The following is a 47,344-nucleotide window of genomic DNA, read 5'->3' as shown; positions in this document are numbered from 1 at the left end:
TTTTCCGGCCATGGAGGCTGCGAAGGGCTTGTGACCTGCGCCTTGGCTAACGAGCATGTTCGCCATGTGAAGTGGGTGCCGCAGAGGATCGCTCAATCAGGTGGTCTCCGCGGGCACCGTCGGGCCGACGGAGTCGTGGAGTGACTCGCAGGCTGTCACCAGGACAGGTTGGGGATGACTGCGCCAAGGTCCTCTTCGGTCAGGGCCTCGGCCTGCATGACTGCATCCTCGATGCCTTTGGCAATCTCGCCCAGGCCGAGATCCTTGTGCTGAATGTCCAGGTAGGAGGCAATTTTCCGCGTGTATCGATCACCGAGTCGTGCTCCGAAGCTGAACTCGAGGTCAGCTCTGTCGGAGCTGGGCTGAGGGATCACGCCGACGGATGCGAGGCGATCCAGCGGATCGGTGGAAGTTCCTTGTGAATAGAACATCCACTCCATGGCTCCGTGGCGATCCCCGCCCTTCGTGATCGGCTTGTAGTCGCGGACCACCTCGGGGCGCTCGTCCAGCAGCTCCTTCATAAGCGCATGCACGGTCGTTGCCCACTGGCTGTATACCTCGTTGGCGGTCACCACAGTGCAATCTCCCACTTCGATGCAATGGCCTCCGCTTCGAAGCCGTCTAGCAGGATGTACTCAAAAGCGTTTCCCCAGGCCACGTGCCTTGGGCCCGCGATCTTCTTCAGCTTTTGCGGATCGAGAACCAGTGCATGCTTCCGAGCGTAGGCCGCTCCGGGCAGCGCCAATGAGCGAATTGTCTCTTCCTCCGGGTAAGGAGTCGGAGTTGTATAAATTTCCCGAGTGGTTCCATGCCGGAAGGTGCCCACGTTGTGGAACATCAGGAAATGAAGCAGCTTTCGCCCTCCGAGTTCCGCAGCCACTGCGGGTCCGTCCCGGACGGGGAGGGCCTCATCGGGAGTGTTGCACGGGCAGACGTTCGACGGGCCGACCATGTGAAGGTCGAGATGCGTCGCGAGGTGGGTCACAGGCATGAGAAACACCTCCCATGCCAGCGTGACACTGGGGTTTCGGTGTCGCCTGTCGAGACCGGGAGTCCTTCCGGTCTCGCCGGTCTCGACAGGTTGTAGCTCCTTCCGACGGAGTTCCTCAGGCCAGGATCAGGTGGACAGTTCCGTCGAGTTCCGCTCTGCGATGCGAACTTCGAGGTCGGCGATGCGTTTGTCGGCGAAGCGGACGTTGTCGCGGGCGGCGGACAGTTTGCTGGTCAGCGACTTGTTCTCCGTGGTGAGCTGGCGGACCTGCTTTTTCAGTGCGGCGCTTTCGGTGGTGAGGCGGACGATGTCCTCCTCGGTCCAGGCGGTCTGCAGGTCACGGACCTGGCCGAGGAGCTCGGCGATCCGTTCGCGCTGGGCCAGGATCTCGGTGTGAGCGCTTTTGAGGGCGTCCTCCGCGTTCAGGGCCCGTTCCCGCCACGAGGCTTCGATCGCGTCCTGCTCGGCCTGTCGGTCCTGGACGCGGCGGCCGGCGGCCCGGCTGGCGGCTTCGCTGATGAGGGTCCGCGCGTCGGCGTGTTCGTAGAGGAACGTGCGGGAGACGTCTGCCTGCCGGGCGACCGAGGCGACGGTGATGGGTGTCCGTGTTCTGATCATCTGCTCCAGGGCGTCGTTGATCCGGCCGAGGCTCGCGTCGGTTCGCTGTCGTCGGACTTCGAGAGCTCGGGCGGTGCGAGCCGCAGGGATCTTCGGATCACTCACTGGGCCTCCTCCGTTTCGTCGGCGTCTTCATCGGGTTCGTCGTCGGACAGTTCCGCGAGGTCCACGGACCGAAATGCCAGAGTCCACATCCGGTGGAAGTAGTCCTGAGGCCGCCGTAGATCCATGGTGAGCGCTTCCTCGAGCAGGCCCATGGCGGCGAGAGCTTTCTCCAGGCCCTCGATCGCGCGGGCGGTGGGCTCGAAGAGCTGGTGCAGGTAGTCGGCGGTCTCGTCGCTGGGGGCGCGTTCGGCCTGGGTTCGCCACTGCTCGGCCTTGCGGCGCCAGTAGAGGAGGTCGGCGCCGGACATGACGAACTTGTCGCAGTTGTGGCAGTCGAGCTCCCAGGGGCAGGCGTCGCCGCGGACGACGGGTTGGAAGGTGCAGAAGCCGCCCTCGGCCGGGGTGCTGCCGCGGGCCAGGTCCAGGGCCATCGCCTCGGCTTCGGCCTTGGTCATCTTCTCGTCGGGGGAGATGAGGAGCTTGCCGGGCTCGGCGGCGCCGGGGCCGGCGACCCAGACGCGTTCCAGGACGTCGTCGATCTCGGAGGAGGCGACTTTCGCGTAGTGCTCGGCCATCCGCTGGGAGACCTGGCCGAGGTACTTCTTGATGTGGTGCAGGCCGGCGCCGTGTTTGAGGAGGTTGGTGGCCAGGGTGTGACGGGCCTGGTGGGGGACCCAGGCGCCAAGGTCGAGGTCTTCGAGCCAGCTGCTGAAGCCGGTATGGAAGAAGGTGTACGAAATCGAGACCGTGCCCTTCGGGTTGCGGCTGCGGGAAGGGAACAGGGCCAGCTGGGCCCGCTCCTTCGGCGTGGGTGGCCGGCCGTGGCGGTCCTCGAACCGGTCGAGGGTGATCTGCTGGCGTTTTTGCAGCCGCAGGTAGAGCGTCTCGGGGATGCGGATCGCCTCGTCGAGGTTGCCGACCTTGGTCTGGTCGTGCCAGAGGAACGGAACACGGCGGTGGACCGTGATGCAGTCCAGCCTCAGCCGCAGCACTTCGTTGCAGCGGCGGCCGGTGAACACCAGGGCCTCCCAGGCGTCCCGAACCCCGTGGTTGTTCGGGTCGTAGCGGTCCGCGAGCATGTCCAGGTTCGCCGGGGCGGCCAGGGCCCGGGCGACCGGGTCGGGGAACGGGCGCCGGGCCTTGAGGGTGGACGGGCCGCCGGTCGGCAGCTCCACGATGAACTTCCTCGACAGCCCGATCTCCTCGGCCAGCCCGGTGTCCAGGGCGAAACGCAAGATCGCCCGAGCGTGGTTGAAGATGAAGCGGCCGGTGCTCGCGGTGACCTTGCTCGGTTTCCCGTGGTGACCGCGGACGCCCAGAGAGGGCAGGTTCTCGCGGATCCGCCGGTTGTGGTCGGTGACGAACCGCTGCATGTGCTCCGCGTCCAGCAGCCGCGGATCATGTCCCCCCTTGGGCGCCGTGATCGCCAGGAAGGCGCCCAGCTCGATGCAGGCCCGCCGGTCGTTGTCGAGCGGACCGGTGCTGCGAGGGCCCTTCGGGGATCGCAGCCGGCTGGCGAGATGGTCCCAGAGCAGGTCCCGCAGCCATCGCTGGGGCACGTCCGTGAGGTCCCAGTTGCTGTGCCTCTGCGGGAACTTGACGCCGAAGTGCTCGGTCTCGATGTAGCCGGCCTCCTTCGTCTCCTCCGTCGTGAAGTAGATGATCCGCAGCTCGGTCAGGGCCTCGTGCAGGATGAAGCGCTTGCGGGAGTCCAGGGTGCTGCGTTCCTCGGCGAGCTCGGTCAGCGAGCCGACGCGGCGGTCGCGGACCAGATTCACCAGCTGCTGGATCCACCAGGTCGGCCAGTAGGTGTGGGCGCCCCGCTGCGTGTGAGCGAACAACGTCCACTGAAGCTCCGCGGTCACCAGCGGCGGCAGCCCCTGGAGATTGATCGTGCCGGCCCGCGAGACGGGGTGCGTGGTCTTGCACCAGCGCAGGAACGTGGCCTTGTCCCCGTAGAGGATCGGGACGGGCTTGCCAACCATCTCGTAGCGGTTGAACCACTTCGGCGGCCGCATGGCATGGCCGGGACGGCCCTCCGCGTCGTAGCGGAGTTCGTGGACCCGGCAGAGCCTGAGCGGGCTGCAGGACAGGGACTGGCAGGAGGCGACGATGCAGTCCCCGTAGCCGTGGAACGGCTCGGTCTGCGTCGCGAGCCAGTCCTCGAAGACCAGTACGGGCTCCGAAGAGAGGGCTTTCTTCCAGCGGCCGTGGTGGGCCAGACACAGCTCGAGCCCGTGGTGACGGGCCGGACGGACCTGGCAGATCCGGCAGACCGGGGGCTCGCCCATGCGGTCGTAGAACTTCGCGGGCTTCGCCTCGCGCAGGAACTCGCGGCGCGTCAGCTGCGGGTCTTCCCGGCGACCGCGTTCCCACTCCATCTTGTGGGGGTGACACAGGTCCCGGGCGTTGGTGCGGGAGTGGTGGCAGTCCTCCACGCGGCAGAGCCAGCCGAAGACCGGGTGGTCAGCGGGAACCTCGAGGAGTGTCTCGCGAAAGAGCGGCTCGACGTGCGGGCCGCCGAGCAGGGCGGTCAGCAGCTCCAGGCGGTCGCGGGTCTCCCTCCGCCGGGCCGGGTCGGTGATGGTGTGCAGCGGCAGCAGCATGTCACTCACTGCATCTCACCCCACGCCGTCAGCAGGGCCGTGTTGAAGGCGGGGTCGTTGACATCGACGTGTGCGTAGATTTCCTCGACCGTCTGGGTCGAGGCCCAGCCGCCGGCGTCCCGGACGATGACCAGGTTGCCGTCCGCGGCGTCCAGCACGGCGTTCGCCCAGGTGTGGCGGAACATGTGCGGGCGGATCAGCCCCAGGCCCGCGCGGAAGCCGGCCCGCCTGAGCATCTTGCGTGCGCCCTCGGGCGCCCAGGGCAGCCCCTTGCCGGGCCCGTGCTGCTGGACCAGCAGCATCCCGTGGGCGGCGCCGCGCGGATACTCGTTCATCATGTAGTCGAAGTAGGCGTGGATCATCGCCGGGCTGACCCGCTTGATCAGACCGCCCCGGATCACCCCGCCGTCGAACTCCCACGGCCACTTCGTCTTCGCGCGGGCGTCGGTGACCAGACCACCGCGGTGGCAGACGTGCAGGTGCGGGGCCCGGCACTCGCCGCAGGTGGCGTTCTCCCGCAAGTGCAGGTCGCACAGGTGGAGACCGCAGAACTCGCCGATGCGCAGACCGCCGTCGCTCAGCCACTCCACGGTCATCCGGTCGCGAGCCGAGTTGGCCTCTTCCAGCAGGACCTCGCGAGCCCCCTCCGGCAACATCTTCTTGTGCCGGCGCCGCACCGGCTCCGGGGCCAGCGGGTTCGCGTCCATGCTCCGTGCAAGGTGCCCCAGCAGAGCCCGGTCCCGGTCCGCCTGCGTCGGCAGCCGCTTCAGGTCCAGGGCATCACGGAGATCCGTGTTGATGCTCAGCTCGGCCTGCTTGAGGTAGAAGCCCTTCAGGCAGGCCGCAGCACCCCGCAGCGCGTCGTTCTGATAGGGGCGCTTGCCCACCCGCCACGGCTGTCCGTACGGCATCGAGACCTTGGCCCCGACCGCCTTCATGTACCGCTGGAGATCGCGGTAGACCACCGTCTCGGGCGTCAGGCCCTCGTACTCCAGCCACCGCAGGTGGTCGACCAGCAGATACGCATACGTCCGGTCCGACCCCTTGCCCGCGTACGGAGCGAGATACCGCTCCGCCGCCGGATGCAGCCCGCTCATCGAGTCGAAGATCGTGTACGAACGGCTGCCGTCCCGGTGCCGCACCTTCTGCACCCTGAGCTGGCCCGTCGCCAGTCTCTGTGCCATGTGACCTCCATGCCGACCGTGCTGACATCGCGAACATCACGACGCCGGTCGGCAAACGAGGTCGGGATGTCCCCGGTCACAGCCCTCAACAGACATGGCGTACAGCAGTAGCTAGGCGGGAAAACTGGACGAGGCCCCGGAGTTCAGCGGACGGGCGCTGGACGCCTTGCGGCAGCCGCTCGAGGCCGGGCACGTCGTGGTGGCCCGCTCGGCGGGGATGATGCAGATGCCCGCGCGGTTCCTGCTGGCCCTGGCCGCGAATCCCTGTCCTTGCGGGCGGCATTCGCAGCCGGGGGAGGAGTGCGAGTGCTCGCCGAACGCGATCCGCCGCTATCAGGCCAGGCTGTCGGGCCCACTGCTGGACCGGGTCGACCTGCGGGTCAGGGTGGAGGCGGTGACCCGGGCCGAACTCACCGGGCGGGACGGCGCGGAGAGCACCGAGACGGTGGCCGCACGGGTGCGCGAAGCACGGGAGCGGGCCGCCGCCCGCTATCGGGCCACCCCGTGGAGCACCAACGGCGAGATGCCGGGCCACGAGCTGCGCACCCGATGGCACCCCCTGCCCGGAGCCCTCGCCGAAGCCGAACGCGACATGGAGTGCGGCCTGCTGACGGCCCGGGGCCTCGACCGGGTCCTCCGGGTCGCCTGGACCGTAGCCGACCTCGCCGGACACGACCGCCCGGACGCCGAGGACGTGGCCCAGGCCCTTCACCTGCGCACCGGTGTCGTCAGGAGGGTTCCGGCCGAGGCGGGAGCGGGATGATGGGCGGCCGCCGGAGAGCGGGGGAGGGGCCGGGCGAGGGAGGCGGAGGTGCCGGGGCCGGGCCGGGGCCGGGGAGCCCGGAGCCGCGATGCCCGGCGCCTGAATCGCTGGTGCCGGAATCGGTGGAGCCGGAGGAGCCCGCGCCCGGTCTTGGGGAGCGGCTCGCGCGCGTGGCGCTGACACGGCTCACCGAGCCAGGGGACGAGAAGGTGGGGCGGTGGCTGCGGGAGCTCGGCGCCGAGGAGCTGGTGCGGGGACTGACCGGAGCGGGACCGCCGCCCCCGGGTGCCGGGAAGGAGCGGCTCGCGGGATGCCGGGCGCGGGCGGCGACGCTCGACCCACGCCGTGACCTCGGCAGGGTGGCCGGACTGGGCGGCCGCTTCCTCTGCCCCGGTGACCGGGAGTGGCCGGCCCAGTTGAACGACCTCGGTGACGCCCGGCCCATCGGGCTCTGGGCCAGAGGCGAGGCCGATCTCCGGCTGTGGGCCCTGCGGTCCGTCGCCGTAGTCGGTGCCCGGGCCTGCACCGACTACGGCTCCTATGTGTCGGCCACCCTCGGCACCGGACTCGCCGAGCTCGGCTGGGCGGTCGTCTCCGGCGCGGCCTACGGCGTGGACGGCGCCGCGCACAGAGGGGCGCTCGCCGCCGGCGGGGCCACCCTGGCCGTGCTGGCCTGCGGGGTGGACGTGCCCTATCCCCGCGGGCACACCGAGTTGATCGGCAGGATCGCGGAACAGGGTCTGGTGCTGGCCGAGTTGCCGCCCGGCGGCCATCCGACACGCAGCCGCTTCGTCCTGCGCAACCGTGTCATCGCCGCGTTGACCCGGGGAACGGTGGTCGTGGAGGCGCAGTACCGCAGCGGCTCCCTGGTCACGGCGCGGCGCGCCCGGGATCTCGGGCGGCACACGATGGGCATTCCCGGCCCGGTCACCTCGGGGCTCTCGGCGGGCGTCCATGAACTCCTGCGCGAGGGCGCCTGCGTGGTGACCGACGCGGCCGAGATCGCCGAACTGGTCGGCGGGATGGGGGAGCTCGCCCCCGAGCGGCGCGGCCCTGTCGTGCCCCGGGACCTGCTCACCCCCGCGCTGGCCGCGGTGCTCGAAGCGGTGCCGGGAGGAGCGGGCGGCGACCGCGAGCTCATCGCCCGCGACGCCGGTCGTGACCGGGACCGGACCCTCCACCATCTCCACGAACTCCAGGCCCTCGGCTTCGTCGAACGCTGCGGTGATCACTGGAAGTTGACCGGCCCGACGTCAACATCCGGCACCACCAAGCCCCCCGGACGGCGCCCCTCCGTGCGGCGAGGCGGTTCTTGACCTGGGGCGATCGGGTGAAAGGGTTAAGGGGGTGACCGCGGGAGCCGATACGGCCGACCCGCCGCGGCCGCCGGGCACCCCCGGCAGCCGCACTTCGGGAGCGCGGCCAGTGAACGTATCCGCATATCGACCGAAGGGGCCTTCCTCGCGCACCGCAGCGCATCAGTCACGCTACGCTCACGGGAATCCAGCCATTCGTACCACTCCATTCACGTCCCCATTCACGTCACGTCTCCATTCACGTCACAGCAGAACGGCTCAAGACGACGAATGCCCCAGCACACCTCCGGGTCCGATCGCGCGGCGGCACCGCCCGCAGCACGCGGGCCCGTGCGCCCTCCCGCACCCTCCACGCTCGATGAGCTGTGGCGGTCGTACAAGGCCTCGGGCGACGACCGGCTGCGGGAGCAATTGATCCTCCACTACTCGCCGCTGGTGAAGTATGTGGCGGGGCGGGTCAGCGTCGGACTGCCGCCCAATGTCGAGCAGGCGGACTTCGTTTCCTCCGGGGTCTTCGGACTCATCGACGCCATCGAGAAGTTCGACCCCACGCGCGAGATCAAGTTCGAGACCTATGCCATCACCCGTATCCGCGGCGCGATGATCGATGAATTGCGGGCCCTGGACTGGATCCCGCGCTCGGTCCGCCAGAAAGCGCGTGCCGTCGAGCGCGCGTACGCCACCTTGGAGGCGGCCCTGCGCCGCACGCCCTCCGAGGCCGAGGTGGCGGCGGAGATGGGCATCGCCGTCGAGGAACTGCACAGCGTCTTCAGCCAGTTGTCCCTGGCCAACGTCGTGGCGCTGGAGGACCTGCTGCACGTCGGCGCCGAGGGCGGTGAGCGGCTCAGTCTGATGGACACGCTCGAGGACACCGCCGCGGACGACCCCGTCGAGGTGGCCGAGGACCGCGAGCTGCGCCGGCTGCTCGCCCGCGCGATCAACACCCTTCCCGAGCGGGAGAAGACGGTGGTCACGCTCTATTACTACGAGGGCCTCACCCTCGCCGAGATCGGCCACGTGCTCGGCGTCACGGAGAGCAGGGTCAGCCAGATCCACACCAAGTCGGTCCTCCAGCTGAGGGCGAAGCTGGCGGACATAGGCCGCTGACCGGCCCGCCGGTCCGCCACAGAGCTTTCGTGGAGCTGCCCCGCGCCGCGCGGTGCGCCCGCCCGGCTTTCACGGGCCCGCTCCGGCCGCCTCCTGCGGGAAACGTGCCGTCGCCGTCGTCCCGGTCGGCGGATATCCGTAAAGTGGAGGCGTGCCCAGGATTCGAGCGGCCTCGGTGGCCGAGCACCGGACGATGCAGCGCGACGCCTTGCTGGACGCCGCACGCTCCCTGCTGTCCGAAGGCGGTACGGAGGCGCTGACCTTCCCCGCGCTGGCCGAGCGCACCGGGCTGGCACGGTCCTCCGTCTATGAGTACTTCCGGTCGCGCGCCGCGGTGGTCGAGGAGCTGTGTGCCGTCGACTTCCCCGTCTGGGCCGCCGAGGTCGAGGCCGCGATGGAGCGCGCCGAGACCCCCGAGGCGAAGATCGAGGCGTATGTGCGCCGGCAGCTGGCGCTCGTCGGCGACCGGCGGCACCGCGCCGTTGTCGCGATCTCCGCGGGCGAGCTGGACTCCGGCGCGCGGGAGAAGATCCGTGCCGCGCACGGTGGGCTGGTGGCCATGGTCGTCGAGGCCCTCGTCGCCCTCGGCCATGAGCAGCCCCGCCTCGCCGCGATGCTCCTCCAGGGAGTGGTCGACGCCGCGGTCCGCCGCATCGAGCTCGGTGCGGCCGAGGAGCCGCACCACATCACCGAGGCGGCCGTCTCCATGGCCCTGCGCGGGGTCCGGGGCTGAGACCCGCGCGAGGAGCGCCCCGAGCGGTCCGGTGAGCGGCAGCAGCCGGGACGGCGGGCGGCGGAGCATCCACGGCGGCAGCAGCGTCAGGGGATCGAGGTAGGTGTCCCCGCGGAGCAGCCCCCAGTGCAGGCAGCCGGCCGGGCAGTGGAAGGGGCCCGCCGACACGGTGCCCACCGGCTGCCCCGCGGCCACCTGATCGCCCTCGCGGACGCCCGGCCGCACCGGTTCATAGGTGATCCGCAGCGGTGGGTCGCCCGTCCCGGACAGGGTGACGGCCACGACTCCCCGGCCCGCGACCGTGCCGGCGAAGGACACCGTCCCGGGGGCGGCCGCGCGCACCGGCTGCCCCGCCCTGGTGTCGAGATCCACCCCGCGGTGGCCCGCCGCCCAGCGCACCGGAGGCGGGTCCCACGCCCGTACGACCAAGGGGCGGGGGCCGTGTGCCCCGGCGACCGGCCACGCCCGGTCACCAGCGGCGGCCCCGCCCGGCCCCGGAGGGCCCTTGGCGGCGGCCACGGCGGTGACCGTGAACGGCGCGGAGGCCGTGAGGTGCGGGTCCCAGGTGAAACGTGTGACGACGCAGGCGAGGAGCGCGGTCACGGTCAGCAAGACGCTCAGGGCCGCCGAGGCCGCGGCCCCGGGGCATCGCGTGGAAGATCGCATGCGAGAACGGTGACGCACGGCGCCGATTCGTGGGGATCTTGACCAGGATCTGTGGACTACTCGCGGGTTGTGCACAACGTCGTCACCCGGGCCTTCCCGGGTCCCGTACACTTCTCATGGCGATCCGGGTCACCGGATCGACTTCGCACGCCCCGCTACCGGCGCGTCAGTCCCTTTCGGGCAGCCCGGTGGCCGTGTCTCTCGGTCCGCGGAACGGTTCCTCGCAAGGGTGCCTTTCACGGCGGGCACGTCGGGGCGTCAGGAGCGGCGGCCGCCCGGCCGCCGTGGAACCGAGTATTTCAAGGAGCGCGGCCATGGCCGTCGTCACGATGCGGGAGCTGCTGGAGAGCGGCGTCCACTTCGGTCACCAGACCCGTCGTTGGAACCCGAAGATGAAGCGTTTCATCTTCACGGAGCGCAACGGCATCTACATCATCGACCTGCTCCAGTCGCTGTCGTACATCGACCGCGCCTACGAGTTCGTCAAGGAGACCGTCGCGCACGGTGGCTCCATCATGTTCGTCGGCACGAAGAAGCAGGCCCAGGAGGCCATCGCCGAGCAGGCGACCCGCGTCGGGATGCCGTACGTCAACCAGCGCTGGCTGGGCGGCATGCTCACCAACTTCTCGACCGTCTACAAGCGCCTCCAGCGCCTGAAGGAGCTCGAGCTCATCGACTTCGAGGATGTGGCCGCCTCCGGCCTCACCAAGAAGGAGCTGCTCGTCCTCTCCCGCGAGAAGACCAAGCTCGAGAAGACCCTCGGCGGTATCCGCGAGATGCAGAAGGTGCCCAGCGCCGTCTGGATCGTGGACACCAAGAAGGAGCACATCGCCGTCGGTGAGGCGCGCAAGCTGCGCATCCCGGTCGTCGCGATCCTCGACACCAACTGCGACCCCGACGAGGTCGACTACAAGATCCCGGGCAACGACGACGCGATCCGCTCCGTCACGCTGCTCACCCGCGTGATCGCCGACGCCGTCGCCGAGGGCCTCATCGCCCGCTCCGGTGCCGCCACCGGTGACGCCAAGGCCGACAAGGCCGCCGGCGAGCCGCTCGCCGAGTGGGAGCGCGACCTGCTCGAGGGCGAGAAGAAGGCTGACGAGACCGAGGCTCCGGCCGCCGAGGCCGAGAAGGCCGTCGAGGCCGAGAAGCCGGCCACGGACGAGCAGGCCTGACAACTCAGTCGCGGTAGATGACGGCGGGGGCCGGCGCGAGCGCGCCGCCCCCGTCGCGCACCCGTAGTCACAACGACTTCCGAGAGAGATTCACCATGGCGAACTTCACCGCCGCTGACGTCAAGAAGCTCCGCGAGCTCACCGGCGCCGGCATGATGGACTGCAAGAAGGCGCTGGACGAGGCGGCCGGCGACCTGGACAAGGCCGTCGAGATCGTCCGCGTCAAGGGCCTGAAGGGCGTGGCCAAGCGCGAGAGCCGCACCACCTCGAACGGTGCCGTCGTCTCGGTCATCGCCGACGACAACACCTCCGGTGTGCTCGTCGAGCTGAAGTGCGAGACCGACTTCGTCGCCAAGGGCGAGAAGTTCATCGCCGTCGCCGAGACCCTGGCCGCCCACGTCGCCAAGACCGCTCCGGCGGACCTCGAGGCGCTCATGGCGTCCGAGATCGAGGCCGGCAAGACCGTCCAGGCGTTCGTGGACGAGGCCAACGCCACCCTCGGTGAGAAGATCGTCGTCGACCGCTTCGCGCTGTTCGCCGACGGCTTCGTCTCCGCGTACATGCACCGCACCGCCGCGGACCTCCCGCCGCAGGTCGGCGTCCTGGTCGAGCTCGACAAGGACAACGCCGAGGTCGCCAAGGACATCGCGCAGCACATCGCCGCGTTCGCGCCGAAGTTCCTCTCCCGCGAGGACATCCCGGCCGACGTGCTCGAGAACGAGCGCCGCGTCGCCGAGGCCACCGCCCGCGAGGAGGGCAAGCCCGAGGCCGCCCTGCCGAAGATCATCGAGGGTCGCGTCACCGGCTTCGTCAAGGAGAACTCCGTTCTCGAGCAGGCGTTCGCCAAGGACAACAAGAAGACCGTCCAGAAGGTTCTGGACGAGGCCGGTGTCACGCTGAAGCGCTTCGCGCGCATCCGCGTCGGCGCCTGAGCCGTCAGCAGGGCAGCGAATGACCTGCGACCCGCTAGGGTCGTACGCAGCCGACCCTTCACCGGTCGGCCGCTGATGTGACGAGGAGGCCATTGCCGTACAGGGATCTGATAAAGACCCATCCGGCAATGGCCTTCTTCGTATGTGCACGAGGAGATCTCCAATGAATCAGGGTGCGGACGCCCGGCCGGTAGCCGACGACAAAAGCGACGACCACGGCAAACGCCGACGGTTTATGCTCAAACTGTCCGGCGAGGCATTCGCCGGCGGCGGGGGCCTCGGTGTCGACCCCGATGTCGTGCACGCCATCGCTCGCGAGATCGCGGCAGTCGTCCGCGAGGGCTACGAGATCGCCGTCGTCATCGGCGGCGGCAACTTCTTCCGCGGCGCCGAGCTCCAGCAGCGCGGCATGGACCGGGCCCGCTCGGACTACATGGGCATGCTCGGCACCGTGATGAACTCGCTCGCCCTCCAGGACTTCCTGGTCAAGGAAGGCGTCGAGACGCGGGTGCAGACCGGCATCACCATGGGCCAGGTCGCCGAGCCGTTCATCCCGCTGCGCGCGGTGCGCCACCTGGAGAAGGGCCGCGTCGTCATCTTCGGCGCCGGCATGGGCATGCCCTACTTCTCCACCGACACCACCGCCGCCCAGCGCGCCCTGGAGATCCACGCCGAGGCGATCCTGATGGGCAAGAACGGCGTCGACGGCGTCTACGACTCCGACCCGAAGAAGAACCCCGACGCGGTGAAGTTCGACGCGCTGGAGTACAGCGAGGTGCTCTCGCGCGGCCTCAAGGTCGCCGACGCCACCGCCATCTCCCTGTGCATGGACAACCAGGTGCCGATCCTCGTCTTCGAGCTGCTCGCCGAGGGCAACATCGCCCGTGCGGTCAAGGGTGAGAAGATCGGCACGCTCGTGAGCGACCAGAGCACGCGGGCCTGACGGCCCGGACGACCGCCGTCCTGGGCTGTCACGCCGCACAGGGACGGCAACACCGTGCCGTGGGAAGACCCCGGCACGGGGATGGACAACTGCCTGCCGGTCGGACACCGTGCAGGAGAAGACGCGCGCAGGGGCGAGGCTCTGCTTACTGATAACACCAGGAGCAAGTGGTGATCGAAGAGATCCTCCTCGAGGCCGAGGAGAAGATGGAGAAGGCCGTTGTGGTCGCCAAGGAGGACTTCGCGGCGATTCGCACCGGGCGTGCGCACCCCGCGATGTTCAACAAGATCGTGGCGGATTACTACGGCGCGCTGACGCCCATCAACCAGCTGGCGTCCTTCTCGGTGCCGGAACCGCGCATGGCCGTGGTGACGCCCTTCGACAAGAGCGCACTGCGCAATATCGAGCAGGCCATTCGCGACTCGGACCTCGGTGTCAACCCGAGCAACGACGGCAACATCATCCGGGTGACGTTCCCGGAGCTGACCGAGCAGCGCCGCCGGGAGTACGTCAAGGTCGCCAAGACCAAGGCCGAGGACGCCAAGGTCTCGATCCGTTCCATCCGCCGCAAGGCCAAGGACGCCCTGGACAAGCTCGTCAAGGACAAGGAGTCCGGCGAGGACGAGGTGCGCCGCGCGGAGAAGGAGCTCGACGACACCACCGCGAAGTACGTCGCGCAGGTGGACGAGCTGCTCAAGCACAAGGAAGCCGAGCTCCTCGAGGTCTGATGAACGACACATCCTGGGGGGCCCCGTCGAGCACCGGGTACTGGGGGTCCACCGACCGCGGACCCTCCCCCTCGCTCGGAGGGGACGTGCGCCCGGGCTCGGCGGGTCCTGTGCATGAGGCGGGCGCCGCGGCGCAGACTCGGCCCATGCCCATCGTGCCCTCCTCAGGCGGAGATCAGGAAGACCGTGACGAGGGGGCCGCCCACCTGCGCGGCCCTCTGTTCCGTGATGAACAGGAGCCCGACATCCGGCCCCAGGATTCTGCCCCGGAGCCTGCAGCCCCCCAGGCGCCCAAGGCCGGGAAGAAGAGCGCCGGCCGCGACCTCCGGGCCGCGATAGGGGTGGGACTGGGCCTCGGCGCGGTCATTCTCGCCTCCCTGTTCATCTACAAGCCCGTCTTCCTCGGCGTGATCGTCGTCGCGGTCGTCGTCGGGCTGTGGGAGCTGACCTCCCGACTGGCCGAGCGGAAGGCCGTCAAGGCCCCCCTGGTGCCGCTCGCGCTCGGCGGCGCCGCCATGGTCATCGCCGGCTACGCGAGCGGTGCCGAGGGCGCGTGGGTGGCCATGGCCTTCACCGCGCTCGCCGTGCTCGTGTGGCGGATGCCGGAGCAGCCGGACGGTTACCTCAGGGATGTCACGGCGGGCATCTTCGCCGCGTTCTACGTGCCGTTCCTGGCCACGTTCGTGGCCCTGATGCTGGCCGCGGGCGACGGCGCGTGGCGGGTGCTCACCTTCCTGATCCTGACGGTCGTCAGCGACACCGGTGCGTACGCGGTGGGCTGGAAGTTCGGCAAGCGCAAGCTGGCGCCGCGCATCAGCCCCGGCAAGACGCGTGAGGGCCTGCTCGGGGCCGTCCTGTTCGCCATGGTGGCGGGCGCGCTGTGCATGCGCTTCCTGATCGACGACGGCAAGTGGTGGCAGGGCCTGCTGCTCGGCCTCGCCGTCGCGGTCAGCGCCACGCTGGGCGACCTCGGCGAGTCCATGATCAAGCGCGACCTGGGGATCAAGGACATGGGTGCCCTGCTGCCCGGCCACGGCGGGATCATGGACCGGCTGGACTCCCTGCTGCCGACCGCCCCGGTGGTGTGGCTGCTGATGGTGGTCTTCGTCGGCAGCGCATAGGGCTCCGGCCTGCGCTTTCCTCGGTGAGGGGCTCGTTGTCCACAGGACGGCGGGCCCCTCTCCGCACGTCTGCGACACTGGTAGGACCATGCCTGCACCTGGAGAACTCACTTTCGTCGCGCCGCGCGGGGCCAAGCAGCCCCCGCGGCACCTTGCCGATCTCTCGCCCGCCGAGCGCCGCGAGGCGGTTGCCGCGATCGGCGAGAAGCCGTTCCGTGCGAAGCAGCTGTCGCAGCACTATTTCGCCCGGTACGCACACGACCCCGCGGCATGGACCGACATCCCCGCCGCCTCCCGCGAGAAGCTCGCGGCCGAGCTGCTGCCCGAGCTGATGAGTGTCGTCCGGCACATCTCGTGCGACGACGACACCACCCGCAAGACCCTCTGGCGGCTGCACGACGGCAAGCTGGTGGAGTCGGTGCTGATGCGCTACCCCGACCGGGTCACCATGTGCATCAGCTCCCAGGCCGGCTGCGGGATGAACTGCCCGTTCTGCGCCACCGGCCAGGCCGGCCTCGACCGCAATCTGTCGGCCGCCGAGATCGTGCACCAGATCGTGGACGGCATGCGCGCGCTGCGCGACGGCGAGGTGCCCGGCGGGCCCGCGCGCCTGTCCAACATCGTCTTCATGGGCATGGGCGAGCCGCTCGCCAACTACAAGCGGGTCGTCGGCGCCATCCGCCGGCTCACCGACCCCGAGCCCGACGGCCTCGGCCTCTCCCAGCGCGGCATCACCGTCTCCACCGTCGGTCTGGTCCCCGCGATGCACCGCTTCGCCGACGAGGGCTTCAAGTGCCGCCTCGCGGTCTCGCTGCACGCGCCCGACGACGAGCTGCGCGACACCCTGGTGCCGGTCAACACCCGCTGGAAGGTCCGCGAGGTCCTCGACGCCGCCTGGGAGTACGCGGAGAAGTCAGGCCGCCGCATCTCCATCGAGTACGCCCTGATCCGTGACATCAACGACCAGGCGTGGCGCGGTGACCTGCTCGGCCGGCTCCTCAAGGGCAAGCGTGTGCACGTCAACCTCATCCCGCTCAACCCCACCCCGGGGTCGAAGTGGACGGCCTCCCGGCCGGAGGACGAGCGGGCGTTCGTCCAGGCGATCGCCGCGCACGGCGTGCCGGTGACCGTCCGCGACACCCGTGGCCAGGAGATCGACGGCGCCTGCGGACAGCTGGCGGCGGCCGAGCGCTGAGCGCGGCCCCGAAGCGGCACTGATACGGTGCCATCGCGCCTCCGCGCGCACGAACGAACGCACAAATGAACACTCCGACAGGGGAGCGCGAGAGCGCTGAGAGTGCGGCACGGGCCGCAGACCCTCGGACCTGATCCGGGTCATACCGGCGTAGGGAGTCAATCGCACCATGAACACCAACCTCCGGCGTGCCCTCGGCGCGGCGGCCGCCGTCGCGCTCGGCCTGCCCGCGCTGGCCGCCTGTGGCTCGGGCGGCTCCGACAAGGCCGACGGCGGCAAGACCGTCACCCTCGTCTCGCACGACTCGTTCCAGATCTCGGACAGTGTGCTCAAGGACTTCGAGAAGCAGAGCGGCTACACCGTCAAGACGGTCAAGAGCGGTGACGCCGGAGCGGCGGTCAACCAGGCGATCCTGTCCGCCAGGCACCCGCAGGGCGACGTCTTCTTCGGCGTCGACAACACCCTCCTGTCGCGTGCCCTGGACAAGAACCTCTTCACGCCGTACGAGGCCAAGGGCCTGGACCGCGTCCCCAAGGACCTCCAGCTCGACGCCGCGCAGCACCGGGTCACGCCGATCGACACCGGTGACATCTGCGTCAACTACGACCGCGCGTATTTCGACGGCCACAAGCTGGCCCCGCCGCAGTCCTTCGACGACCTGATCAAGCCGGAGTACAAGGACCTCCTCGTCACGGAGAACTCCGCGACGTCCTCGCCCGGCCTCGCCTTCCAGCTCGGCAGCATCGCCAGGTACGGCGACGCCGGCTGGCAGGACTACTGGAAGAAGCTCAAGGCCAACGGCGTCGAGGTGGTCGACGGCTGGGAGCAGGCGTACAACCAGCGCTTCTCCGGCTCCGCCGCGGGGCGGAAGGCCAAGGGCGACAAGCCGCTGGTCGTCTCCTATGCCTCCAGCCCGCCCGCCGAGGTGATGGACGTGAAGCCGGAGCCGAAGGAGGCCCCGACCGGCGTCGCGACCGGCACGTGCTTCCGGCAGATCGAATTCGCCGGGCTGCTGTCCGGCGCGAAGAACACCGAGGGCGGCAAGGCGCTGATCGACTTCCTGCTGGGCAAGAAGTTCCAGGAGGACATGCCGCTGACCATGTTCGTCAAGCCCGCCGCCCAGGACGCCGCGCTACCGGAGCTGTTCACCAAATACGGCGCGAAGGTCACCGACCCCGCGACGCTCGCCCCCGAGAAGATCGCCAAGAACCGCGAGCAGTGGGTCAAGGCATGGTCCTCGATCGTCCTGAAGTAGACGTCACGGCAAGGCCGCCCAAGGCCCCCCGGACCGCCTCCGGGCGGCCCGGGAGGTCCCTCCGGCCGACGGTGGTGCGGCTCGGCCTGATGGCCGTGCCGCTCGCCTTCTTCGGGGTCTTCTTCGCCTATCCCGTCACCGCGATCGTCTCCCGCGGGCTCAAGGACGGCGGGCACTGGCAGTTCGGCCGCATCGGCGAGGTCGTCACCGATCCCGCGACCGGCCACGTCCTGTGGTTCACCACCTGGCAGGCCCTCGCCTCCACCGCGCTGACCCTCGCACTCGCGCTCCCCGGCGCGTACGTCTTCGCGCGTTTCGACTTCCCCGGCAAGCAGCTGCTGCGGGCCGTGGTCACCGTCCCCTTCGTCCTGCCGACCGTCGTCGTCGGCTCGGCGTTCCTGGCGCTGCTGGGGCGCGGCGGGCTGCTGGACGAGCTGTGGGGCGTGCGCCTGGACACCACCGTGTGGGCGATCCTCCTCGCCCACGTCTTCTTCAACTACGCCGTGGTCGTACGGACCGTGGGCGGCCTCTGGGCGCAGCTCGACCCGCGCCAGGAAGAGGCCGCGCGGGTCCTGGGAGCCGGGCGCTTCGCCGCCTGGCGGCGGGTGACACTGCCCGCGCTGGCGCCCGCCGTGGCCGCCGCCGCGCTGATGGTCTTCCTCTTCACCTTCACCTCCTTCGGCGTCGTGCAGATCCTGGGCGGCCCGCGCTACTCCACGCTGGAAGTGGAGATCTATCAGCAGACCGCGCAGCTGCTGGACCTGCCGACCGCGGCCGTGCTCACCCTCGTGCAGTTCGTCGCGGTGGCCGTGCTGCTCGTGGTGCACGGCCGGACCGTACGCCGCAGGGAGTCCGCCCTGAGGCTCGTCGACGCCGCGCGGACCGCCCGCAGGCCGCGAGGTGCGGCGCAGTGGGCGCTGCTCGGCTCAGTGCTCGCGGTGATCGCGCTGCTGGTGCTGGTGCCGCTCGTCCTCACCCTGCGCTCCTTCGACGGGCCCGACGGCTACGGACTCGCCTTCTACCGCGCCCTCGCCTCGGCGGGCGACAACGGCGGCACGTTCGTCGTCGCCCCGCTGGAGGCCATCGGCAATTCGCTGTCGTACGCGCTGGCGGCCACCGGCATCGCGGTGGTCGTGGGCGGCCTGGCGGCCGCCGCGCTCACCCGACGGGCGGGGAAGCTCGTCCGCGGCTTCGACGCGCTGCTGATGCTGCCGCTCGGCACCTCCGCCGTGACCGTCGGCTTCGGCTTCCTGATCACCCTGGACGAGCCGCCGCTGGACCTGCGCACGTCGTGGATCCTGGTGCCGCTCGCACAGGCCCTGGTGGGCGTGCCGTTCGTCGTGCGGACCATGCTGCCCGTGCTGCGCGCGGTGGACGCCCGGCTGCGCGAGGCCGCCGCCGTGCTCGGCGCCTCACCGCTGCGCGCCTGGCGCGAGGTCGACCTGCCGCTGGTGGGCCGCGCCCTGGCGGTCGCGGCCGGCTTCGCGTTCGCCGTGTCACTGGGCGAGTTCGGCGCGACCGTCTTCATCGCCCGGCCCGACAACCCGACGCTGCCCGTGGCCGTGGCCCGTCTGCTGGGCCGGCCCGGGGAGCTCAACTACGGCCAGGCGATGGCCCTCAGCACGATCCTGATGCTGGTGTGCGCGGCGGCGCTGCTGGTTCTGGAGCGCGTACGCACCGACCGTTCGGGAGAGTTCTAGATGTCCCTGCTGCGACTGGACGGCGTGACCGTCCGCTTCGGTGAGCGCGCGGCGCTGGACGCGGTGGACCTCCAGGTCGCCGAGCACGAGACGGTGTGTGTGCTCGGGCCGAGCGGCAGCGGCAAGTCCACCCTGCTGCGGGTGGTGGCCGGTCTCCAGCGGGCGGACGCCGGGCGGGTGTTCCTCTCGGGGAACGACCAGAGCGGTGTGCCGACACACCGGCGCGAGGTGGGCCTGATGTTCCAGGACCACCAGCTCTTCCCGCAGCGGGACGTGGGCGGCAACGTCGGCTTCGGCCTGCGCATGCGCGGGACCGGGCGCGCCGAGGCGGCGCACCGGGTGGCCGAACTGCTCGACATGGTGGGGCTGCCGGGCGCCCAGCGGCGGTCCGTCGCGGCGCTGTCGGGCGGCGAGCAGCAGCGCGTCGCGCTCGCCCGCGCGCTCGCCCCGCGGCCGCGCCTGCTGATGCTCGACGAGCCGCTGGGCCAGCTCGACCGGAGCCTGCGCGAGCGCCTCGTGGTGGAGCTCCGGGAGCTCTTCGGGCGGCTGGGCACCACCGTGCTGGCCGTCACCCACGACCAGGGCGAGGCGTTCGCGCTCGCCGACCGGGTCGTGGTGATGCGGGACGGCCGGATCGCGCAGGCCGGGACTCCGCTGGAGGTCTGGCAGCGGCCGGCGTCGGAGTTCGTGGCCCGTTTTCTCGGCTTCGACAACGTGGTCGAGGCGACGGTCCGCGGGGAGCGCGCCGACACGGTGTGGGGCAAGGTCCCGGTGCCTGCCGGGACCCCTGACGGGCGCTGCCGGCTGCTCGTACGGCCCGCCGGTGTGCGCCTGGCACCGGAGGCGGAAGGGCTGCCCTGCACGGTCACCGGGCGGACGTTCCGGGGCGATCACGTGGTGCTGCTGCTCCGGCCGTCAAAGGGCCCGGAGCTGGAGGCCGCGTGCGGGCTGCGGGAGGCACCGGAGGCGGGCGACCGGGTGGGCGTGGTGTTCCGCGCCGACGACGTGGTCGTGCTGGGCGGTTCCTGACCGTACGGGAACGGGCCGGGCGCCTGGTCCGTGAGGACAGGCGGCCGGCCCGTTTTCGTGGGTTTACCGGTGCGTCAGCCGCTTACTGTCGGCTGGAGTTCCCTGGGCTCCGGTTCCGCCTCCGGCGCGCCCTCCGGTTCGCCGAACCACGCGACCGCCACCGCGCCGGTCACCGCCAGCAGGAAGCCGAGCACCGCGACCCAGGCGAAGCCGGGACGGGAGCTGTCGCCGAGCAGGAGGACGCCGATGATGCCCGGCAGGACGGTCTCACCGACGACCAGGGCCGCGGTGGCGCCGTTGACGGAGCCGATCTGGAGCGCGACGGTGTGCAGGTACATGCCGACGGCGCCGGATATGAGGATGGCGTAGAGGGCCGGGTCCGCGAGCAGGGTGGGCAGATCGAACGGGTCGATGCCGTCCAGGACGCGCACGCCCACGCCGATCGCGCCGAAGCCGAGGCCGGACAGCAGACCGGCGAGGATCGCGGCCCGCGAGCCCATCAGGCGCACGGCCAGCGTGCCGCCGCCCATCAGCACGACCGAGATGACCAGCAGCCACCAGTGGGTGGACCGCGCGGCGTCACCGCCGCCCTCGTGGCCCGCGGCGGTCGCCAGCAGCACCAGCGCGGAGCAGACCACGCCGATGGACGCCCACTCCGGCTTGGTCAGCCGGATGCCCAGGAGCTTGATGCTCAGCAGGGCGGTGACGACGAGGTTGGCGCTGATGACGGTCTGGGACAGGAACAACGGCAGCATCCGCGCGGCCAGCGCGCCGAGCCCGAAGCCTATGAAGTCCAAGACCGTGCCGACCATGAACTCCCAGGTCACAGCGGCCTTCGCGGTGGAGGAGAGGCTCGGCCCGCCGTGCTGGGTGGTGCCTGTGGACGAGGCGGTGGCGGCCTCGCGGCGGGCCGATTTCCGCGATCCCACGGCTTGCAGGACCGAACCCGTTCCATAACAGGCCGAGGCCGCGACAGCCGTCACTAGGCCGATGATCACCAATTGCTCCGTTCGCCTGATAAACCGTCGTGCTTCTGAGCCAGACGTGCTTTTCGGCGCGGAAGTTGCCTTGGGTCAAGAAAAGGTCAAGAACGGGTCCGTGGAGGGACCGCGATACCGGCCGCCCATGGGGCCGGCCGCCCGCGCCGGTGCTCCTTCACGAAAGTCCACCGGCGCGGTCCGGCCCGTCATGAGCCGCCCGCGGCCGACGCCTCCGGCAGGGGCCACGCGGGAAGCGTACGCGTGCGGTGCGCACGGCCGGTCGGCGCCATCGGCCCACCGGCCTGTCAGCGGTGAGCTCTCAGGTGGCGCCGTCCGTCATCTGGTCATGGGCAGAGCCGCCAGTTCGGCGATCGCCCAGGTCAGCGGGGTGAGCACGGCCAGCAGCACACAGGTGCGCAGCACGGCCGCGCCCCGGAGCATCGAGACGGGGAGCCCCAGGCGCTGGAGCGCCGCCGTGGTGCCCGCGCGGTTCTGCCGGCTGTCCAGGGCGGCGGTGATCGCGGTGGCGGTGACACAGGCCATCACCAGGGCAGCGCCGAGACCGGTCAGCGGGCCGAAGGGGCGGGGCCCGCTCTCCCAGGCCGCGCCGTAGAGCTCCGCCGCCGCGAGGGCGCCCGAGGCCACGGCGCACAGCACTCCGAGCGGCCGGCCGATCCGGGTGGCCGCGTCCTGCAGTATGCGCCCGGCCAGCAGCCGCACGGCGCCGGGCCGCCCGGCCGACAGCAGGACCCCGCACCAGTGCGTCAGGCCCGGCCCGGCGAGGACGAGCCCGAGGGAGGCGAGGAGCCAGCCGCCGATGACGCCGGGGGAGGTGCCGTCGGCGCGGCCGGGCAGCGACAGCAGGGTGTCGGGGTCGGGGGCCGGGCCGCGGCCCACGTATGCCTCCATCGCGAGGCCGACCGAGATGATCGCGATGCCCCAGGGCAGCCCGGCGTAGGCGGGCTTGGGAGCGGGCGGGACGGTGGGCGGTGCCACGGGTGCCTCCGCCTCGGGGTCCACCGGCTGCGGGCCGGCCGCGGCCTCCTTGCGCGGGCGCAGCACGACGGCGCACGTGGCCGCCGCGAGGACCGGCAGCAGGCCGAGGAGGGTCAGCGTCGCGCCCCACGGCAGGTGCGCGTGCCCGTCCAGCAGCCCTTCGGCTGAGCCGCTGAGCGGGGTGCCGCCGAGGTCGCCGCGGAGCTCCAGGTAGACCAGCAGGGCGAGGCCGCTGCCGAGCGTGCAGGAGATCGCCGTCGAGGCCGCCGCGAGGAGGGACATCCGCACCGGCCCGAGCCCGGCCGCGTCCAGCCCCGCGCGCGGGCGGGTGGAGGGGTCCGTACGGGCCACGGCGAGGGCGAACTGCACGACGGCGGCGAGCGGTACGGCGCACCACACCAGCCGTACGACGGACTGCCCGGTCGCCTTCGGATGGGCCACCGCGTACCCGAGGGTGCACAGCAGCAGGAAGCCGACGCCCGCCGCGGCCGCCACGACCAGCAGTCTTCGCAGCAGGACGAGGGGGTGGGCGCCGAGCGCTAGGCGGAGACTGAGCACGCCGCCCTGCCCTCTCCGCCGGGCGCGTCGGGCGCCGGGATGCCGCTGGCCCGGCGGCCGTCGGCCAGGGCGACCGTGCGGTCGGCGAGCGTGGCGATCTCGTCGTCCAGGGTGGCGATGACGACCGTGATCTGGTGCGAGCGCGCGGCCGTCGTCAGGGTGCGCAGCACCTGTGCCCGGTCGGCGTTGTGCAGCGGCGCGGTGGGCTCGTCGGCGAAGATGACGGTCGGTTCGGTGGCCAGCGCGCGGGCGATGGCGATCCGCTGACGCTGTGCCATCAGCATGGCGGCCGGGCGCTTGCGGGCGCAGTCGCCGACGTCGAGGCGCTCCAGCCACTCACCGGCGGTCCGCTTGGCGGCCCGGTGTCCGATGCCGCGCAGCAGCAGCGGCAGGGCGGCGTTCTCCCAGCCGCTGAGCTCCGGGACGAGATGGGGCTCGCTGTCGATCCAGCCGAACCGCTCCCGGCGCAGCCGCTCCCGGGCGGGGCGCGAAAGGGTGTGCACGGGCGCGCTGTTGAACCACACCTCACCGGGCGTGGGCAGCAGCTGGCCCGACAGGCATTTCAGGAGTGTGCTCTTCCCGGAACCACGTGTCCCGGTGACGGCGAGGATCTCGCCCTCACGTACGCCCACGGAGACCCCGGCGAGAGCGGGGGAGCCGTCGTACGCGTAATGCAGGCCACGTGCCCAGAGCACGTCATTGTCCGGCGGGGCCACCATATCGAGCACCTCGGGTCGCTTGAGAGGGTCCGTTCCCCTGTCCGGGTGAACGAACCGGAGGCCATTGGGTCACTGGCACCGTACGGAACCGGGATCCTAGCCCTCGCCCAGGCTCGGCGCTGGAGGGCCCTATTTCCTCCGGTCGGCCTCATCCTCGGCACTCGCCCGTCCGTCGGAGCGCACGCGGGCGCCGGGTGCGAGCCGAGGTGCGGCCGGAGCGCGGTCGCTCCGGCCGGAAGCCGTGGCCCACGCGCGCGTGGGGCGAAGGGGGTCGCGCGAGGCCACGGCGGGAGGGACGGGCCGGCGGTGGGGACCGGCCTGTCCGGGTCGGTCAGATCCTGGTCCACGCCTCCGTGAGGACACCGCGGACTATCTGCTCGATCTCGTCGAAGGTCGACTGGTCGGCGACCAGCGGCGGCGAGAGCTGGATGACCGGGTCGCCGCGGTCGTCGGCCCGGCAGTAGAGGCCGTTCTCGAAGAGCTGCTTGGAGACGAAGCCGTAGAGCAGGCGCTCGCACTCCTCCGGTGTGAAGGACTGCTTGGTGGCCTTGTCCTTCACCAGCTCGATGCCGTAGAAGAAGCCGTTGCCCCGCACGTCGCCGACGATCGGCAGGTCGTTCAGCTTCGACAAAGTGGCGCGAAAGGCCGCCTCGTTGTCCAGAACGTGCTGGTTGAGGCCCTCGCGCTCGAAGATGTCGAGGTTGGCCAGCGCGACGGCGGCGGAGACCGGGTGACCGCCGAAGGTGTAGCCGTGCAGGAAGGTCGCGTCGCCCTTGAAGAAGGGCTCGGCGATCCGGTCGGAGATGACGGCCGCGCCGATCGGGGAGTAGCCCGACGTCATGCCCTTGGCGCAGGTGATGATGTCCGGGACGTAGCCGAACTTGTCGCACGCGAACATCGTGCCGAGGCGGCCGAAGGCGCAGATGACCTCGTCGGAGACCAGCAGGACGTTGTGGCGGTCGCAGATCTCGCGCACCCGCTGGAAGTAGCCGGGGGGCGGCGGGAAGCAGCCGCCGGCGTTCTGCACGGGCTCCAGGAAGACGGCGGCGACGGTGTCCGGGCCCTCGAAGAGGATCTCCTGCTCGATCTGGTCGGCGGCCCAGCGGCCGAACGCCTCGGGGTCGTCACCGTGGATCGGGGCGCGGTAGATGTTGGTGTTGGGCACCTTGTGCGCGCCGGGGACCAGCGGCTCGAAGGGAGCCTTGAGGGCCGGCAGGCCGGTGATGGACAGCGCGCCCTGCGGGGTGCCGTGGTAGGCGACGGCCCGTGAGATGACCTTGTACTTGGTGTGGTTGCCGGTCAGCTTGTGGAACTGCTTGGCCAGCTTCCACGCGGTCTCGACCGCCTCGCCGCCGCCGGTGGTGAAGAAGACCTTGTTGAGGTCGCCGGGGGCGTAGTGGGCCAGCCGCTCGGCCAGCTCGACGGCCTTGGGGTGGGCATAGCTCCACACCGGGAAGAAGGCCAGCTCCTGCGCCTGCTTGGCGGCGGCCTCCGCCAGCTCGCTCCGGCCGTGGCCGGCCTGGACCACGAACAGCCCGGCGAGGCCGTCGAGGTAGCGCTTTCCCTTGTCGTCGTAGATGTAGGTGCCCTCGCCGCGCACGATGGTGGGCACGGGGGCGTTCTCGTACGACGACATGCGGGTGAAGTGCATCCACAGGTGGTCGTACGCCGTCTGGGAGAGATCCTTGCTCACGGCTATCGGGTTCCCCATGTGTAGGTCTGCTTGCGGAGCTTGAGGTAGACGAAGCTCTCGGTGGAGCGCACACCGGGGAGGGTCCGGATGCGCTTGTTGATCATTTCGAGGAGGTGGTCGTCGTCCTCGCAGACGATCTCGACGAGGAGATCGAAGGAGCCGGCGGTCATCACCACGTACTCCACCTCGTCCATCGCGGTCAGGGCGTCGGCCACCGGGTCGAGGTCGCCCTCGACGTTGATGCCGACCATCGCCTGCCGCCGGAATCCGACGGTGAGCGGGTCGGTGACGGCGACGATCTGCATCACGCCCTGGTCGAGCAGCTTCTGCACCCGCTGCCGGACGGCCGCCTCGGACAGCCCGACCGCCTTGCCGATCGCCGCGTAGGGGCGGCGGCCGTCCTCCTGGAGTTGCTCGATGATCGCCAGGGAGACGGCGTCGATCGGGGGCGTGCCCTGCACGCTCTTCGGGTCTGCGCTACGAGTGGCCACGGACTCACTGTGCATGGGACTCGTCTGTGTGGCAAGCCCTGAGCGATGAAATTCGTTGTCGATCGCCTCGTGAATCACTGATTCCGTTGTTTCTGGGTGGTAGGTATGTCGAAAGCGTCGCCTCACTGACTAGGCTGGTGTCTCGCCCATCGGACAGCTGACAGAAAGGGTGGCGCACGTGACCACCGAGCTGCGTCGTCTTCGCAACTACATCGCCGGAGAATTCCGGGACGCCGCCGACGGGCGGACCACCGAGGTGGTCAGTCCCGTCACGGGCGAGGCGTACGCCACCGCGCCCCTGTCCGGTGCCGCCGACGTCGACGCCGCCATGGCCGCGGCCGAGGCGGCCTTCCCGGCCTGGCGCGACCTGGTGCCCGGCGACCGGCAGAAGGTCCTGCTCAAGATCGCCGACGCCTTCGAGGCGCGGGCCGAGGAGCTGATCGCCACCGAGTCGGAGAACACCGGCAAGCCGCTCGCGCTCACCCGCAGCGAAGAGATCCCGCCGATGGTGGACCAGATCCGCTTCTTCGCCGGTGCCGCCCGGATGCTGGAGGGCCGCTCCGCCGGCGAGTACATGGAGGGGATGACCTCCATCATCCGCCGGGAGCCGATCGGCGTCTGCGCGCAGGTCGCGCCGTGGAACTACCCGATGATGATGGCCGTGTGGAAGTTCGCCCCGGCGCTCGCCGCGGGCAACACCGTCGTCCTCAAGCCCTCCGACACCACGCCCGCCTCCACGCTCCTGATGGCCGAGATCATCGGCGGGGTGCTGGAGGAACTGGGCCACCCCAAGGGCGTCTTCAACGTGATCTGCGGCGACCGGGAGACCGGCCGCCTCATGGTGGAGCACCCGGTGCCCGCCATGGCCTCGATCACCGGCTCCGTGCGGGCCGGCATCCAGGTCGCGGCGTCCGCCTCCAAGGACGTCAAGCGCGTCCACCTGGAGCTCGGCGGCAAGGCGCCCGTCGTCGTCTTCGAGGACGCCGACATCGCCAAGGCCGTCGAGGACATCGCGGTGGCGGGCTACTTCAACGCGGGCCAGGACTGTACGGCCGCGACCCGCGTGCTGGTGCACGAGTCCGTGCACGACGAGTTCGTGACCGCGCTCGCCAAGGCGGCCGCCGACACCAGGACGGGCCTGCCGGACGACGAGGACGTGCTCTACGGCCCGCTCAACAACGCCAACCAGCTGAAGCAGGTGTCCGGCTTCATCGAGCGGCTGCCCGCCCACGCCAAGGTGGAGGCCGGCGGCCACCGCGTCGGCGAGCAGGGCTACTTCTTCGCGCCGACCGTCGTCTCCGGCCTCAAGCAGGACGACGAGATCATCCAGCACGAGGTCTTCGGCCCCGTCATCACCGTCCAGTCCTTCACGGACGAGGAGCAGGCCGTCACCTACGCCAACGGCGTCGAGTACGCCCTGGCCTCCTCGGTGTGGACCAAGGACCACGCGCGGGCCATGCGGATGTCCCGGCGGCTGGACTTCGGCTGCGTGTGGATCAACACCCACATCCCGCTCGTCGCCGAGATGCCGCACGGCGGCTTCAAGCAGTCCGGTTACGGCAAGGACCTCTCGGGCTACAGCTTCGACGACTACACGCGCATCAAGCACGTGATGACCTCGCTGGACTGATCCTCCAGGCCACCGGCCGCGGCCCCCACCGGAACCCTCCGGCGGGGGCCGCGGCCGTTTCCCCGAGGCTTTTCCGAGGCGCCGGGAGCCCCCGGCGTGGCCCCGCTCACGCCGCTCGCCACGGGCGTCGGCGGCGGTCCCGGTCGCCGGTACCATCGAACGCTCGGGCGAGGTGCCCAGTGGAACCCGCCGGCCCGGCACGCGATCGGAATCCGCTCGTCCAGGCGCTCCGCCCCGTCAAGGTGTCGGGGGAGGGGAGCCGCTCCCGGACAGGCCGTACATTGTCCGCGAAGATCTGAACCGCCATGCTGCCGAAATGCGAGTGAGCCCCGTGAACACGCTGTCCCGCCGGTCCCTGCTGCGCGCGCTCGGTGCCGGCGCGGGGGCCGCCGCACTCGCCGGATGCGGGGTGCCCGCCGCGTACGTCCAGCCGGGCGACCGGGCCGCCGCGCGGGACCGGTCCGGGAGCGACAAGCGGCTCGTCTTCGCCAACTGGCCGCTCTACATCGACACCGACGAGAAGGACCCCCAGCGCCGGCCCACGCTGGAGGGCTTCGAGAAGAGCAGCGGGATCTCGGTGAAGTACACCGAGGAGATCAACGACAACGACGAGTTCTTCGGCAAGATCAGCCCCGCCCTGATGAACCACCAGGAGACCGGCCGGGACCTCGTCGTCGTCAGCGACTGGATGTGCGCGCGCTACGTCCGCCTGGGCTGGGTCCAGGAGATGGACCGCTCCCGTCAGCCGAACGTGGAGCGGCGGCTCGACCCCCTGCTGCGCAAGCCGCACTTCGACCCCGGCCGGCTGCACAGCGTCCCCTGGCAGTCCGGCATCACCGGTATCGCCTACAACCGCAAGAAGCTCGGCCGCGAGATCCGGCACACCTCCGACCTGTGGAAGAGCGACCTCCGCGGGCGGGTCACCCTGCTCGCCGGGATGGACGAGGCGTTCTCGCTGCTCATGCAGGGCAACGGCGCGGACGTCACCCGCTGGACCGCCGACGACTTCCACACCATGGCCGACCAGCTCCGCGACCTGGTCCGCAAGCGCCATATCCGCCGCTTCACCGGCAACGACTACATCAAGGACCTCTCCTCCGGGGACGTCCTGGCGTGCCAGGCATACTCCGGCGACGTCATCCAGCTCCAGGCCGACAACCCCGACATCGAGTTCGTCGTCCCGGAGGAGGGCGCGGAGCTGTGGGCCGAGAGCCTGATGATCCCCAACCTCGCCCGTCACAAGCGCAACGCGGAAGACCTCATCGACTACTACTACCGGCCCGACGTCGCGGCCCGGCTGGCGGCCGCGGTCAATTACGTCTGCCCGGTGCCCGACGCCCGTGAGGTGCTCGCCTCGTCCAAGGACAAGGACCTCGCCGCGCTCGCCGAGAATCCGCTGATCTTCCCCAGTCAGGAGATGCGCAATCGGCTCGCCACCGCCCGCGACATGACGGCCCGGGAGCGCCCCGGGTTCACCAAGGAGTGGAACGAGATCGTCGGTCTCTGAGCGCGGCCTCCGGGTTGCTCGGGGAGCCTCAAGAGGGCCTCGGCGTAAGGGGATTGAGGGTGGCCGATTTCGTTTCCCCGCGGAAATTCCGCCACCGAATCCGTCGCCGAATCCGGTCTTGACCAGTGATCTCGCGGATGGCCAGACTATCGCAATCGCCGAGAGGTCATCGGCGTGCAGACCACCGGGGGAGTGATCGCACTGAACGGCAACAGTTTCGGCATGCCCGCACGACCCTCCATCGCCGAGGCCCTGGAAGCCTTGCCCCAGACCGGCCGCCGGACCGGAAGCGGACCGGACATCGACGCGGCGCACGAGGAGATCTTCGCGCCGGACGCCCGGCAGGAGGACCGGGAAGCGGCCCTGCTGTCCTGGCTGGACCAGGCGCGGCCGTGCTCGTACGGCCGGTTCGTGGCGAGGATCGGCCATCCGCCGGGCGGCCGGCGGCGCAAGGGCCTCGACCTCTGCTGGATCCTGGAGGAAGACCTCGCTCAAGGCCATGACCACGTCGCCGCCAAGGTGTGGACGGCCCGTGCCGCCTGGAAGCGGCGGGCGGTCAACGGCGAGTCCAGCGCCTTCCTGATCGTCTTCAGCGACAGGCGGCTCGCGTTCGCCCGACCGAGCCGCCAACTGGGCGAGCTCTGCCGTGCTTTGGCCGGCACCTATCTCTCCGAGTGCGCGCCGGTCGAGTACGACACCGTCTACGCCGAGGCGCTGCCCCTGCGGCGGCCCGACGGGCGGGTGTCCCTCTTCAAGGCGGGCACCCGGCTGCTCTACACGGGAGCGCACGGGAGCGCACGGCACGAGCGCCGGATCCCCGGCGGCGTGGCGATCTCGGTCAACTCACCCGGCCACTACGCCCATTCGCTCGGCCATCGCGGGTTCGTGCCGGGGCCGGAGGCGGCGTCCGCGCCGTACCGCGTGGATGTGCTCGTGCCCCGCGGCATCGCCGGGGACGACGCCGGCGGATGGCGGGAGGCGGGCGCGGAGGCGCTGCGGCTGGACTGCCTCACGCCCAGGGAGTTCTCCGTGAGCGATCCCGAGCACGGGTGGTCGAGCGGACTGCCCATCGGGGACGACGCGGTGCTGACCAACCCCTGGGAGCCCGTGGGAGTGGGCTGAGCCCGGCAGCGCGCGTCGCGAGGGTCCCGTCCGGCCGTCAAGCGCCGGACGGGCCCGGCACCAGCGAGCGCAGCGTCCTGATGCGGTTGGTGGTGATGGAGTCCACGCCCGCCGCCAGCAGGCGGCGCATCGTGCGGCGCGTGTCGGCCGTCCACGCCGAGACCAGGAAGCCCCGGGCGTGGTGGGCCGCGACGAGTTCCGGGCTCAGCAGCCCGAAGCGGTAGTTGATCCACGCCGGGCGCACCCGGTCGAGCAGGGCCGCGCGCGGCGGGGCGAGCGTCGTCCAGGTGAGCGCGATCTCGGCCTCCGGGTCCGCCCGGCGGACGGCGAGCATCGACTCGGGGCCACCGCAGTAGTACACCCGCCCGGCCGCCCCGCTCGCGTGGACCTCGGCCACTGCCGCCTCCGCGGCCGAGACGTCGGGCAGGTCGACGAAGAGGCGCCGGCCCGGGGCGGGTGCCTCCGCCCCGGCGAGCGCGAGCGCCTCGCGCAGCGTCGGTACCCCGCCGCCCGTCAGCCCCCGCAGCTCCTCTGCCGAGAGCGAGCCCAGGAACCGCGAGTGCTCCCACAGCCGTTCCAGCGTCGCGTCGTGCAGCAGCACGGGCACGCCGTCCCGCGTCAGCCGCACATCCACCTCGACCGCCTCCGCCCCCGCCAGCAGTGCCGAGCGGATCGAGGCGAGCGTGTTCTCGCGGTGCACGTACGGGTCGCCGCGGTGGGCGACGGCGGTGAAGGCGGGAGCGGAAGCCGTAGGGCGCGGGTTGAGCATGCCGTCATTGTGACCGGAGATCCGGCGCCGCGGCGTCAGTTCGGGCGGCCCGCGGTGTAGGCGTCGATCTCCGCGCGCAGCGCCGCCTTGCCTGCGGGGTCCATGAAGGACGCCTCGACCGCGTTCTTGGCCAGCTCGGCGACGCCCCGGGCGTCGAGGCCGAGCAGCCGGGCCGCGACCGCGTACTCCTGGTTGAGGTCCGTGCCGAACATCGGCGGGTCGTCGCTGTTGACGGTGACCAGGACGCCCGCCGCGAACATCTCCTTGACGGGATGCCGCTCCAGATCGGTGACCGCCCGGGTGGCCAGGTTGGAGGTGGGGCAGACCTCCAACGGGATGCGGTGCTCGGCGAGATGGGCCAGCAGCTTCGGGTCCTGCGGCGCGCTCGTGCCGTGGCCGATGCGCTCGGCGCGCAGGTCCACCAGGGCGTCCCAGATCGTCTGCGGGCCCGTGGTCTCCCCGGCGTGCGGGACGCTGTGCAGCCCGGCCGCGATGGCCCGGTCGAAGTACGGCTTGAACTGCGGCCGCGGCACCCCGATCTCCGGACCGCCGAGCCCGAAGGAGACGAGCCCCTCGGGCTTGAGGTCACAGGCGATCCGGGTCGTCTCCTCGGCGGCCTCCAGACCGGCCTCACCCGGGATGTCGAAGCACCAGCGCAGTATCACGCCCAGTTCGGCCTCGGCCGCCTTGCGGGCGTCCTCGATCGCCTCCACGAACGCCGCGTCCGGGATGCCGCGCCGCGTCGAGCTGTACGGAGTGACCGTCAGCTCGGCGTAGCGGATGTTCTGCCGGGCCATGTCGCGGGCGACCTCGTACGTCAGCAGCCGGACGTCCTCCGCGTCCCTGATGAGGTCGACCACCGACAGATACACCTCGATGAAGTGCGCGAAGTCGCGGAAGGTGAAGAAGTCCGCCAGCGCCTCGGGATCGGTGGGCACCGGCGAGTCGGGGTGGCGGGCGGCCAGCTCGGCGACGATGCGCGGGGACGCGGAACCGACGTGGTGCACGTGCAGCTCCGCCTTGGGGAGGCCGGCGATGAACGAGTCGAGTGCGGACATGCGGGCCTCCACGGCTGAGCGGTCGTCGGGTGGCGATCATCGTATGCGGGACGGGCGCCGGGCCCGTGCTCAGGCCTTAGCATGACGGGGAAACGACTGGGGAGGACTATGTCCGACAAGGGGTCCGAGACCGGGTCCGACAAGGGCGCCATGGCCGACGGGCGGCCGGAGTCGCGGGACCGCGATCCCTGGGCTCCGCCGGAGCCGCGCGCGCAGCTCGACGGGCCCGGCGAGCAGCAGCTGCCCCAGCAGCGCGTGCCCCTCGACAAGCCCGGCGCGCGGACGGCGCCGCCGCACGGTGCCGTGCCGCCGGGCGCCCCCCAGGGCCCGCCCCCGCACGTCTTCCCCCCGGCCGCGCCGACCGCCTCCGCGGTGCCGCCGGTGCCGCAGGCGCCCACCGGCCCGGGCACCCCGAGCGCGTATCCCGCGGGCCCGTACGGGCAGCAGCCCTACGGTCAGATGCCGTACGGACAGCCCCCGTACGGCCACGCCGCCCCCTACGGGCAGCCTCCCTACGGCTACGCGCCGCCCGGCTCCTACGGCTACCCCACGGCGCCCTACGGGCCCGGCTGGCAGCAGCCCGTGCCCTCGGCGGGCAACGGCCTCGGCGTGGCCGCCCTCGTGCTCGGCATCATCGGCACCGTGCTGTCGCCGACGGTCTTCCTCGGCGTCATCCTCGGCATACTCGCGATCATCTTCGGCGGCATAGGCCGGTCGAAGGTGAGCAACGGCGAGGCCGACAACGGCGGGCAGTCCCTCGCCGGGCTGATCCTCGGCGGTGTGGGGCTCCTCGCCAGCGTGCTGATGCTGATCTTCTACATCAACGTCGGCCACAGCAGCCACAAGGACCCCGCACCGGAGGACGACCCGGGCGCGACCTACGGCGCGTATCTGTCGGCCGCCGTGCGGATCGTGGACCGCGCCCCCGCCCCGTACTAGGCCGCCAGCCGCTCCCGCGCCTCCATCAGGGCGAAGCCCAGCAGATTCTCCCCGCGCCAGCGCGCGGGGTCCTGGGCCCGCTCGTCGTCCGCGGCCAGGCCGATGCCCCAGACGCGGTCGAGCGGGCTGGCCTCGACCAGCACCCGGTCACCCGTGCCCAGCAGGAAGGCGCGGAGCTCGGGGTCCTGCGCGAACTTGTGGACGCTGCCCTCCACCACCAGCTCGAAGCGGTGCCGCCGCCAGGCCTCCTCGTCGAAACCGCGCACCGTGCGCCCCGCGTCCTTGGCCTTCTTGGGGTGCCCGGCCGCGAGGACCTCGGCCAGCGCCTCCCCGTCGCCGAAGAGCCGGGCCTTGCCCGCCATCATCCAGTGCTCGGCCGTGGCGTAGACCGTGCCGTCCACCGCGAACGGCGACGGCCACCACTGGCTGAAGCATCCCTTCCCCACGCTGCCGTCCCGGCGCGGCCGGTGGCCCCAGAAGCAGACGTACTCCACCGGCTCGCCCCGGGCGACGGCCTCCTTCAGCTGTTCCACCGACCGCGGCCCGCGGCCGTTCCCGTCCCCGTTGATCTTCATGCTCGCCATTCTGGCACCGGCCACTGACAGAAGGCCGGGAATTTCCGGGCGGCGGGCGGCCCCGCGAGCGCTCTGCCCTCCGCACTGAATTCGTCGCGCTTTCAAAACATTGCGACGGAATCCCTTGTTGCTCATCAACTCCTCTGTCAGGATCGGCATCCGAATCCAGTTGGAGCTACGCCTTCCACAGGTCTCTGCGGTCGGCGGAGGAGTGCGCGATGGATCGACGGTTCGACGGGGCGGAACGGTTCGCCGAGGGCGCGCAGTACATCGACGGACGACTGAGGTCCGGCAGTTCGGGCCGTGCGCACGCGGTCGTGGACCCGGCCACCGGAGCGGAGATCCTGAGCTACGAGCTCGCCGGGCCCGCCGATGTCGACGCGGCCGTCGACGCCGCCGCGAAAGCCCTCCCCGGCTGGGCGAGTGCCACCCCCGGCGAGCGCTCGGCCGCCCTCCACCGGTTCGCCGGCGTCCTCGCCGAGCGGGCGGAGGACCTGGCGCTCGCCGAATCGGCCCAGTGCGGCAAGCCCGTCCGCCTCACCACCGGCTTCGACGTCCCCGGCACGGTCGACAACGCCGCGTTCTTCGCCGGCGCCGCCCGCCACCTGGAGGGCAGGTCGGCCGGGGAGTACAGCGCCGACCACACCTCGTACATCCGCCGCGAGCCGATCGGCGTCGTCGGCTCGATCGCACCGTGGAACTACCCCCTCCAGATGGCCGCCTGGAAGGTGCTCCCGGCGATCGCCGCGGGGAACACCGTCGTCCTCAAGCCCGCCGAACTCACGCCGCTGACCTCCCTGATGTTCGCTCAGGCGGCGACCGACGCCGGGATCCCCGACGGCGTGGTCAACGTGGTCAGCGGCGCGGGCCGGGACGCGGGCGAGCGCCTCGTCGGCCACCCGTCGGTCGCCATGACCTCCTTCACCGGCTCCACCACGGTCGGCCGGCGGGTCGCCGAGATCGCCACCGCCACCGTCAAACGGCTGCACCTCGAACTCGGCGGCAAGGCCCCCTTCGTCGTCTTCGACGACGCCGACCTGGAGGCCGCCGTCCACGGCGCGGTCGCGGGCGCGCTCATCAACACCGGCCAGGACTGCACGGCCGCCACCCGCGCCTACGTCCAGCGGCCGCTCTACGAGGCGTTCGTGTCCGGCGTCGCCGACCTCATGGCCGGTGTCCGCCTCGGCGACCCCTTCGACCCGGCCACCGACCTCGGGCCGCTGATCTCGCACGCGCACCGCGACCGGGTCGCCGGCTTCGTCGACCGGGCCCGCTCCCACGCCACCGTCGTCACCGGAGGCGAGGCCCCGGCCGGCGAACTGGCGAAGGGCGCCTACTACCTCCCCACACTCGTCACCGGCGCCGCCCAGGACAGCGAGATCGTCCAGGACGAGGTCTTCGGACCCGTCCTCGTCGTGCTCCCCTTCGACAGCGACGACGAGGGCATCGCGCTCGCCAACGACACGCCCTACGGACTCGCCGCCTCCGCGTGGAGCCGCGACGTCTACCGCACCGGCCGCGCCACCCGGGAGCTCAAGGCCGGCTGCGTCTGGGTCAACGACCACATCCCGATCCTCAGTGAGATGCCGCACGGCGGCTACAAGGCCTCCGGCTACGGCAAGGACATGTCCGCCTACTCCTTCGACGAATACACCCAGGTCAAGCACGTCATGTCCGACAACACGGCCGTCGCACGGAAGGCATGGCACCGCACCGTCTTCACGGTCGGCTGACCCGGCGGCGGCGCGGCCGCCCGTGACACGCCACGGCGACGGCACCGCCCCGATTTCCGGCGACAATCTTCTGGTCCCTCCGCAACGCCCGTCACCAGCAGAACGCAGAATTCTCCGAGCTCCCCGGCGCCAGACCGCCATACGGGCCACCGGCGCGGCACACGCCCCCGGACATATGAGAACGTACGCGGCTGTACGTGCCGTACGCGCTCACGCCCCCGACACCCCTGGACCAGACCCATGACAGCAACCGCCGCCCCCACCGTCAGCAGCAGCGGCACGGACGTCCGCCTCACCGCCATCAGCAAGCGCTACGGCTCGTTCACCGCGGTCCACCCGCTCGACCTGGCCATCCCCGCGGGCTCCTTCTTCGCGCTCCTCGGTGCCTCCGGCTGCGGCAAGACCACCACCCTGCGGATGATCGCCGGCCTGGAGGACCCCACCACCGGCAGCGTCGAACTCGCCGGCAAGGACGTCACCGCCCTGCCCCCGCACAAGCGGCCCGTCAACACCGTCTTCCAGAGCTACGCGCTCTTCCCCCACCTCGACATCTACGAGAACGTCGCCTTCGGCCTCCGCCGCCGCGGCGTCAAGTCGGTGAAGAAGCAGGTCGGCGACATGCTCGACCTCGTGCAGCTCGGCGACTACGCCCGGCGCAAGCCGCACCAGCTCTCCGGCGGCCAGCAGCAGCGCGTCGCGGTCGCCCGCGCCCTCATCAACCACCCGCAGGTGCTGCTCCTCGACGAGCCTCTCGGAGCCCTCGACCTCAAGCTCCGCCGCCAGATGCAGCTGGAGCTCAAGCGCATCCAGACCGAGGTCGGCATCACCTTCGTGCACGTCACCCACGACCAGGAGGAGGCCATGACCATGGCCGACACCGTCGCGGTCATGAACGGCGGCCGGGTCGAGCAGCTCGGCGCCCCCGCCGACCTCTACGAGACGCCGCGCACCACCTTCGTCGCCAACTTCCTCGGCACGTCCAACCTCATCACCGCCGACATCCTCGGCACCTCCGGCGACGACATCCTTCTGCGCGCGTGTGATACCAAACTCACCCTTCCGGCGACCCGATGTACGACCACCGCCCGCACGGGCGAGAAGCTTCTGCTCGGCATACGGCCCGAGAAGATCACTCTCGCCCACGCCGACGACGCCGCCTCCATCCCCGAGGGCCGCAACCGCGTCACCGGCCGCATCGCCGACTCCAGCTTCATCGGCGTCTCCACGCAGTACGTCGTCGACAGCCCCGTCGGCCCCGGCCTGTCCGTCTACGAGCAGAACATCGAGCGCGACAGCCGTCTCGCGCCCGGCGCCGAGGTCGTCCTCCACTGGAACCCGGGTCACAGCTTCGGCCTGGACGCGGCGCAGAGCGTCGAGGCCGGCACGGACGCGGGGGAGGGGACGTGAGCGACGCACGCGAGGCCGCCGAGCCGCAGATGACATCGGAAGCCGCACCTCTGCGCCTCGCGGGCGGAGAAGCGAACGGAAACAATACGGCGAGCATCACGACCACAACCACCGCCGACACCGACACCGAGGCGCCCGCCACCGCCGGCGCGTCCGCCCGCCGCAAGAAGCTCGTCCCCTACTGGCTGCTGCTCCCCGGCATCCTGTGGCTCCTCGTCTTCTTCGCCGCGCCCCTGGTCTACCAGGCGTCCACCTCCGTGCAGACCGGATCCCTCGAAGAGGGCTTCAAGGTCACCTGGCACTTCGCCACCTACGCGGACGCCCTCAGCGAGTACTACCCGCAGTTCCTGCGCTCGGTGGCCTACTCCGCCACCGCCACCGTGCTCTGCCTCGCCCTCGGTTACCCGCTCGCCTACCTCATCGCCTTCAAGGCGGGCCGCTGGCGCAACCTGCTGATGATCCTCGTCATAGCGCCGTTCTTCACCAGCTTCCTGATCCGCACCCTCGCCTGGAAGACGATCCTCTCCGACGGTGGCCCCGTCGTCTCCACGCTGAACAGCCTGCACGTCCTCGACATCACCAACGCCCTGGGCGTCACCGAGGGACACCGCGTGCTCGCCACCCCGCTCGCCGTCGTCTGCGGTCTCACCTACAACTTCCTGCCCTTCATGATCCTGCCGCTCTACACCTCACTCGAACGCATCGACCCACGGCTCCACGAAGCGGCCGGAGACCTCTACGCCAGTCCCCTCACCACCTTCCGCAAGGTGACCTTCCCGCTGTCCATGCCGGGCGTCGTCGCGGGCACCCTGCTCACCTTCATCCCCGCCACCGGCGACTACATCAACGCCGAACTGCTGGGCTCCACCGACCAGAAGATGATCGGGAACGTCATCCAGTCCCAGTTCCTGCGCGTCCTGGACTACCCGACCGCCGCCGCGCTGTCCTTCATCCTCATGGCCGCCATCCTCGCCATGGTCACGCTCTACATCCGCAAGTCCGGGACGGAGGACCTCGTCTGATGAGCGCTGTGACGCGCTGGCTGCGCCGCAACCTCGTGGTGATCGCGGGCCTTGGCACCCTCGGCTATCTGATCCTGCCCAACGTCATCGTGACGGTCTTCTCCTTCAACAAGCCCAACGGCCGCTTCAACTACGAGTGGCAGCACTTCTCCACCGACGCCTGGACCGACCCCTGCGGCGTCGCCGACCTGTGCGGCTCGCTCTCGCTGAGCCTGCGCATCGCCGTCTGGGCGACCGTCGGCGCGACCGTGCTCGGCACGATGATCGCCTTCGCGCTCGCCCGCTACCGCTTCCGCGCCCGGTCCTCGGTGAGCACCCTGCTCTTCCTGCCGATGGCCATGCCCGAGGTCGTCATGGCCGCCTCGCTGGCCACGCTCTTCCTCAACATGGGCGTCACCTTCGGCTTCTGGACGATCCTCATCGCCCACATCATGTTCTGCCTGAGCTTCGTGGTGACGGCGGTGAAGGCACGGGTGATGTCCATGGACCCGCGCCTGGAGCAGGCCGCCCAGGACCTCTACGCCACCCCGTTCCAGACCTTCCTGCGGGTCACCCTCCCCATCGCCGCCCCCGGGATCGCGGCCGGTGCCCTGCTGTCCTTCGCCCTGTCCTTCGACGACTTCATCATCACGAACTTCAACGCCGGCTCGACCGTGACCTTCCCCATGTTCGTCTGGGGATCCGCGCAACGAGGCACTCCCGTTCAGATCAATGTCATCGGGACGGCGATGTTCGCCGTCGCCGTGCTGTGCGTCCTCGCCGGTCAGCTGGTCGGCAGGCGCCGTAGAAGGAGCTGAGACCATGGCCTCTCGTGCCATGAACCCTGCGCAATCACTCATCCACGCCGCCCCCCGGCCCTACTGGCTCGACGACCCCTCCCGGCCGGAGGCACTCCCGTCCCTCGTCGGCGACGAGCACACCGACCTGCTCGTCGTCGGCGGCGGTTACTCCGGACTGTGGACCGCGCTCCGCGCCAAGGAGCGCGACCCGGCCCGGGACGTCGTCGTCATCGAGGCCCAGGAGGTCGGCTGGGCCGCCTCCGGCCGCAACGGCGGCTTCTGTTCCGCCTCCCTCACCCACGGCTGGGCCAACGGCCAGGCCCGCTGGCCCGGTGAACTGGCCGCCCTGGAGCGGCTGGGCCGGAGCAACCTCGACGAGATCGAGGCCACCGTCGCCCGCCACGGCATCGACTGCGACTTCGAGCGCACCGGCGAGATAGACATCGCCACCGCTCCCCACCAGTTCCAGGAGCTCCGCCAGGCCGCCGACGAGGTCGCCGAACTGGGCCTGCCCGGCTACGAGTTCCTCGACCGGGACGCCCTGCGCGCCGAGGTCGACTCCCCGACCTTCCTCGCCGGGCTCTGGGACCGCACCGGCGTGGCCATGCTCCACCCCGCCCGCCTCGCCTGGGGCCTCAAGCGCGTCTGCCTGGAGCTGGGCGTGCGGATCTACGAACACACCCCCGGCACCCAGCTCTCCGCGCGCTCCGCCGGCCTCGCCGTCCGCACCCCGTACGGCCGCGTCTTCGCCCGGCACGCCGCCCTCGGCACCAACGCCTTCCCCTCGCTCGTCAAGCGCGTACGGCCGTTCATCACGCCCGTCTACGACTACGCGCTGATGACCGAGCCGCTGAACGAGGAGCAGCGCGCCGCGATCGGCTGGAAGAACCGGCAGGGGCTCGGCGACGCCGCCAACCACTTCCACTACTTCCGCATCACCCCCGACCACCGCATCCTGTGGGGCGGTTACGACATCGTCCACCACTACGGGGGCGGCGTCCGGCCGGACTACGACCACCACCCGGCCACGTACCGGAAGCTCGCCGAGCACTTCTTCCGCTGCTTCCCCCAGCTCGAAGGGATCCGCTTCACCCACAACTGGGGCGGCGCCATCGACACCTGCTCCCGCTTCTCGGCGTTCTTCGGCACCGCGCACGGCGGCCGGGTCGCCTACGCGCTCGGCTACACCGGCCTCGGCGTCGGCGCGAGCCGCTTCGGGGCGGACGTCATGCTCGACCTGCTGAGCGGGGAGCGCACCGAGCGCACGGAGCTGGAGATGGTCCGCAGCAAGCCGCTGCCGTTCCCGCCCGAGCCCGTGCGGACCATGGGCATCGGCATCACGCAGTGGGCGATGAGCCGGGCCGACCGCAACGGCGGCCGCCGCAACCTCTGGCTCAAGGCCATGGACAAGGTCGGCATGGGCTTCGACAGCTGAGCCGCGAGCCCCCTGCCGTGCGCCGGAGTGTCCGGCGGAGCCCGGCGGTGCGCCGTTCGCCTCGGCTCGTGCCGTGAACCCGTGTAATGATCCGCCCTCCCGGCCCTCTCATCCGTGAATGCAGAAACAGGCACCCACGGAAACGGAGGACCCCATGAGCGACGGAGCGGGGACGAGGAGCGCGGTGGAGTGGCTGGCGACGGCCGCCCCCGACCCCGCGACCTGCCGGTGGGAGTGGGAGCGCAACCCGCTGGGGATCGCGCTCCTGCCCGCCGGGCGGGTCTGGGACGTGCTCATCCTCTCCAGCGCGCTCGGCCACCCCACCCTGGACGTCCTGTCGCGGTGCACCGACCGGCTCGGTCCCGTCCTCGCCGACTACGGGGACAGCCGGATGGGCTTCTTCGTCCCGCCGGGCACGGCCGCCGGGTGGGTCGCGACCGGGGTGCGGGCCGTGGGCAGGGGCAGCTGGGTGGTCGTCCCGCACCCCGGCCGGACCGCCTCCGGCGTCCGCTGGATCGTCCCGCCGGACGGCACGGGAACCCTCACGGACCCGGCGGTCCTTGAGCTGTCGATGCACGAGGCCGCCGCGTTCCTCGCGGGCGACCCGCGCCGGGAGGACGGCTGAGCGCGCGTGCCAGGCCCCACAGCAGCACCCCCGCCAGGCACCAGCCGGCGAGCACGTCCAGGGGCCAGTGGAAGCCGCACCGGACGAGTCCCACGCCGACGCCCGCGTTGACGGCCGCATACGAAGCCACCGCGAAGGCCCGTACCCGGCCCGGCCGGTGGAGCAGGAACAGCAGCGCGGCCGCGCCGTAGGCGACCGCAGCCGTGGGGGCGTGACCCGAGGGGAAGAAGCCCTCGTGCGCGCCCGCCATGGCCGCCGGGCCCGGCCGGCCGACGGCGTCCTTGACGGGTACGACCAGCGCGGGGACGGCGGCCATGGTGAGCGCCGCGCACAGCGGGGGCCACCAGCGCCGGGTGCGGGCGGCGCGCAGCGCCGAGAGGGCCATGGCCAGCGCGAGCACGGGCAGGGCGACCGCGGTGTTGCCGAGGTCGGCGAAGAAGTGGGCGGCGCCGTCCGGCAGCGCCGAGCCGAGGACCGCGCGGCCCGCCCGCTCGTCGAGGGCGCGCAGCGGGCCGTGGGTGACGACCTGCCAGGTGAACAGCGCGAGGAGGAGGGCGCAGAGGCCGGGGAGGAGCAGGCCCCGGGCCGACGGCCCCGGAACAGGGGGGGAGGTTCCGAGGCCGCCGTGGTGACCGGGGTGCCGCGCGCCCCGGGGGGTATGGGGCGGGCGGCCGTCCGATCGGTGAGGATGCCCGGAGCGGCGAGCTCCGGTGGTGTGCGCGAAGGCACGACCGGGTCGGCGACGGGGACGCGCCGGCACGGCGGTGTCCGCAGTCCCCTGCGGACGGGGTGTTGCATTCATCTGCCGAAACCGTACGGCAGGGCGGGACGTCCGGACAGCCGGATCACCCCTCCACCACCCGCCCCGCACAGGTTCTTCACCCCATGACGACCCCAAGCCGCGATTACCGCGGCATTACCGTCGGTTACAGACGTGTGAACGCGGCCTCGATGATGTCCAGGCCCTCGTTCAGCAGGTCCTCGCCGATGACCAGCGGCGGCAGGAAGCGCAGCACGTTGCCGTACGTGCCGCAGGTCAGGACCAGCAGGCCCTCCGCGTGGCACGCCTTCGCGAGCGCGCCCGCCGCCTCCGGGTCCGGGTCCTTGGTGCCCGGCTTCACCAGCTCGATCGCGATCATCGCGCCGCGGCCGCGGATGTCACCGATGACGGCGCCGTTGTCGAGCTTGTCCCGCATGTCCGCCAGGCGGCCCTTCATGACCTCCTCGATGCGCTTGGCCTTCGCGTTGAGGTCCAGCTCGCGCATGGTCTCGATCGAGCCGAGCGCCGCCGCGCACGCCACCGGGTTGCCGCCGTACGTGCCGCCCAGGCCGCCCGGGTGCGCCGCGTCCATGATCTCCGCGCGGCCGGTTACGGCGGCGAGCGGCAGGCCGCCCGCGATGCCCTTCGCCGTCGTGATCAGGTCCGGGACGATGCCCTCGTCCTCGCACGCGAACCACTGGCCGGTACGGCAGAAGCCGGACTGGATCTCGTCCGCGACGAAGACGATGCCGTTGTCCTTCGCGAACTGCGCGATGCGCGGCAGGAATCCCTTGGCCGGCTCGATGAAGCCGCCCTCGCCGAGCACCGGCTCGATGATGATCGCGGCCACGTTGTCCGCGCCCACCTGCTTGGTGATGGCGTCGATGGCCTGGGCCGCGGCCTCCTCGGCGCAGTTCTCCGGGCCGGTCGGCCAGCGGTAGCCGTACGCCACCGGCACGCGGTAGACCTCGGGCGCGAACGGGCCGAAGCCGTGCTTGTACGGCATGTTCTTGGCGGTGAGCGCCATCGTCAGGTTCGTCCGGCCGTGGTAGCCGTGGTCGAAGACGACGACCGCCTGGCGCTTGGTGTACGCGCGGGCGATCTTCACCGCGTTCTCCACCGCCTCGGCGCCGGAGTTGAACAGCGCCGACTTCTTGGCGTGGTCGCCCGGCGTCAGCTCGGCGAGCTGCTCGCAGACCTCCACGTAGCCCTCGTACGGCGTCACCATGAAACAGGTGTGGGTGAAGTCGGCGAGCTGCGCGGACGCGCGGCGCACGACAGCCTCCGCGCTGGAGCCCACCGAGGTCACGGCGATGCCGGAGCCGAAGTCGATGAGGGAGTTGCCGTCGACGTCCTCGATCACGCCGCCGCCCGCGCGCACGGTGAACACCGGCAGGGTCGAGCCCACGCCCGCCGCGACCGTCGCCGTCCGGCGGGCCTGCAGCTCGAGCGACTTCGGGCCGGGGATCGCGGTGACGACGCGGCGCTCCTGGGGGAGGGACGGGCCTCCGGTCAGTGCGGTCATGAGAGGGCTCCAGGGGGATGAACGAGATCAGTCGGGCTTTTACGTCGCAGGCTAGGGGTGCCGGGCGGGGTCGGGCATGTTCCGTTCGGGAGAAGTGCGCGCGCCGCCTTGTCCGCGGCGGACATGGCGGGCCGCCCGCTCGGCCCGCGCGCCACCTGCGGGTGATCATGACCATACGGGGGCGTGGCATCCCGCGGGTCACCTGAACTCCCCGCCCACGCCTATTAGATTGAGCTGCGGCGCGCACGTCGGACACGCGGTACACGAGTTCTGGTGGGGGCAAGGCAGCGATGGACGCGATGGACACTGAGGGCACGTTCGACTCGCCGGGCTCATCGGGACCGCGAGAGTCCGCCGGTCACCGCGGTGTGCCACCGAGGCCCGCCGGACCTCCGCGCATGCCGGCCGTCCCGCCGCAGGGCACCCCGCCACCCGCGCACCAGCAGGAATCGCCCTTCATGGCCTGGCTGCGCGCCCCGCGCGCCCAGGCCCAGCCGGGCGTCTGGGCCTTCGACCACCGGCCCAGGGCCCCCGAGGAGCCCGGCCGGGTGCCCGGCCGGCAGCTGATCAGCGGCGCGGTGATCGCCTTCCTGTGCGGCTGGCTGTTCTGGTCCCTGCTGTGGCACGGCTACCTCGGCCCGTACTGGAAGTGGCCGCTGCGCGCCATGGCGCCGGGTTCGTGGCAGGACGGCACCGAGGAGTGGATGATCGCCTCGTACGTCTACTACGCGCTCGCCGCCTGCGTCCTCGCCGTCGGCTTCGGCCGCGTCGGCCGGTGGCCCGAACTGTGGCGCCGCTTCGTCACCCCCCTGTGGGAGCGCTTCTGGCGCCGCATGCCGCCCTCCGTCAGCCCGCCCCGGCCCGAGCGCCTCGCGCAAGGGGCACTCCTCGGCCGGGCGGCGGCCGCCTTCGCCGGCGTGTGGGTGGTGTGGCTGCTGTGCTGGAACGGCGCGGTGGGCGACGCCTGGATCTGGCCGCTCTTCGCCTTCACCCCGGACTCCTGGGACCCGCTCTCCCGGCTCTACGCCGGATACACCTACTACGTCCTCTTCACCCTCCTGCTGCTGTCCATCGCCTGCCGCGTCGGCTGCTGGCGCGAGGTCCGGCGCCGCTACGGCCCCGCCGACCAGCGCGGCCACCGCCACGACGCGGGCCGCACGCACCGCCCCGCCCCGAACGCGCAGGGCGACCCCGCCGAGTGGCCCGAGCTGCTGGCCGCCGGGGCCCACGACGCCGCGCGGCTGCTGGCCGCCGAGGCGCGGTCCGGGGCGATGAACGACGTCGACCACGCGCGCATCCAGCGCGCCTGGGAGTCGGTGCGCGCCCAGCCCGGCCGGCTCGCCTCCTTCACCGAGGCCGTGCTCCGGCACGGCGCGGCCGCCTGCGCCCACCCCTCCGGCGCGCGCGACCTGCCCGTACGCGCCGCCCGGCACGACCTCGTCACCCGGCAGGTGCGGCTCGGCACCGCCGCCGACGACGCGCGCAACCCCTACGCGCACCGCGGCGCGGGCTGCGCCCTCGACCCGGGGCTGCTGGGCACCTCGCTGCTCGCCGTCGGCCCGCCCGGCTGCGGCAAGACCGACCGGCTGGTGCGCCCGGTACTGGAGTCGCTCTGCCTCCAGGCACTCGCCGGACGCACCGCGGTCGTCGCCGTCGGCGCGGCGGGCGCGGGGCTCGCGCCGGACGAGGCGTTCGACATCGTGGTGCGCATCGGACGCCCGGACTCGGCGTACGACCTCGACCTCTACGGCGGTACGGAAGACCCCGACGAGGCCGCCGCCGTGCTCGCCGAGGGGCTCGTCGGCGACCTCACCGCCACGCTCCCCGGCGAGGGCGGCCGCCGCGCCGCGACCGCGCTCGCCCAGATCCTCGGCCCCTACCGCGCCGCCCACGGCCGCTTCCCCTCCGTGCCGGAACTGCGCGAGCTCCTCGACGGCTCCGCCACCGCCGTCGGCGCGCTGCGGGACGCGCTCGTCGCCGCCGGGCAGGACGCGCAGGTGCGCGAGCTCGACGCCCGCGAACGGCAGGCACAGCGCGCCGGTGACGCCGGGCCCCTGCTCGCCGACCGGCTGGCCCTGCTCGACCGGCCCGCCTTCGCGCGCTTCTTCGACACCACCCGGCCCGGCCGCACCTTCTCGCTCCGCACCCTCGAACACCCCCTGCGCGTACGGATCGACCTGCCGGAGCGGGGGCACGCGGAGGCGTCCCGGATGCTGGCCCGGCTCGTCCTCGCGCAGTTCACCGAGTGCACCGTCGGCCGCGCCGACCGCTCGCTGTTCGCCTGCCTGGTGCTGGACGACGCGACCCACGCCGTCACCCCCGAGGCCGTGCGCGGGCTCGGCCGGCTGCGCTCGGCCAACGCCGGGGCCGTGCTCACCCTCCGCACGCTCGACGACGTGCCCGAGACGCTGCGCAGCGCGCTGCTCGGCGCGGTCGGCTGCCGGATGGCGTTCTCGGGCGTGACCACCTGGGACGGCGCGCGGTTCGCGGAGGTCTGGGGCAAGGAGTGGGTGGAGGCCCGCGACATCACCGACCGGCAGGTCATCGCCCACGAACCCCTCACCCGGGCCACGCACATCCTGCGCCGCCTGGTGACCGGCCGGGCGGTGACCGCGCAGTCCGTGACCGTCCGCAAGGTGGAGCGCGAGCGCTGGTCCGCCTCAGAGCTGGCGCACGCCGTGCCGGCGGGGCACGCGGTGCTGTCGGTGACCTCCGTACGGGGGGCGAGCGCGCCACCGGTGCTGGTCGACCTCACGAAGTGAGCAGGGGGCACGCGAACCGGGGCCGTCCGGAATATGGCGTACGCGTTCCCCACGAATCCTCCACTGAGGCAGAATCGGGAACAGCCGTTCATACGGGACGGCACAGTCGCCCTCTTCCGAAGGTGCCATGCCTCCCACCCTCGCCTCGCTCGTCCACCACTCCGCGCTCAAGCTCGTCGTGCTCGCGGGGGAGGACCGGCTGGACACCCCCGTCCGCTGGGCGCACGTCAGCGAACTCGCCGACCCCGTGCCGTGGATGGACGGCGGCGAGCTCCTCCTGATCACCGCGATGAAGATCGACGCCGCCGACCCGGAGGCGATGCGGCCGTACGTGCGCCGCCTGGTCAGGGCCGGGGTGGTCGGGCTCGGCTTCGCGGTGGGCGTCAATTACGACGAGGTGCCGCGGGCGCTGGTCGAGGCCGCGGCGGAGGAGGGGCTGCCGCTGCTTGAGGTGCCCCGGAAGACGCCGTTCATCGCCATCAGCAAGGCGGTCTCGGCGGCCATGGCGGCCGATCAGTACCGCGCGGTGACCGCGGGCTTCGAGGCGCAGCGCGAGCTGACCCGCGCGGCGCTCGGCCCCGAGGGCCCCGCCGCGCTGCTGGCCCGGCTCGCCGCGCACCTCGACGGGTGGGCCGCGCTCTACGACACCTCGGGCGCCGTCGTCGCCGCGGCCCCCGACTGGGCCGCGCGCCGGGCCGCCCGGCTGACCCGCGACGTCGAACGGCTGCGGGAGCGGCCCGCGCCGGCCACCGCCGTCGTCGGCTCCGACCCCGCCGAGGAAGGCGCCGACCGGGTCGAGCTCCAGTCGCTGGGCTCCGGCCGCCGGGCCCGGGGCGTCCTCGCCGTCGGCACGGCCGCCCCGCTGGGCACCGCCGAGCGCTACGCCGTGCAGTCCGCGATCGCGCTGCTCACCCTCACCACCGAACGCTCCCGGACCCTCCAGGACGCCGAGGCGCGGCTCGGCGCCGCGGTGCTGCGGATGCTGCTGGCCGGGGAGCCGGACCACGCGCGGGCCGTCGCCGGGGACCTCTACGGCAGCCTGCTGGACGCCCCCTTCCGGGTGCTCGTCGCGGAGGCGGCGATGGAGGACAGCGAGCAGGACGAGGATGCGCCCGACCCCCTCGGGGTGCTCGCGGACGCCGTCGACACCGCGGCGGGCCGGGCGGCGGAGGCCGTCCTGGTGGTGCCGGACGGCGAGCGCCTCGTCGTCCTCGCCTCCGACGGCGGCGCGGCGGTCGCGGCCTGCGCGGAGCACGCGCGGGCCATCGAGGAGCGGCGGGGCACGAAGGCGCGGCCGCGGGACCGCAGCGCCGCGGCGCCCGACGACGACCTGGTCGTCGGCCTGTCGGCCCCCGTGGGGACCGTCGCCGCCGCCTCCGCCTTCCGCCAGGCCGAACAGGCCCTCTCGGTGGCCCGGCGCCGCGGCCGGGTCCTGGTCGAACACGAGGAGGTCGCGGCCGGCTCCGTCCTCCCGCTGCTCGCCGACGACGCCGTACGGGCCTTCGCCGACGGGATGCTGCGCGCCCTGCGCGAACACGACGCGACGGGCCGCGGCGACCTCGTCGCCTCCCTGCGGGCCTGGCTCTCGCGCCACGGCCAGTGGGACGCGGCGGCGGCGGATCTGGGCGTGCACCGGCATACGTTGCGGTACCGGATGCGGCGGGTGGAGGAGATTCTGGGGCGCTCTTTGGACGACCCGGATGTGCGGATGGAATTGTGGCTGGCTCTGAAGGCGACGACGCCGCAGGCGGGGGAGTAGGGCCTGGGGGCCTTTTCGCAGGGTCTGCTGCGCTGCTCCGCCGTGGCCGGGGCTCCGCCCCGGACCCGTGCCTGGGTGCGGGTTGCCTGCGGCGCTTTGTTCCCCTACCCCGCCCCTTCCCGAAACTGGGGCGCTGCCCCAGACCCCGATGTGCGGGTCCGTTGCCGCCTTCGGCGGAGAGCGCCCTGCGGGCGCGTCCTCAAACGCCGGACGGGCTGGAAATCCAGCCCGTCCGGCGTTTGAGGACAGCGCGCGAAGCGTGCTTCGGGGGTCTGGGGGCTTGCCCCCAGTTTCGGGAAGGGGCGGGGTAGGGGAACAAGCCCGCCGCAGGCG

General features: G+C 71.5%; 39 protein-coding genes, 2 pseudogenes and 1 riboswitch. Of the genes and pseudogenes, 25 read left to right on the top strand and 16 right to left on the bottom strand.

Annotation, left to right across the window (positions count from 1 at the left end):
• Positions 1-155: 155 nt before the first annotated feature.
• The 5 genes from ACFY1P_RS32705 to ACFY1P_RS32685 form a co-directional block, all read right to left on the bottom strand.
• Positions 156-572, bottom strand: a complete 417-nt coding sequence (locus ACFY1P_RS32705; protein ID WP_390752665.1) for a hypothetical protein — start codon at positions 570-572, stop codon at positions 156-158.
• Complete coding sequence (locus ACFY1P_RS32700) at positions 569-991, bottom strand: hypothetical protein (RefSeq protein ID WP_390752664.1); 423 nt, start codon at positions 989-991, stop codon at positions 569-571. Before ACFY1P_RS32700 ends, ACFY1P_RS32705 begins: the two co-directional genes overlap by 4 nt.
• Before the next feature lie 126 nt (positions 992-1,117).
• Positions 1,118-1,714: a DUF6262 family protein gene (locus ACFY1P_RS32695; protein WP_390752663.1), complete on the bottom strand. Its 597-nt coding sequence runs from the start codon at positions 1,712-1,714 to the stop codon at positions 1,118-1,120.
• A complete protein-coding gene (locus tag ACFY1P_RS32690; protein WP_390752668.1) occupies positions 1,711-4,320 on the bottom strand; it encodes a tyrosine-type recombinase/integrase in 2,610 nt (869 codons plus the stop codon). The genes ACFY1P_RS32695 and ACFY1P_RS32690 overlap by 4 nt, the downstream gene beginning before the upstream one ends.
• Before the next feature lie 5 nt (positions 4,321-4,325).
• Complete coding sequence (locus ACFY1P_RS32685; RefSeq protein WP_390752662.1) at positions 4,326-5,504, bottom strand: tyrosine-type recombinase/integrase; 1,179 nt, start codon at positions 5,502-5,504, stop codon at positions 4,326-4,328.
• 124 nt (positions 5,505-5,628) lie between these two features.
• Between ACFY1P_RS32685 and ACFY1P_RS32680 the strand changes: the two are divergent.
• The 4 genes and pseudogenes from ACFY1P_RS32680 to ACFY1P_RS32665 all read left to right on the top strand — a co-directional run.
• Positions 5,629-6,267 (top strand): annotated as a pseudogene (locus ACFY1P_RS32680) (ATP-binding protein); the annotation flags it as partial.
• Entirely contained in the window at positions 6,267-7,583 is a 1,317-nt protein-coding gene (gene dprA / locus ACFY1P_RS32675) for a DNA-processing protein DprA (protein WP_390752661.1), read from the top strand. The pseudogene ACFY1P_RS32680 and the gene dprA, both read left to right, overlap by 1 nt.
• 270 nt (positions 7,584-7,853) lie before the next feature.
• A complete protein-coding gene (gene whiG / locus ACFY1P_RS32670; RefSeq protein ID WP_116214125.1) occupies positions 7,854-8,690 on the top strand; it encodes an RNA polymerase sigma factor WhiG in 837 nt (278 codons plus the stop codon).
• A gap of 193 nt (positions 8,691-8,883) precedes the next feature.
• Complete coding sequence (locus ACFY1P_RS32665; protein ID WP_361525283.1) at positions 8,884-9,423, top strand: helix-turn-helix domain-containing protein; 540 nt, start codon at positions 8,884-8,886, stop codon at positions 9,421-9,423.
• A gap of 150 nt (positions 9,424-9,573) precedes the next feature.
• On the opposite strand, the pseudogene ACFY1P_RS32660 reads toward ACFY1P_RS32665, so the two are convergent.
• Positions 9,574-10,089 (bottom strand): annotated as a pseudogene (locus ACFY1P_RS32660) (peptidoglycan DD-metalloendopeptidase family protein); the annotation flags it as partial.
• Between the two features lie 314 nt (positions 10,090-10,403).
• On the opposite strand from ACFY1P_RS32660, the gene rpsB reads away from it, so the two are divergent.
• The 9 genes from rpsB to ACFY1P_RS32615 all read left to right on the top strand — a co-directional run bounded on the left by rpsB (position 10,404) and on the right by ACFY1P_RS32615 (position 20,167).
• On the top strand, positions 10,404-11,264 hold the full coding sequence (rpsB, locus tag ACFY1P_RS32655; RefSeq protein WP_361525229.1) for a 30S ribosomal protein S2: 861 nt from the start codon (positions 10,404-10,406) through the stop codon (positions 11,262-11,264).
• Positions 11,265-11,359: 95 nt separating this feature from the next.
• Positions 11,360-12,196, top strand: a complete 837-nt coding sequence (gene tsf / locus ACFY1P_RS32650; RefSeq protein WP_361525231.1) for a translation elongation factor Ts — start codon at positions 11,360-11,362, stop codon at positions 12,194-12,196.
• Between the two features lie 163 nt (positions 12,197-12,359).
• On the top strand, positions 12,360-13,139 hold the full coding sequence (gene pyrH, locus ACFY1P_RS32645) for a UMP kinase (RefSeq protein WP_390752660.1): 780 nt from the start codon (positions 12,360-12,362) through the stop codon (positions 13,137-13,139).
• 170 nt (positions 13,140-13,309) lie between these two features.
• Positions 13,310-13,867, top strand: a complete 558-nt coding sequence (gene frr, locus ACFY1P_RS32640; protein ID WP_361525237.1) for a ribosome recycling factor — start codon at positions 13,310-13,312, stop codon at positions 13,865-13,867.
• Positions 13,867-14,988 (top strand): phosphatidate cytidylyltransferase, encoded by a 1,122-nt coding sequence (locus tag ACFY1P_RS32635; RefSeq protein WP_390752659.1) that lies wholly within the window; start codon positions 13,867-13,869, stop codon positions 14,986-14,988. Before frr ends, ACFY1P_RS32635 begins: the two co-directional genes overlap by 1 nt.
• 88 nt (positions 14,989-15,076) lie before the next feature.
• Entirely contained in the window at positions 15,077-16,183 is a 1,107-nt protein-coding gene (gene rlmN, locus ACFY1P_RS32630; RefSeq protein WP_361525243.1) for a 23S rRNA (adenine(2503)-C(2))-methyltransferase RlmN, read from the top strand.
• Positions 16,184-16,252: 69 nt separating this feature from the next.
• Positions 16,253-16,357, top strand: a riboswitch (TPP riboswitch).
• On the top strand, positions 16,353-17,438 hold the full coding sequence (locus ACFY1P_RS32625) for a thiamine ABC transporter substrate binding subunit (RefSeq protein WP_390752658.1): 1,086 nt from the start codon (positions 16,353-16,355) through the stop codon (positions 17,436-17,438). It overlaps the preceding riboswitch by 5 nt.
• An 89-nt stretch (positions 17,439-17,527) precedes the next feature.
• Positions 17,528-19,138 carry an ABC transporter permease gene (locus ACFY1P_RS32620; protein ID WP_390752667.1) on the top strand — a complete coding sequence of 537 codons (1,611 nt, stop codon included), beginning with the start codon at positions 17,528-17,530 and terminating at the stop codon, positions 19,136-19,138.
• Positions 19,139-20,167 carry an ABC transporter ATP-binding protein gene (locus ACFY1P_RS32615; protein WP_390752657.1) on the top strand — a complete coding sequence of 343 codons (1,029 nt, stop codon included), beginning with the start codon at positions 19,139-19,141 and terminating at the stop codon, positions 20,165-20,167.
• Between the two features lie 74 nt (positions 20,168-20,241).
• Here the strand turns inward: ACFY1P_RS32615 and ACFY1P_RS32610 are convergent, their stop codons facing one another.
• The 5 genes from ACFY1P_RS32610 to ACFY1P_RS32590 form a co-directional block, all read right to left on the bottom strand.
• Positions 20,242-21,165 (bottom strand): hypothetical protein, encoded by a 924-nt coding sequence (locus ACFY1P_RS32610; protein ID WP_390752656.1) that lies wholly within the window; start codon positions 21,163-21,165, stop codon positions 20,242-20,244.
• A gap of 318 nt (positions 21,166-21,483) precedes the next feature.
• Positions 21,484-22,701 carry a hypothetical protein gene (locus ACFY1P_RS32605; protein WP_361525258.1) on the bottom strand — a complete coding sequence of 406 codons (1,218 nt, stop codon included), beginning with the start codon at positions 22,699-22,701 and terminating at the stop codon, positions 21,484-21,486.
• The gene (locus ACFY1P_RS32600; protein ID WP_361525261.1) at positions 22,683-23,420 is read right to left on the bottom strand and encodes an ATP-binding cassette domain-containing protein; all 738 of its coding nucleotides are present in this window, start codon (positions 23,418-23,420) and stop codon (positions 22,683-22,685) included. The genes ACFY1P_RS32605 and ACFY1P_RS32600 overlap by 19 nt, the downstream gene beginning before the upstream one ends.
• A gap of 331 nt (positions 23,421-23,751) precedes the next feature.
• Entirely contained in the window at positions 23,752-25,131 is a 1,380-nt protein-coding gene (locus ACFY1P_RS32595; protein WP_361525264.1) for an aspartate aminotransferase family protein, read from the bottom strand.
• Entirely contained in the window at positions 25,116-25,619 is a 504-nt protein-coding gene (locus ACFY1P_RS32590; protein ID WP_390752655.1) for an Lrp/AsnC family transcriptional regulator, read from the bottom strand. The genes ACFY1P_RS32595 and ACFY1P_RS32590 overlap by 16 nt, the downstream gene beginning before the upstream one ends.
• A 163-nt stretch (positions 25,620-25,782) precedes the next feature.
• Between ACFY1P_RS32590 and ACFY1P_RS32585 the strand changes: the two genes are divergently transcribed.
• From ACFY1P_RS32585 to ACFY1P_RS32575, 3 genes are all read left to right on the top strand, one after another.
• On the top strand, positions 25,783-27,234 hold the full coding sequence (locus ACFY1P_RS32585) for a gamma-aminobutyraldehyde dehydrogenase (protein WP_361525269.1): 1,452 nt from the start codon (positions 25,783-25,785) through the stop codon (positions 27,232-27,234).
• Positions 27,235-27,574: 340 nt separating this feature from the next.
• Positions 27,575-28,741, top strand: coding sequence for a spermidine/putrescine ABC transporter substrate-binding protein (locus ACFY1P_RS32580; protein ID WP_390752666.1), 1,167 nt, complete (start codon positions 27,575-27,577; stop codon positions 28,739-28,741).
• Positions 28,742-28,963: 222 nt separating this feature from the next.
• Entirely contained in the window at positions 28,964-29,863 is a 900-nt protein-coding gene (locus ACFY1P_RS32575; protein WP_361535058.1) for a hypothetical protein, read from the top strand.
• A 37-nt stretch (positions 29,864-29,900) separates the two neighbouring features.
• Here ACFY1P_RS32575 and ACFY1P_RS32570 read toward each other — a convergent pair whose 3' ends face one another.
• The gene (locus ACFY1P_RS32570) at positions 29,901-30,632 is read right to left on the bottom strand and encodes a glycerophosphodiester phosphodiesterase (protein WP_361535061.1); all 732 of its coding nucleotides are present in this window, start codon (positions 30,630-30,632) and stop codon (positions 29,901-29,903) included.
• 35 nt (positions 30,633-30,667) lie between these two features.
• A complete protein-coding gene (locus ACFY1P_RS32565) occupies positions 30,668-31,690 on the bottom strand; it encodes an adenosine deaminase (RefSeq protein ID WP_361535064.1) in 1,023 nt (340 codons plus the stop codon).
• Between the two features lie 108 nt (positions 31,691-31,798).
• On the opposite strand from ACFY1P_RS32565, the gene ACFY1P_RS32560 reads away from it, so the two are divergent.
• Positions 31,799-32,629, top strand: coding sequence for a DUF4190 domain-containing protein (locus tag ACFY1P_RS32560; protein WP_390752654.1), 831 nt, complete (start codon positions 31,799-31,801; stop codon positions 32,627-32,629).
• Here ACFY1P_RS32560 and ACFY1P_RS32555 read toward each other — a convergent pair.
• A complete protein-coding gene (locus ACFY1P_RS32555) occupies positions 32,626-33,204 on the bottom strand; it encodes an NADAR family protein (protein WP_361532508.1) in 579 nt (192 codons plus the stop codon). The genes ACFY1P_RS32560 and ACFY1P_RS32555 overlap by 4 nt on opposite strands.
• A 218-nt stretch (positions 33,205-33,422) precedes the next feature.
• Between ACFY1P_RS32555 and ACFY1P_RS32550 the strand changes: the two genes are divergently transcribed.
• The 6 genes from ACFY1P_RS32550 (at position 33,423) to ACFY1P_RS32525 (ending at position 40,205) form a co-directional block, all read left to right on the top strand.
• Entirely contained in the window at positions 33,423-34,937 is a 1,515-nt protein-coding gene (locus tag ACFY1P_RS32550) for a gamma-aminobutyraldehyde dehydrogenase (protein WP_361532511.1), read from the top strand.
• A gap of 240 nt (positions 34,938-35,177) precedes the next feature.
• Positions 35,178-36,344, top strand: coding sequence for an ABC transporter ATP-binding protein (locus ACFY1P_RS32545; RefSeq protein ID WP_390752653.1), 1,167 nt, complete (start codon positions 35,178-35,180; stop codon positions 36,342-36,344).
• Positions 36,341-37,366, top strand: coding sequence for an ABC transporter permease (locus ACFY1P_RS32540; protein WP_390752652.1), 1,026 nt, complete (start codon positions 36,341-36,343; stop codon positions 37,364-37,366). The genes ACFY1P_RS32545 and ACFY1P_RS32540 overlap by 4 nt, the downstream gene beginning before the upstream one ends.
• Positions 37,366-38,163: an ABC transporter permease gene (locus ACFY1P_RS32535; protein WP_361532517.1), complete on the top strand. Its 798-nt coding sequence runs from the start codon at positions 37,366-37,368 to the stop codon at positions 38,161-38,163. The genes ACFY1P_RS32540 and ACFY1P_RS32535 overlap by 1 nt, the downstream gene beginning before the upstream one ends.
• A 4-nt stretch (positions 38,164-38,167) precedes the next feature.
• Positions 38,168-39,580, top strand: coding sequence for an NAD(P)/FAD-dependent oxidoreductase (locus ACFY1P_RS32530; RefSeq protein WP_390752651.1), 1,413 nt, complete (start codon positions 38,168-38,170; stop codon positions 39,578-39,580).
• Between the two features lie 154 nt (positions 39,581-39,734).
• Entirely contained in the window at positions 39,735-40,205 is a 471-nt protein-coding gene (locus ACFY1P_RS32525; RefSeq protein WP_361532523.1) for a hypothetical protein, read from the top strand.
• On the opposite strand, the gene ACFY1P_RS32520 is transcribed toward ACFY1P_RS32525, so the two are convergent.
• Positions 40,123-41,007 (bottom strand): phosphatase PAP2 family protein, encoded by an 885-nt coding sequence (locus tag ACFY1P_RS32520; RefSeq protein WP_390752650.1) that lies wholly within the window; start codon positions 41,005-41,007, stop codon positions 40,123-40,125. The genes ACFY1P_RS32525 and ACFY1P_RS32520 overlap by 83 nt on opposite strands.
• 124 nt (positions 41,008-41,131) lie before the next feature.
• Entirely contained in the window at positions 41,132-42,490 is a 1,359-nt protein-coding gene (gene gabT, locus ACFY1P_RS32515) for a 4-aminobutyrate--2-oxoglutarate transaminase (RefSeq protein ID WP_361532529.1), read from the bottom strand.
• A gap of 398 nt (positions 42,491-42,888) precedes the next feature.
• Here gabT and ACFY1P_RS32510 point away from each other — a divergent pair, with 398 nt between their 5' ends.
• Positions 42,889-45,252, top strand: a complete 2,364-nt coding sequence (locus ACFY1P_RS32510; protein WP_390752649.1) for an ATP/GTP-binding protein — start codon at positions 42,889-42,891, stop codon at positions 45,250-45,252.
• A gap of 127 nt (positions 45,253-45,379) precedes the next feature.
• Positions 45,380-47,011: a PucR family transcriptional regulator gene (locus tag ACFY1P_RS32505; RefSeq protein WP_390752648.1), complete on the top strand. Its 1,632-nt coding sequence runs from the start codon at positions 45,380-45,382 to the stop codon at positions 47,009-47,011.
• Positions 47,012-47,344: the final 333 nt, after the last annotated feature.

The sequence above is a fragment of the Streptomyces sp. NPDC001407 genome (genome assembly GCF_042895325.1).
In the GTDB taxonomy this organism is placed as follows: Bacteria; Actinomycetota; Actinomycetes; order Streptomycetales; family Streptomycetaceae; genus Streptomyces.
The sequence above is the reverse complement of the archived record's forward strand: the minus strand, read 5'-3'. Positions and strand labels throughout refer to the sequence as shown.

Bases quoted from the DNA above. Each gene is read 5' to 3' on its own strand.
- ACFY1P_RS32635 (WP_390752659.1), top strand. From the start codon at position 13,867: ATGAACGACACATCCTGGGGGGCCCCGTCGAGCACCGGGTACTGGGGG.
- ACFY1P_RS32595 (WP_361525264.1), bottom strand. From the start codon at position 25,131: ATGGGGAACCCGATAGCCGTGAGCAAGGATCTCTCCCAGACGGCGTAC.
- ACFY1P_RS32685 (WP_390752662.1), bottom strand. From the start codon at position 5,504: ATGGCACAGAGACTGGCGACGGGCCAGCTCAGGGTGCAGAAGGTGCGG.
- gabT (WP_361532529.1), bottom strand. From the start codon at position 42,490: ATGACCGCACTGACCGGAGGCCCGTCCCTCCCCCAGGAGCGCCGCGTC.
- ACFY1P_RS32565 (WP_361535064.1), bottom strand. From the start codon at position 31,690: ATGTCCGCACTCGACTCGTTCATCGCCGGCCTCCCCAAGGCGGAGCTG.
- ACFY1P_RS32570 (WP_361535061.1), bottom strand. From the start codon at position 30,632: ATGCTCAACCCGCGCCCTACGGCTTCCGCTCCCGCCTTCACCGCCGTC.
- ACFY1P_RS32505 (WP_390752648.1), top strand. From the start codon at position 45,380: ATGCCTCCCACCCTCGCCTCGCTCGTCCACCACTCCGCGCTCAAGCTC.
- ACFY1P_RS32625 (WP_390752658.1), top strand. From the start codon at position 16,353: ATGAACACCAACCTCCGGCGTGCCCTCGGCGCGGCGGCCGCCGTCGCG.
- ACFY1P_RS32550 (WP_361532511.1), top strand. From the start codon at position 33,423: ATGGATCGACGGTTCGACGGGGCGGAACGGTTCGCCGAGGGCGCGCAG.
- ACFY1P_RS32530 (WP_390752651.1), top strand. From the start codon at position 38,168: ATGGCCTCTCGTGCCATGAACCCTGCGCAATCACTCATCCACGCCGCC.
- ACFY1P_RS32615 (WP_390752657.1), top strand. From the start codon at position 19,139: ATGTCCCTGCTGCGACTGGACGGCGTGACCGTCCGCTTCGGTGAGCGC.
- ACFY1P_RS32575 (WP_361535058.1), top strand. From the start codon at position 28,964: ATGCCCGCACGACCCTCCATCGCCGAGGCCCTGGAAGCCTTGCCCCAG.
- rpsB (WP_361525229.1), top strand. From the start codon at position 10,404: ATGGCCGTCGTCACGATGCGGGAGCTGCTGGAGAGCGGCGTCCACTTC.
- tsf (WP_361525231.1), top strand. From the start codon at position 11,360: ATGGCGAACTTCACCGCCGCTGACGTCAAGAAGCTCCGCGAGCTCACC.
- ACFY1P_RS32600 (WP_361525261.1), bottom strand. From the start codon at position 23,420: ATGGTGGCCCCGCCGGACAATGACGTGCTCTGGGCACGTGGCCTGCAT.
- ACFY1P_RS32535 (WP_361532517.1), top strand. From the start codon at position 37,366: ATGAGCGCTGTGACGCGCTGGCTGCGCCGCAACCTCGTGGTGATCGCG.
- ACFY1P_RS32560 (WP_390752654.1), top strand. From the start codon at position 31,799: ATGTCCGACAAGGGGTCCGAGACCGGGTCCGACAAGGGCGCCATGGCC.
- ACFY1P_RS32555 (WP_361532508.1), bottom strand. From the start codon at position 33,204: ATGAAGATCAACGGGGACGGGAACGGCCGCGGGCCGCGGTCGGTGGAA.
- ACFY1P_RS32545 (WP_390752653.1), top strand. From the start codon at position 35,178: ATGACAGCAACCGCCGCCCCCACCGTCAGCAGCAGCGGCACGGACGTC.
- pyrH (WP_390752660.1), top strand. From the start codon at position 12,360: ATGAATCAGGGTGCGGACGCCCGGCCGGTAGCCGACGACAAAAGCGAC.
- ACFY1P_RS32525 (WP_361532523.1), top strand. From the start codon at position 39,735: ATGAGCGACGGAGCGGGGACGAGGAGCGCGGTGGAGTGGCTGGCGACG.
- ACFY1P_RS32590 (WP_390752655.1), bottom strand. From the start codon at position 25,619: ATGCACAGTGAGTCCGTGGCCACTCGTAGCGCAGACCCGAAGAGCGTG.
- ACFY1P_RS32700 (WP_390752664.1), bottom strand. From the start codon at position 991: ATGCCTGTGACCCACCTCGCGACGCATCTCGACCTTCACATGGTCGGC.
- ACFY1P_RS32665 (WP_361525283.1), top strand. From the start codon at position 8,884: ATGCAGCGCGACGCCTTGCTGGACGCCGCACGCTCCCTGCTGTCCGAA.
- ACFY1P_RS32520 (WP_390752650.1), bottom strand. From the start codon at position 41,007: ATGAATGCAACACCCCGTCCGCAGGGGACTGCGGACACCGCCGTGCCG.
- ACFY1P_RS32690 (WP_390752668.1), bottom strand. From the start codon at position 4,320: ATGCTGCTGCCGCTGCACACCATCACCGACCCGGCCCGGCGGAGGGAG.
- rlmN (WP_361525243.1), top strand. From the start codon at position 15,077: ATGCCTGCACCTGGAGAACTCACTTTCGTCGCGCCGCGCGGGGCCAAG.
- ACFY1P_RS32620 (WP_390752667.1), top strand. From the start codon at position 17,528: ATGGCCGTGCCGCTCGCCTTCTTCGGGGTCTTCTTCGCCTATCCCGTC.
- dprA (WP_390752661.1), top strand. From the start codon at position 6,267: ATGGGCGGCCGCCGGAGAGCGGGGGAGGGGCCGGGCGAGGGAGGCGGA.
- ACFY1P_RS32510 (WP_390752649.1), top strand. From the start codon at position 42,889: ATGCCGGCCGTCCCGCCGCAGGGCACCCCGCCACCCGCGCACCAGCAG.
- whiG (WP_116214125.1), top strand. From the start codon at position 7,854: ATGCCCCAGCACACCTCCGGGTCCGATCGCGCGGCGGCACCGCCCGCA.